Annotated in this window: 44 protein-coding genes, 1 tRNA gene and 3 pseudogenes (1 of these 48 running past the window's edge); 22 read left to right on the top strand and 26 right to left on the bottom strand. The window is 72.1% G+C overall.

Annotated features, from left to right (window positions below; all coding sequences use genetic code 11):
- The 3 genes from ABD946_RS37880 to ABD946_RS37870 all read left to right on the top strand — a co-directional run.
- Window positions 1-105 carry the 3' end of a hypothetical protein gene (locus ABD946_RS37880; RefSeq protein WP_345290294.1) on the top strand. The gene continues 1869 nt to the left of window position 1, outside the view, so the window shows 105 of its 1974 coding nt (coding positions 1870-1974); its start codon lies off the left edge, out of view; it ends in the stop codon at window positions 103-105.
- A gap of 34 nt (window positions 106-139) precedes the next feature.
- Window positions 140-2236, top strand: coding sequence for a hypothetical protein (locus ABD946_RS37875; protein WP_345290293.1), 2097 nt, complete (start codon window positions 140-142; stop codon window positions 2234-2236).
- A gap of 252 nt (window positions 2237-2488) precedes the next feature.
- Window positions 2489-3736: a tyrosine-type recombinase/integrase gene (locus ABD946_RS37870; RefSeq protein WP_345290292.1), complete on the top strand. Its 1248-nt coding sequence runs from the start codon at window positions 2489-2491 to the stop codon at window positions 3734-3736.
- 150 nt (window positions 3737-3886) lie between these two features.
- Here ABD946_RS37870 and ABD946_RS37865 read toward each other — a convergent pair whose 3' ends face one another.
- Window positions 3887-5293 carry a hypothetical protein gene (locus ABD946_RS37865; RefSeq protein ID WP_345290291.1) on the bottom strand — a complete coding sequence of 469 codons (1407 nt, stop codon included), beginning with the start codon at window positions 5291-5293 and terminating at the stop codon, window positions 3887-3889.
- A gap of 438 nt (window positions 5294-5731) precedes the next feature.
- Between ABD946_RS37865 and ABD946_RS37860 the strand changes: the two genes are divergently transcribed.
- Entirely contained in the window at window positions 5732-7198 is a 1467-nt protein-coding gene (locus ABD946_RS37860; RefSeq protein ID WP_345290290.1) for a restriction endonuclease, read from the top strand.
- Between the two features lie 189 nt (window positions 7199-7387).
- Here ABD946_RS37860 and ABD946_RS37855 read toward each other — a convergent pair whose 3' ends face one another.
- From ABD946_RS37855 to ABD946_RS37815, 9 genes are all read right to left on the bottom strand, one after another.
- Window positions 7388-8707, bottom strand: a complete 1320-nt coding sequence (locus ABD946_RS37855) for a cellulase family glycosylhydrolase (RefSeq protein ID WP_345290289.1) — start codon at window positions 8705-8707, stop codon at window positions 7388-7390.
- A 344-nt stretch (window positions 8708-9051) separates the two neighbouring features.
- Window positions 9052-10704, bottom strand: a complete 1653-nt coding sequence (locus ABD946_RS37850) for a cellulose binding domain-containing protein (RefSeq protein WP_345290288.1) — start codon at window positions 10702-10704, stop codon at window positions 9052-9054.
- A 548-nt stretch (window positions 10705-11252) separates the two neighbouring features.
- The gene (locus ABD946_RS37845) at window positions 11253-11867 is read right to left on the bottom strand and encodes an SGNH/GDSL hydrolase family protein (RefSeq protein WP_345290287.1); all 615 of its coding nucleotides are present in this window, start codon (window positions 11865-11867) and stop codon (window positions 11253-11255) included.
- Window positions 11868-11945: 78 nt separating this feature from the next.
- Complete coding sequence (locus ABD946_RS37840; protein WP_345290286.1) at window positions 11946-13250, bottom strand: glycoside hydrolase 5 family protein; 1305 nt, start codon at window positions 13248-13250, stop codon at window positions 11946-11948.
- Window positions 13251-13311: 61 nt separating this feature from the next.
- On the bottom strand, window positions 13312-14505 hold the full coding sequence (gene manA, locus ABD946_RS37835; RefSeq protein WP_345290285.1) for a mannose-6-phosphate isomerase, class I: 1194 nt from the start codon (window positions 14503-14505) through the stop codon (window positions 13312-13314).
- 94 nt (window positions 14506-14599) lie between these two features.
- Window positions 14600-15628 (bottom strand): LacI family DNA-binding transcriptional regulator, encoded by a 1029-nt coding sequence (locus ABD946_RS37830; protein WP_345290284.1) that lies wholly within the window; start codon window positions 15626-15628, stop codon window positions 14600-14602.
- A gap of 97 nt (window positions 15629-15725) precedes the next feature.
- Window positions 15726-16607: a carbohydrate ABC transporter permease gene (locus ABD946_RS37825; protein ID WP_380149913.1), complete on the bottom strand. Its 882-nt coding sequence runs from the start codon at window positions 16605-16607 to the stop codon at window positions 15726-15728.
- Complete coding sequence (locus tag ABD946_RS37820) at window positions 16604-17569, bottom strand: carbohydrate ABC transporter permease (protein ID WP_345290283.1); 966 nt, start codon at window positions 17567-17569, stop codon at window positions 16604-16606. The genes ABD946_RS37825 and ABD946_RS37820 overlap by 4 nt, the downstream gene beginning before the upstream one ends.
- Window positions 17570-17670: 101 nt before the next feature.
- On the bottom strand, window positions 17671-18978 hold the full coding sequence (locus ABD946_RS37815; RefSeq protein ID WP_345290282.1) for an extracellular solute-binding protein: 1308 nt from the start codon (window positions 18976-18978) through the stop codon (window positions 17671-17673).
- A gap of 349 nt (window positions 18979-19327) precedes the next feature.
- Here ABD946_RS37815 and ABD946_RS37810 point away from each other — a divergent pair, with 349 nt between their 5' ends.
- From ABD946_RS37810 to ABD946_RS37800, 3 genes are all read left to right on the top strand, one after another.
- Window positions 19328-20320 (top strand): ROK family protein, encoded by a 993-nt coding sequence (locus tag ABD946_RS37810; protein WP_345290360.1) that lies wholly within the window; start codon window positions 19328-19330, stop codon window positions 20318-20320.
- Window positions 20321-20414: 94 nt separating this feature from the next.
- Entirely contained in the window at window positions 20415-21440 is a 1026-nt protein-coding gene (locus tag ABD946_RS37805; RefSeq protein WP_345290281.1) for a LacI family DNA-binding transcriptional regulator, read from the top strand.
- Window positions 21441-21545: 105 nt separating this feature from the next.
- Window positions 21546-22574 (top strand): LacI family DNA-binding transcriptional regulator, encoded by a 1029-nt coding sequence (locus ABD946_RS37800; protein WP_380149914.1) that lies wholly within the window; start codon window positions 21546-21548, stop codon window positions 22572-22574.
- Window positions 22575-22602: 28 nt separating this feature from the next.
- Here the strand turns inward: ABD946_RS37800 and ABD946_RS37795 are convergent, their stop codons facing one another.
- Window positions 22603-23643, bottom strand: a complete 1041-nt coding sequence (locus tag ABD946_RS37795) for a LacI family DNA-binding transcriptional regulator (RefSeq protein WP_380149920.1) — start codon at window positions 23641-23643, stop codon at window positions 22603-22605.
- Window positions 23644-24007: 364 nt separating this feature from the next.
- On the opposite strand from ABD946_RS37795, the gene ABD946_RS37790 reads away from it, so the two are divergent.
- The 4 genes from ABD946_RS37790 (at window position 24008) to ABD946_RS37775 (ending at window position 30703) form a co-directional block, all read left to right on the top strand.
- Window positions 24008-25309, top strand: coding sequence for an ABC transporter substrate-binding protein (locus tag ABD946_RS37790; protein ID WP_345290278.1), 1302 nt, complete (start codon window positions 24008-24010; stop codon window positions 25307-25309).
- A gap of 236 nt (window positions 25310-25545) precedes the next feature.
- Window positions 25546-27960 carry a glycoside hydrolase family 2 protein gene (locus ABD946_RS37785; protein WP_345290277.1) on the top strand — a complete coding sequence of 805 codons (2415 nt, stop codon included), beginning with the start codon at window positions 25546-25548 and terminating at the stop codon, window positions 27958-27960.
- Between the two features lie 138 nt (window positions 27961-28098).
- A complete protein-coding gene (locus tag ABD946_RS37780; protein ID WP_345290276.1) occupies window positions 28099-29022 on the top strand; it encodes an MOSC domain-containing protein in 924 nt (307 codons plus the stop codon).
- Between the two features lie 409 nt (window positions 29023-29431).
- Complete coding sequence (locus ABD946_RS37775; RefSeq protein WP_345290275.1) at window positions 29432-30703, top strand: tyrosine-type recombinase/integrase; 1272 nt, start codon at window positions 29432-29434, stop codon at window positions 30701-30703.
- Window positions 30704-30987: 284 nt separating this feature from the next.
- Here the strand turns inward: ABD946_RS37775 and ABD946_RS37770 are convergent.
- From ABD946_RS37770 to ABD946_RS37740, 7 genes are all read right to left on the bottom strand, one after another.
- Window positions 30988-31064, bottom strand: a tRNA-Pro gene (locus tag ABD946_RS37770).
- A gap of 138 nt (window positions 31065-31202) precedes the next feature.
- The gene (locus ABD946_RS37765) at window positions 31203-32597 is read right to left on the bottom strand and encodes an MFS transporter (protein WP_380149915.1); all 1395 of its coding nucleotides are present in this window, start codon (window positions 32595-32597) and stop codon (window positions 31203-31205) included.
- A gap of 101 nt (window positions 32598-32698) precedes the next feature.
- Window positions 32699-33487 (bottom strand): DUF1684 domain-containing protein, encoded by a 789-nt coding sequence (locus tag ABD946_RS37760; RefSeq protein ID WP_345290274.1) that lies wholly within the window; start codon window positions 33485-33487, stop codon window positions 32699-32701.
- A gap of 272 nt (window positions 33488-33759) precedes the next feature.
- On the bottom strand, window positions 33760-34629 hold the full coding sequence (locus ABD946_RS37755; protein WP_345290273.1) for an acyl-CoA thioesterase: 870 nt from the start codon (window positions 34627-34629) through the stop codon (window positions 33760-33762).
- 400 nt (window positions 34630-35029) lie between these two features.
- Window positions 35030-36391 (bottom strand): ABC transporter ATP-binding protein, encoded by a 1362-nt coding sequence (locus ABD946_RS37750; RefSeq protein WP_345290272.1) that lies wholly within the window; start codon window positions 36389-36391, stop codon window positions 35030-35032.
- A gap of 26 nt (window positions 36392-36417) precedes the next feature.
- Window positions 36418-38142, bottom strand: coding sequence for an ABC transporter permease (locus ABD946_RS37745; RefSeq protein ID WP_345290271.1), 1725 nt, complete (start codon window positions 38140-38142; stop codon window positions 36418-36420).
- Window positions 38143-38456: 314 nt separating this feature from the next.
- On the bottom strand, window positions 38457-39239 hold the full coding sequence (locus tag ABD946_RS37740; protein WP_345290270.1) for an IclR family transcriptional regulator: 783 nt from the start codon (window positions 39237-39239) through the stop codon (window positions 38457-38459).
- A gap of 222 nt (window positions 39240-39461) precedes the next feature.
- Between ABD946_RS37740 and ABD946_RS37735 the strand changes: the two genes are divergently transcribed.
- From ABD946_RS37735 to ABD946_RS37725, 3 genes are read left to right on the top strand one after another with little or no spacing between them, the layout of a single operon-like run.
- Window positions 39462-40754, top strand: coding sequence for an extracellular solute-binding protein (locus ABD946_RS37735; RefSeq protein ID WP_345290269.1), 1293 nt, complete (start codon window positions 39462-39464; stop codon window positions 40752-40754).
- Window positions 40744-41676, top strand: a complete 933-nt coding sequence (locus tag ABD946_RS37730; RefSeq protein ID WP_345290268.1) for a carbohydrate ABC transporter permease — start codon at window positions 40744-40746, stop codon at window positions 41674-41676. Before ABD946_RS37735 ends, ABD946_RS37730 begins: the two co-directional genes overlap by 11 nt.
- A complete protein-coding gene (locus tag ABD946_RS37725) occupies window positions 41673-42527 on the top strand; it encodes a carbohydrate ABC transporter permease (RefSeq protein WP_345290267.1) in 855 nt (284 codons plus the stop codon). Before ABD946_RS37730 ends, ABD946_RS37725 begins: the two co-directional genes overlap by 4 nt.
- A 37-nt stretch (window positions 42528-42564) precedes the next feature.
- Here the strand turns inward: ABD946_RS37725 and ABD946_RS37720 are convergent, their stop codons facing one another.
- On the bottom strand, window positions 42565-43185 hold the full coding sequence (locus ABD946_RS37720) for an alpha-ketoglutarate-dependent dioxygenase AlkB (RefSeq protein ID WP_345290266.1): 621 nt from the start codon (window positions 43183-43185) through the stop codon (window positions 42565-42567).
- Between the two features lie 37 nt (window positions 43186-43222).
- A complete protein-coding gene (locus tag ABD946_RS37715; RefSeq protein ID WP_345290265.1) occupies window positions 43223-45526 on the bottom strand; it encodes a prealbumin-like fold domain-containing protein in 2304 nt (767 codons plus the stop codon).
- 257 nt (window positions 45527-45783) lie between these two features.
- Here ABD946_RS37715 and ABD946_RS37710 point away from each other — a divergent pair, with 257 nt between their 5' ends.
- Window positions 45784-46320 (top strand): GNAT family N-acetyltransferase, encoded by a 537-nt coding sequence (locus ABD946_RS37710; RefSeq protein ID WP_345290264.1) that lies wholly within the window; start codon window positions 45784-45786, stop codon window positions 46318-46320.
- Between the two features lie 95 nt (window positions 46321-46415).
- On the opposite strand, the gene ABD946_RS37705 is transcribed toward ABD946_RS37710, so the two are convergent.
- The 3 genes and pseudogenes from ABD946_RS37705 to ABD946_RS37695 form a co-directional block, all read right to left on the bottom strand.
- The gene (locus tag ABD946_RS37705; protein ID WP_345290358.1) at window positions 46416-46781 is read right to left on the bottom strand and encodes a MerR family transcriptional regulator; all 366 of its coding nucleotides are present in this window, start codon (window positions 46779-46781) and stop codon (window positions 46416-46418) included.
- 32 nt (window positions 46782-46813) lie between these two features.
- Window positions 46814-47846 (bottom strand): annotated as a pseudogene (locus tag ABD946_RS37700) (MDR family NADP-dependent oxidoreductase).
- Between the two features lie 71 nt (window positions 47847-47917).
- Window positions 47918-48358, bottom strand: coding sequence for a MarR family winged helix-turn-helix transcriptional regulator (locus tag ABD946_RS37695; protein WP_345290263.1), 441 nt, complete (start codon window positions 48356-48358; stop codon window positions 47918-47920).
- 230 nt (window positions 48359-48588) lie between these two features.
- On the opposite strand from ABD946_RS37695, the gene ABD946_RS37690 reads away from it, so the two are divergent.
- Entirely contained in the window at window positions 48589-48891 is a 303-nt protein-coding gene (locus tag ABD946_RS37690) for a putative quinol monooxygenase (protein ID WP_345290262.1), read from the top strand.
- Window positions 48892-48901: 10 nt separating this feature from the next.
- Here the strand turns inward: ABD946_RS37690 and ABD946_RS37685 are convergent, their stop codons facing one another.
- From ABD946_RS37685 to ABD946_RS37675, 3 genes and pseudogenes are all read right to left on the bottom strand, one after another.
- Window positions 48902-49243: a TIGR03943 family putative permease subunit gene (locus tag ABD946_RS37685; protein WP_345290261.1), complete on the bottom strand. Its 342-nt coding sequence runs from the start codon at window positions 49241-49243 to the stop codon at window positions 48902-48904.
- Window positions 49244-49706: 463 nt separating this feature from the next.
- Window positions 49707-50683, bottom strand: a pseudogene (locus ABD946_RS37680) (permease).
- 155 nt (window positions 50684-50838) lie between these two features.
- Window positions 50839-51426, bottom strand: a complete 588-nt coding sequence (locus ABD946_RS37675) for a GNAT family N-acetyltransferase (RefSeq protein ID WP_345290260.1) — start codon at window positions 51424-51426, stop codon at window positions 50839-50841.
- 147 nt (window positions 51427-51573) lie between these two features.
- Between ABD946_RS37675 and ABD946_RS37670 the strand changes: the two genes are divergently transcribed.
- From ABD946_RS37670 to ABD946_RS37645, 6 genes and pseudogenes are all read left to right on the top strand, one after another.
- Window positions 51574-52842 carry an ATP-grasp domain-containing protein gene (locus tag ABD946_RS37670; protein WP_345290259.1) on the top strand — a complete coding sequence of 423 codons (1269 nt, stop codon included), beginning with the start codon at window positions 51574-51576 and terminating at the stop codon, window positions 52840-52842.
- Between the two features lie 341 nt (window positions 52843-53183).
- Window positions 53184-53969 carry a Rossmann-like domain-containing protein gene (locus tag ABD946_RS37665; protein WP_345290258.1) on the top strand — a complete coding sequence of 262 codons (786 nt, stop codon included), beginning with the start codon at window positions 53184-53186 and terminating at the stop codon, window positions 53967-53969.
- Window positions 53966-55114 carry a pyridoxal-phosphate dependent enzyme gene (locus tag ABD946_RS37660; protein ID WP_345290257.1) on the top strand — a complete coding sequence of 383 codons (1149 nt, stop codon included), beginning with the start codon at window positions 53966-53968 and terminating at the stop codon, window positions 55112-55114. The genes ABD946_RS37665 and ABD946_RS37660 overlap by 4 nt, the downstream gene beginning before the upstream one ends.
- Entirely contained in the window at window positions 55111-56178 is a 1068-nt protein-coding gene (locus tag ABD946_RS37655; protein WP_345290256.1) for a mandelate racemase/muconate lactonizing enzyme family protein, read from the top strand. Before ABD946_RS37660 ends, ABD946_RS37655 begins: the two co-directional genes overlap by 4 nt.
- Window positions 56175-57372: pseudogene (locus ABD946_RS37650) on the top strand (MFS transporter). The gene ABD946_RS37655 and the pseudogene ABD946_RS37650 overlap by 4 nt, the downstream one beginning before the upstream one ends.
- A partial coding sequence (locus ABD946_RS37645) for a class I SAM-dependent methyltransferase (protein WP_345290255.1) occupies window positions 57369-57671 on the top strand: 303 nt, incomplete at its 3' end. The pseudogene ABD946_RS37650 and the gene ABD946_RS37645, both read left to right, overlap by 4 nt.

Genomic DNA, 57671 nt, shown 5'->3' with positions numbered 1-57671 from the left:
CACCTCCAAGTCCTGATCACGACCGTAGACTCCGACCTCGTCCACGACGTGCTGAACGACGACGGTCACATCATCGAGGCCCCCGAGGGCAGACCCATGTGGTGACCACACGACGACGTCCATCGAAGGGAGAGGAGCCATGCAACTTGCAGACCGGCTGAACGATCTTGCGGCCTCGGGCCACGAGATCAGCTTCGACAGCATCGGGCTTCCACCCGAGGTAGTGCTCGCCGAGGTCGCGGATGTCGCTGCAGGCCCCCAGGCGCCGCTGCTTGCCGAGGCCGTCACCCACGTTTTCGACCATAGCGAGCAGGGCTGGGCGGAGGCTGCTGCGCAGTTCCCGGTCGGGTTCGCCAGACAGCCCAGCTTCCTGCACACGATCGCGGCCCTGGAGCAGCTCTTCAACAGCACTGCGACCATCCAAGGACTCGCCAAGCCCCTTAACGGTGCCCTCCTGGCCGGCCTGGACCAGCTGGTGAGCACGAGGCCCATGGTCGCCGCGGCGCGACTGGAAGGGGCAGTCCGCCTCGCGGTGTCCGATGCCGTCAGCCCGATCAAGGTGTGGGGAGCAATCGAGGACCTCGACGGTGCCGATACTCCCGAGGACTTCGCAGAGCGCCTTCCTCGCATCATCGGCCTGGGGCTGGACCGGTGGTCGAATGACGAGCAAGCCATCACCGAGACTCTCCGTGGCCTCCTGGGGAGGCTGTCCGAGGGTGGGGCAGGAGACGTCGACGCCTTCGTTGAACTGGGCTACGACAGGCTGCGTTCGGCGCTGGCCTCCCGGACCGTCGCCGACGTGAGCCAGAACGTGGAAGCCGCCCTCGCCTGGTTCAGGACGGCGGACGCCGCCGAGGAAGCCCGCCACGACGCGCAGGCGTACGGGGCGGTGTGCGAATGCCTTCTGGCTTTCACCGCGGGACGGACCGACGATCTTCGCGGGGCGGTTGGCCGACTGGACGCCGCCCTGGAACAGCAGAGCGCATGGAATTGGGGAATGCACCAGCCTGCCTGGATGAAACCCCAGGCGGTAGCAGACGTGGCTTGGGGGCATCTGGTCCTGCAACTGCAGCGGGCCGCCGAACTCCTCCAGGACGACGTGTGGATGGAGCCGTGGGAGGCCCTTGACCATGTGCTGAGTGCCTACCAGTCGGTTCGCACGGTCTGCCCGATTGGAGCCCGCAGCGGCAGCGGTCTGGCGATGCTGGTCGAGCCCGCCGTCGAGGACGCGTTCCTGCGGCAGCAGGCACTGCTCGGCCAGTTGCGTCGCGCCGTGGCGAGCCCGGAGCGGCACCCGGGCGCAGGGCTCGACCAAGCGACCGCCTCAAGTCTGCTCGAACGCCTCGACCAGCAGGTGATCCTCTCTTCCGCACGAGCACGGCGGGAGAGCGGAACGGATTCCTCGAGTAGCTCTGGCGAGGACGCAGAAGCCGACCAGGAGCGCGCCCATAGGTTCGCGCCCACCGCAGTGAGGAAACTTGGGATCGGCTTCACGGCCGGCCTCGCGGGAAAGGTCAGCGACGACGAGCTGAAGACGATCGACGGCCTCGCCTACATGGACGACCTCACCCGGCTTCGACAATCGGACCCGCTGGTCGTACCCCTGCTCGGGAAGATCATGGACGAGCTGAGCTCCTTCCCGGACTTCATAGGGGAGACCCGCAGAACCTTCGGCATCCTCGTTGAGCAGACACTTCTGTTTCTGAAGGCCACGGCCGACCTCGACAGTTCCAGCACCTTCGGTGACGGTCGGTACGATGCCAAGGGCAAGAAGGTCAAGATCCGCGACTACCGCCGCCGGTTCGACAAGTCCCAGGGCGACCTCGTGCCGCTGGAGGAGGACCTGCAGCAGCACTTCCACTACTGGCTTCTCAGCGGCCAGATCAGCAATCTCGTCCAAGTCGAGCCAATTAACTCGGCGTTGGGGCGCGCCGACGTCCTTGTCCACTTTGGATCGCGCCAGTACCTGACGGAGATCAAGAAGAACCACACCAGCAATGACCGCGCCTACCTGGAGCGGCACTACCTGGCGCAGGCTGCCGAGTACAGCAACACCAACGTTCCCTTCGGCCAGCTTCTTGTCCTCGACCTCACGGAAAAGGAAAAGGTAGGAACACCTCGCGTCGACGAGCTGACCTGGGTGGCGACGCACCGCCCACCCCAGACCGTAGTTGATCGAGCTGTCGTGGCCGCTGTAGTAACTGGCAACCGCCACACACCGAGTGACTTCTCCTAGCGGACAGACAGGGTCCTATTCGCTGCCCTGCTGTCGCACTTGATCACTGCCACCTAACGTCCCAGGACTGGCGGAGCCAGGCTGCAACGGCTGATCTTTTCGTGCTGGCAGCCCCCTTGATGAGACGACACCCGTCAAGGGACCGTCGCAGGCCACCGGTGTTGACGGGGGAGTTGGGGTCGTTCGCCTCGCGTGGCCGGTCGGAGGCATGCTGGAGGTAGCTGCTCCTGTTTGTTCTTGAAGGTGATCGTCATGCGTGCCCGCCTGGGTGTGGGCCGTGTCTACCGTCGCTGTGGCTGTCGCGACGAACAGCACCACCAGCTCGGCTCCCACTGCCTCCGCCTGAACTCCGAGCCTGACCACGGAACATGGACGTTCGCGGTCGAGATCCCCGCCACCACCTCCGGCGGTCACAACCACACGGTGCGCCGCGGCGGCTTCCTCACCGAGAACGAGGCCCGAACCGCCTTGAACCGATACGTCACGGGCCGGCGCATCGGGGTCAGCGCGGACCCGAACCAGACCCTCGCCGACTACCTCACCACCTGGCTGGCGGCGAAGAAGCTGCGCCTGAAGCCCACCACCTGGGTGCGCTACCGCGACTACGTCGAGAACGACCTCATCCCGGTGCTCGGCGCCGTCCCGCTGGACGACCTCGCCTACGAGCACGTCCTGCACCTGGTGAAGACCCAACTCGCCGCAGGACGTGGCCAGTCCACGATCTGGCACATCCTCGCCACCCTCTCCTCCGCCCTCGGCGAGGCCGTGCGTACCCACCGCCTGAGCGTCAACGTCGCCCGGCCCACCGTCATCCCCCGCCCGCGCGCCGCCGAGCGCGAGATCTGGACTTTGGCCCAGGCCGTCACCTTCCTGCGCTACTGCCGCACGGTGGACGCGGCCTTCGCGGTGCTGGTGGAGTTCCTGATCTGCACCGGCCTTCGCCGCGGCGAGGCCCTCGCCCTGCACTGGCGCGACGCGCACCTGAAGGAGGGTGTGGTGTTCGTGCGGTGGACGCTGTCGGCAATCGACAACAACACCCTGTCCCTCACCAAGCCGAAGACCCCGACCAGCCGGCAGTGGGTCGCCCTCTCACCCCGCGCCCGACACCTCCTCACGGCCATGCACGAGCGCGGCGCCGATCCAGAGGCCTACGTCTTCCACCGCCCCGACGGAAGCCCCCTGCATCCCGAGTACGTCCTCAACCACTTCCACCAACTCACCCACGCAGCAGGCCTTCCGCGCTGTACGGTCCACGACCTGCGCCACCTCGCCGTGACCACCGCCGTCGGCGAGGGCGTCGACATCACCATCGTCTCCAAGACCGTGCGCCACGCCTCCGTGTCCACCACCGCCGACCTCTACGCCCACCTCACCCACGCCGCGGCCCGCCAGGCCGTCGACGCAATCGCCCGCGCCCTCGCCCGCGAAGATCGCCGCCAGACCCGAGCCGCTACCCGGCGGCAGAGGAGGAGCCAGGGCGGCTATGACCAGGCCGCGTGAAATATCGAGGATGAGCTCGCTCGATGACGGCGAGTCAGGCACACCCGGCTGCGCGCAGCCGGGGGACGGCTCCGCGCAGCCCAGTTGGTTCTCCTCAACGAGCGCCGTCGGTAGGTGCTGGGGGTGCTGTCAGCCGGTGGCGGGAGTCGGTCAGCGGCGGAAGCCGCGGTGGGGGTCGCGGGCGGTCTCGTTCTGGAAGGGGTGGAACCAGGCGGCGGGGCGCAGGTCGCCGATGCCGAGGGTCTGGTTGGTGTCGTCGTCGGGGTCTTCGATGCCGTCGTGTCGGGCGCTGTAGAGCATCAGGACGTCGTGGTCCTGGAAGAGGACGTCCTTGCAGGTGTCGAAGTCGTAGTCGTCCTTGTGCTCGGGCAGGGCGTGGTGGTCGGCCTCGGGGTCGTCGGTGGTCTCGTCGGCGTAGTCGGGGGCTTCGCCGAGGGCCAGGTGGAGGGTGAGTTCTTCGGCGGTGCAGGTCGGCTCGGGCCAGTGGCCGGCTTCGAGGTCGCCGGCGAGGTCGTCCGCGGCGCGGGCCATCCGTCGGCGCCACTGGAGGTCGGCGGTGTAGGTGAGCTTGGGCAGCCGGGTGAAGAACCCCCAGCCCTCCTGTGCTTCCTGACGGCTGATCGGTTGGTCGCCGAGTTCGTCGGCGTCGTCGTAGGCCTGGTCGGCGAGGACGGACAGGGCGGTGTGGAGCAGGTCTGCGGTGCGTGGGGTGAGCTGCCACTGGCAGGCGTCCTCCTCGCACTCGGGGTCCTCGCAGTGCGGTTCGCCGACGGGGAACAGGGCGGCGAAGTCGGGCCGCTCGCCGTCGGCTTCAGTGCGCTCGGCCGAGGTTGCGGCTCGCCAGCCGGTGCCGAAGTGGAGGCTGACGGGCTTGGTGCTCCAGTCTGCGAGCTCGTGGCCGTTCTCGGAGCGAAGGAAGCCGGCGGTGCTCTGGTCGCTGATGGTGTCCGCGCCCGCGAGGTCGACGCCGTCGTCGGCGAGGGCCATCACCGCGCCGACGATGTCCTTCGGGTCCTGTCCGTCGAGTTCGCCGGAGGGCAGGGGAGTCCAGCCGGAGGCGGCGGCGGATCGCAGGAGCGCCTCCTCGTCGTGAACGTGGTACTCGCGCAGGATGGCGATCCGGACGACCGGTCCGGACAGGTCCGCGAGGCGGGCGTCGTCCGGCGTGCGGGCGCTGCCATGGTCCTGCGGGTCCTCCTCCTCATCCTCGGCGTCGGTGAGGCTGTCGGGCCAGGGGATGAGAGAGCCCTCGGTGACGGGCCAGGTGCCGGCGAGAAGGTGGGCGACGGCGCCTCGCACCGAGGATGCCGGGGCGTCGGGCAGCTGCGCGCACAGGAGCTCGAGCGGCTGCGCACGCCAGGTGGCGGGGGTGGAGTGCAGTGCGCCGCGCAGGAGCTGGGCGGCGCGGTGGGCGAGTTCGGGCTGACGGCAGGTCAGGACGGCCTGCAGGGAGGCGGGGCCGTCGGGGTGGCCGACGAGGGCGAGGACGCGGCTCTTGGCGGAGGTGTGCTCGCACAGGAAGTCGCGGGGTACGGCAGTGGTGGGGCGGTCTGGCATTCGGAAGCTCCGGAAGAAGAGTGGGCACGGCCAGCAGGCCTGCCTGTGGGTGGAGTTCCGCTGGTGGGTGCGTTGCTGACGCGCCCCCGGACGGTGAAGCAGAAGTCATCGCCCTGGCTGGTTCCGTCGGTGCTGCCGACGATCCGGACCTGGTGCTGCCCGCAACCGTAGCTGATCGGAACGGCAGTTGTCCCTGTGCGGCCTTCCGAGCTCGGCCGGACGGCGTGGGCGTCCGGAGGCGATGGCCCCGGCGCGAGACGAGTCCGGCTGGTGCCAGCGACTCCCACGCGCCGGCCTGTTGCGCCGCATGTCGCCTGGTTCGAGGGAGTAGGTCAGCGGGTAGTGCTGGCGGGGTCGGAGTGTGGTGCTCCGCCCAGGTGTGGCTTCGGCCGGACCGGTACTGGCGACAGGGGAGGGGCGTTGGCGCAGCGAAAGTCGGTGCCGGAGCTGCTGGCGGAGGCACTGCTGGCGAAGCAGCAGGCGAAGCTGGCGCAGTCCCAGCCCGCGAAGCCGGTGCCGGTTCGGCGCCCCCGAAAGCCGCGGACACCGGATCCGGTGGTCGAGCACGCGCGGATGCTGGCGGCGGGGGAGAAGCTCCTCGCGAAGCAGGACGCCGAGCGGGCGAAGGAGGCGGCCCGCGTCGAGGCCGACCTCGCCAGGCGCCAGGCCGCCCGTGAGCGCGAGGCCCAGCAGCGCCGACGCGAGCAGGAGCGGGGCGAACGTGAGCGGCAGCGCCTCGAACGTGACGGACTCAAGCAGCAGTTGAAGGAGGAGACCGAGCGGCGAGGCCAGGAGATCGCTGCCGCAGGTGCGGAGCTCGAAGGCGTTCTGCGTGATCGGCTCGACGGCCTGGAGGGCTGGCATCCGCACCTGGAGCGGGCCTTCGCCCACGAGGGCGCCAAGGGCGTGGCCGATGCGGTGGAGGACCTACTTGGCCAGTCGCCGGTGCCGCCCGGCTGCCGCGACAGCGCGGTGGTGGGCTACGCACCGGAGGCCGGGCAGTTGCTGGTCGACATCGGGTTGCCCTCCCAGGACGTGGTGCCGGCTGTCGCCGGGTACCGGTTCGTCGCGCAGCGCGCGGAGATCGTCCCGCAGCCGGTCAAGGAGCCGGTGCTGCACGACACCTACCGCAGGCTGCTGGCGCGCCTGGCCCTGCGGGCGCTCGACGAGGTGTTCGCGGCGACACCGGCGGCGATGGTGACGACCATCGTCTTGAACGGGCATGTGGCGACGACCGATCCGGCGACCGGGCGTGCGGTGCGCCCGTGTGTGGTGAGCGTCGTGGTGGAGCGCTCGGACTTCGCCGAACTCGTTCTCGATGAGCCGCGGTTGGATCCGCAGCGGTGCCTGCGCAACCTCGGGGCGGTGGTCTCCCGGCATCCGCACGACCTCGAACCAGTGCCACCGATCGTCGAGTTCGACCCGAGCCGGTTCAAGCTCGCGGCGGACACCGCCGTGGTGGGCGGGTTGGATGGCCGGCCGGATCTGCTGCAGATGGATCCGTTCGCTTTCGAGCGGCTGGTGCGCGAGCTGTACACCGCGATGGGCTACGAGACGTGGCGTACGCAGAACTCCCGTGACGACGGCTTGGATGCGGTGGCGGTGCGGCGTGATCCGGTGGGTGTGACCGTGATCGCGGTGCAGGCTAAGCGGACCAAGAACGTGGTCGGGCCGGAGGTGGTGCGGGCCTTGTTCGGGACGGTGCGGGACCAGCAGGCCGACCGGGGTGTTCTGGTCACCACGTCCTGGTTCGGCAAGAGCAGCCTGGACTTCGCCCACCGCAACCGGATCGACCTCATCGACGGTCGCAACCTGAAAGCCCTGCTGCTGGAGCACCTCGGAATCGACGCCCTGATCGGCCTGCCGAAGATCCCGCCCAGCTGGCAGCAGGGGGACATCAGTTGAGGGTCGGCACGGTGGTGGATGTGCCTGTGAGGATGATCAGTTGCCGGTCCAGCGGGTTCCGCCGTGGGTGTTGTGCCGTGCTGCAGAAGTCGGCAGAGCAGCCGTAGGCGCGAGCCGGACGCCGAGGTGTGCCGCCCCCGGGGAGACAGGGGGTGGCACACCTCGGCGCTCTGCTGACCGGGGGAGCGGTCAGAAGTCGGCGCGGCTGCCGCGGACGACGCAGGAGGCGCTGTTCTCCCAGCCCCAGCCGTCGCCGTCCGGGTCGGAGGAGGCGCTGGCGCAGTACGGGTAGCCGTTCGGCGCCTTGGTGGGCAGCGGGGACTGGGTCGGGGTGGTGCCGGTGTCGGCGCGGCTGCCGCGGACGACGCAGGAGGCGCTGTTCTCCCAGCCCCAGCCGTCGCCGTCCGGGTCGGAGGAGGCACTGGCGCAGTACGGGTAGCCGTTCGGCGCGGTGCCCGGCAGGGACTGGGACGGCGAGGGCGACTGGCTGGGCCGGTCGTAGATGGTGGCGGGGCGGGCGGTGGCGGCGATGCCGTTGGCGCCGTTGAAGAAGCGGTTGCCCCAGGTGGTCAGGGAGTTCTTGTCGAAGTTGTTGACCAGGTCGAGGTACTCGACGCCGCCGCCGTTGCCGCTCCAGGACCAGCCGATGTAGCCGACCTGGAGGGACTGGGCGGTGGCCATGATGGCGTCCTCGTCGGGGTTGCCGTCGCTGTGGTTGGCGCCGAACTCGCCGACCACGATGGGCAGTCCGGCGTTGACGTAGGCGCCCAGGTAGCTCTGGACCTCGGCGGCGGTGTCGTAGACGCCGTACATGTGGATGGAGAAGACCGTGTTGCGGTCCGGGTCGGCGGCGAAGACCGAGGCGGCGTTGTCGCGCATGGTGTTGGACCAGTCCTGCCCCCAGTTCGGGCCGTCGACCATCAGGGCGTGGCGCAGGCCGGCCCCGCGGAGCTTGCCGATGGCGCTCTTGGTTGCGGCGGTCCAAGCGGTGTAACCGCTGTTGCCCCAGGGCTCGTTGGCGATGTTGACGACGACGTAGGCCTCCTGGCCGTCCAGGACGCTCTTGTTGTCGACCCAGAACTGGGCGGCCCGGTCGAGGGTGGTGGCGGCGGCGTCCTCGCCGTAGCCGGTGGCGTCGTGGACCTCCAGGACGCAGATGACCTTGGCGGCCTTGCACTGGCCGATCAGGGTGGAGATCTGCGCGGAGCTGGTGCGGGTCCAGCGGTCGCCGTTGCTGAGCACGACGCGGACGGTGTTGGCGCCCTTGGCGGCGATGTCGGCGATCGCGGTGGTCTGCCCGGAGTACCAGGTGTACGCGTGGTTGACCCCGCGCATCACGAACTGGTTCCCGTTGGCCTCCAGGATGCGGCCGTTGCTGACGTGGATGCCGGTGGCGGCGGCCTGGGCGCTGCCCGGGGCGAATCCGAGCACGGCGATCAGCAGACCGAAGGCGGCTGCGATCGCCGCACCGATCGTCGTGAGCGCTCTGCGGCTCTGCGACGGGTTCATGGCTCTCCTCGAATCGTGGGTGGGGGTACGGCCGGCCCGCCGCCATGTCGAAAGCAGGGCCCCTGCTGGGGCTGGAACAGGCGGAGGGAGCGCGGGCAAGCCGCTGGTCGACGTCCGGCCGGTCGACCCGCCGGGGGTGGGGGCGGGGAGTCAGTCCTCGTCGTCTTCGAGATGCTGACACACCATCAGTCGATGGTCAACGGATCTGACTTAACCGATTAATTGAGTGTCAGAAGCATGCGTCGAACGGGATGGTGCTGTTCAGTTGAGATGATCGGAGCTCAACTGGGCTCTGGACGGCTTTCACTCTACGGTGAACTGAACCAGTTAATACAAGGTTGCCGTCAGTAGGTGCTGCAGGTCTCCCCGTTGAGGGCGAAGGAGGAAGGCACGCTGTTGGTGCCGGGGGTGGAGGTGCCGCTGAAGCCGAAATTCACGCTGGCTCCGGCCGCGATGACGGTGTTGTAGGAGGCGGGGTTGGCGGCCGTCACCTGCTTGCCGGACTGCGCGCTCACGGCGTTCCACATGGCGGTGACGCGCTGGTCCCCGGGGAAGGAGAAGACCAGCTGCCAGCCGTTGACGCTGGTGCCGCCGGTGTTCTTGACGGTGACGTCGCCGTTGAAGCTGCCACCCCAGTCGGAGAGCCCGTAGTGCACCGCGCAGCCGGCCGCCGGTACGGGGGAGGTGGACGGCGCGGAGGGCGAAGGCGGAGTGGAGGCGGACTCGCTGGCGGAGGGTGACGGCTCGTTGGGGGAGGCGGAGGAGCTCGGGCTCGGGGTGCCGGTCACCAGGCCCGACTTGGCGCGCATCCGCTCGGAGTGGTCACGGAAGACGGCGAGCTCGGGCGCGCCCGGCAGCACGCCGAACTTGCCGTCGATGTTGCGGTCCGAGTACCACCAGAACGCGCTGCCGTCACCGCCGGCCGCCTCGAAGTCCGCGTAGATCTCGCGCCACCACGCCGAGCGGTCGACGTTGTGCACGTTGAACTCGCCCATGTAGAAGGGCTTTCCGACCTTATCGTGGGAGTCGCTGATCCAGGACCGGACCAGGGCCTTGGTCTCCTGGATGTCCAGGTCCGCCCAGTGTTCGGTGGGGTAGGGGTGGGCGGAGGTGTAGTCGATGTACGGCGACTGCTGCACGTGGACGAAGGGGTTGCCCTCGTCGCCGCCGAAGCCGTACTCGGTGCCGTGCCCTTCGAGGCCGACACCCAGCAGGTGCTTGGAGTCGATGCCCTTGACGAACGCGCCCATCTCGTCGACCCAGGCCCGCAGGGTCGTGCCGTTGACGTTCTCGGCCTGGCTCTGGCCCTCGTAGCGGGGCTCGTTCATCAGGTCCCAGGCGAAGATGGTCGGGTCGTCCTTGTACTTGACGCCGCTGTAGTGGTTGACCCGGTTCAGCGCGTAGGACACGTAGTTCTTGTAGGAGGTGAAGCAGCCGGGGCAGCGGGCCTTGTCGAAGAACGCGGCCCGGGCGGGCTGGCCGCCGGACAGGCCCTCCCAGCGCAGGCGGGCGTCGATGCCGCCGTACGCCTCCCAGTAGTTCTCGAACACCGGGACCAGTCGGACGCCGTGGGCCTTGGCCGACTCGATGACGTAGTCGAACAGAGCGAACTGCTGCTCGTCGTAGACGCCCTTGGACGTCTCGAAGCCGTGCCAGTTCTCGTGGTTGAACATCCACAGCCGCGCCACGTCGACCTTGTCCGCCTTCAGGTTGGCGAACTGGGCGTCGATGCGGGCCTTGTCCATGAACTGCGACTCGGTGTCGCCGGAGGCCGACCCGTAGGTGAAGAAGTCGTAGGTGTTGGTGCCCGCGAAGTAGTACTCCTTGCCGTCCAGGCAGAAGTGGACGCCGCAGCGGGTGGCGAACGACCCGGCGGTGTCGGCCTGGGCGGTGCCGGCGCGGCCCAGGGTCAGGCCGGTGGCGGCGAGGGCCGCTGCGAGCAGGACGGCCGTCGGCGCGAGGTTCGAAGTGCGGCGGGGCTGGAGTCTCTTGTGCATGGGTGTGCCTTTCGTCCCGTGAGTGGGGGTGGGAGGAATCCGTGGGGATGACCCGCGGTCGGCGCTTGTCCGCGACGCGGGCAGCGAGGTGGACCGGGTGCGGTCCCGGCAGAAGCCGGGGTGTGGCCTTGCGCACCGGGTCTGGCAGGGGTGGCACTTCTCTGCCTAACCGATTAAGGCATGGAGACCGTATTGGCGGCTACAATCCTCTGTCAATGAGAACTTAACCGGTTGTTTTCAGTCAGCTCTTCCGTCCGGGGTATGTCTCGTTCAGGCGTGCGGCGCGGGGGCAAGGGAGCTCGGCTGTCGGCCACCGGGCATGACTGCAAGGCGGGTTGAAGGTCATGCCGGGCCGGACCAGTACGACGCCGCGGGCGGCGTGCGCCGGTGTGCTGCCGCCTCACGGCCCGGGGGCATGCTTCGGCACCCGCAGCGCATTCCGCTGCGGGTGGGGTGGTCCGAGCCGGCGGTGACCGCAGATGGCGATGCGTACCGCAAGCTGCCCGCCCCGGGCCGGGCAGCCCGCAGGGCCGGTCGGTGGTGTCGGGTCAGGTGTTGGGGGTGGCGGCCAGGGCGAGCCAGGCGTCGGCGAGCAGGCGGTGGCCGAGCGGGGTGGGGTGGACGCCGTCGGCGGCGATCAGGGTGGGGTCTCCTGCGGTGCGGGCGGCCTGGTTGAGCAGGCCGTCGGCGGCCAGCAGACGGGCGTCGTGTGCGGTGGCGAGGCGGCGGACGGCCTGGATCCGGGTGTCGAGGTCGGCCCGCCAGCTCCACTGCTCCGCCCGCACCGGCAGCAGGAACGGTTCGATCAGCAGCAGCCGAGGTGCGCAGTGCTCGCGCAGGCCGGTGAGCAGCAGGTGGTAGTCGCGCTCCCAGGTGCCGACCGGGCTGGGCAGCCCCTGGTCGTGGCGGCGCCAGGTGTCGTTGATGCCGATCAGGACGGAGACCAGGGCGGGGCGGTGGGCGAGGGTGTCGGCCTCCCAGCGCTCGCGCAGGTCGGTGAGGCGGTCGCCGCCGACGCCCCGGTTGAGCACCTGCGGGGCGCCGGGCAGAGCGGCGGCGGCCAGTGCGGCGTAGCCGTGGCCGAGTTCGCCGGGGCGGGTGCGGTCGCGGCCCGCCTCGGTGATGCTGTCGCCCTGGAAGAGGACGGTGGCGCGGGGCTGCATGCGGGGCTCCTCACGGCGGGGCCCGCCGCCCGGGCATGACGGTCACCGGGCGGCGGGCGGTCGGGGGCCGGCGAGGGGTCAGTTCGCCGCGGTCATCGCCTTCGCGTGGGTGGCGAAGAGCTGGGCGGTGGCGTGGGTGGGGTTGGCGGGGTCGTTGTTCCACATGACGCGGTGGCCGTCGTAGTCGGGGTAGAAGGAGCCGTCGTCGACGCGGGAGGTGAGCAGCCAGAACTGGTCGCCGGCCGCGCCGTTCGCGAGCGCGGCGTCGGTCCAGGCCCGGTAGGCGGCGTCGCGGGCTGCGGCGTCGGGGATGTCGCGGGCGGGGTCGATCTGGAGGCCGAACTCCTCGACGACGACGGGCTTGCGGAGCGTGCGGCCGTCGGCGAGGTGGTCGGTGATCCAGCGGGTGCCCCAGGTGGTGGCGTCGGTGCCGGGCTTGGAGCCGCTGGTCTCGCCCCAGTTCTGCGGGTAGACGTGGACGGTGCCGTAGTCGATCGAGGGCAGCGCGGTGAGCTTCAGCCAGTCGGCGCCCTCGTAGTCGGAGTAGGGGTAGTCGGCGTGGCCGGCCTTGCCGTAGAAGCCCTCGTCGCCCACCGCGAGCAGCTGGCGCGGAGCCAGCGCCTTGACGTAGGTGCTCATCTCACGGGCCCAACCAAGCAGCGTGGCACCGGACTTGTCGCTGCGGCAGCGCGGCTCGTTGGCCAGCTCCCAGGCCATCACGGTGGGGTCGGCGTCGTAGCGCAGGCCGGTGTAGCGGTTGCGGCGTCCGATCACGTGCTTGGCCCAGGCCCGGTAGGCCTTCTTGCAGTTGGCGTCGGTGTAGAAGCGGTCGTGGTTGACGCCCTCGCCGTAGGAGTCGTCGGGCAGGCCGAGGAACCAGGAGACGTACTGGCGCATGCCGCCGTAGTCGGGCCAGTTGTTGACCAGCGGGAGGACCAGACGGAGGCCGAGCTGCCCGGCCTTGTGGACGGCGTAGTCGAGGCTGTCGAAGGCGGCCTCGTCGTACTGGAACGGCTGCGGCTGCAGCGCGCGGTGGGAGTGGCCGTCGCCCTCGGCGAAGGCCCAGGCGCGGATCACCGTCAGGCCCATCGCGGCGGCGTCGTTCAGTACCGCGTCGATCATGTAGTGGGACTGCTGGTGGAGGTAGTAGCAGTTGGTTCCGCCGAAGCGGAACTTCTTTCCTTCCAGGCGCAGTTCGCCGCCTCTGGCGGTGACGAACGAGCGCTTGGCGCCGTCCTCGCGGCCGCAGCCCTGCTGCTCGGCGTCCCGGCCCGCGCCGGTGGTGGCGAGTGCGGTGCCGCCGATCAGGGGGGTGGTGGCGAGGCCGAGGGCGGCGGCCCCCAGCAGGGTGCGGCGGCTGGTGGTGCGGGGCTGGTCGTTCACGGGGCTCCTCCGGACAAGCGTGAGTGGGGTGGTGCCTGGGGGCGTGACGGGTGGGCTTCGGTCAGCGGGGCTGTGGGACCTTCGCGCGGAACAGGGTGGCGTCACCGTCCAGCAGGACGGGGCCGCCGACGGCCGGGAGGTAGGCGGACTGCCCGGCGGCGAGGGCCGTGCCGCCGCTGATCCGGGCGGTGCCGCGCACGCAGAGCAGGATCTGCGGGCCGTCGTCGGCGATCTCCAGGGATTCGCCGAGTTCGATCCGGGAGAGGCTGAACTCCTCGGCAGGAGTCAGGAATTCGAGCTCGCCGAAGCTGGTGGGAACGGCGGTGACGAGCTGCGGGGCGCTGGGGCGGAAGTCGACCACCGCGGCCAGTGCGGCGGTGTCGACGTGCTTGGGGGTGAGGCCGCAGCGCAGCACGTTGTCGGAGCCGGCCATGATCTCGACGCCGAGGCCGCGCAGGTAGGCGTGCGGGACGCCGGCGTCCAGGTAGAGGGCCTGGCCGGGGCCGAGGCGGACGTGGTTGAGCAGCATCGCGGCGAGGATCCCGGGGTCGCCGGGGTAGTCGCGAGCGGCATCCCGGTAGGCGGCCCAGGTGGCCGCGTCCGGGTCGTCGCCCGAAGCCAGGGCGGCCAGGGCGAAGGGGAGTTCGGCGGCGGCCCGCTCGCCCCTGGCCCGGTCGTCCGCGAGAGCTGCGGTCAGCACCGTGCGCAGTGCCCGGTCGGCGGGGGCGGTGCGCAGCTGCCGGATCCAGGGGTCCAGCACCGGCAGGGCCAGGCGCTCCCAGAGCGCGGCGGTGGCCAGGGGGTCGCGGAAGCCGCAGAGTGCCTCGAACTCGCCGAGGGCGCAGATCAGTTCGGGCTTGTGGTGGCGGTCGCGGTAGATCCGGTGCGGGGCGTCGAGCGGGATGCCGGCGGCCTCCTCGGCCGCGTATCCGGCCTCGGCCTGGGCGGCGGTCGGGTGGACCTGGACGGAGAGGGCGTGGTCGGCGGCCAGCAGCTTCAGCAGGAAGGGCAGGCGGGCACCGAAGCGTCCGGCCACCCGGCTGCCGAGCTCGTGGAGCGGATCGTCGGCGATGACGGCGTCGAGTGCCTCGCTGCCCCGGCCGCGGTCGATCCGGGCGGGTGCGCCGGGGTGGGCGCCCATCCACAGCTCGGCCTCGGGTGCGCCGGTGGGCCGACGGCCCGTCAGTTCGGCCAGGGCGGTGGTGGAGCCCCAGGCGTAGGGGCGGATGGTGGTGGCGAGCAGGTCGGCGGTCATGTCGGTGCTCCGGTGTGCGTGGGCCCCGGCCCGTCCCCGGGCTTCCTCACCCTCAAGAGGAGCCGGGGACGGGCCGGGAGTCTGTGGGAGGCGGTCAGCGGGTCGGCGGTCCGCTGCTGCCGCGCGGCACCAGGACGGGCGTGGGTGCCGGGGAGGTCGGCGGGCGCCGGTGCTCGATCACGTCGAACAGGGTGCGGGCGACCTGTGCGCCGTAGCCGTGGACGTCGTGGCTCATCGCGGACAGCGGGGGGTGGGTGAGGCGGCAGAGCTGGGAGTCGTCCCAGGCGATCAGCGACAGGTCGGCGGGGACCTGGAGGCCGAGCTCGGCGGCGACGGCGATGCCGGCGACGGCCATGATGTCGTTGTCGTACACGATCGCGGTGGGGCGCTCGGCGGAGGACAGCAGCATCCGGGTGGCCCGGGCGCCGGCCCGGCCGGAGAAGTCCGTGGTCAGGCTGCGCGGCGGCTCCAGGCCGAGCTGAGCGGCGACGGCCTCCAGCGCCCGGGCGCGGATCGAGGTGTGGCCGAGGTCCGGGTCGCCGCCGACCCGGGCGATGCGGCGGTGGCCGAGCATCGCCAGGTAGCGGACGGCGTCCTCGACGGCGGCGGAGTCGTCGGTCCACACGGTGGCCACCGCCGGGCCGGCCAGGGCCGGGTGTCCGGCGGCGACGGCGGGCATGCCGAGCGCGGCCACGGCCGGGATGCGGGGGTCGTCCTCGGTGAGGTCGACCAGGACGGCGCCGGACACCCGGCGGGTGCGCCACCAGGTGCGGTGCACGGCGATCTCCTGCTCGCGGTCGCGCACCAGGCGCAGCAGCAGGGTCGCCGAGCGCTCCTCCAGTACGGTCTCGATGCCGGAGATGAACTCCATGTAGAAGGGTTCCAGGCCGAGTTGGTGGGCGGGGCGGGCGATGACCAGGCCGACGGTCTCGCCGTCCGGGTGGAGGGCGGCCAGGCTGCGGGCGGCCTGGTTGGGTACCCAGCCGAGTTCGGCGGCCGCGGCCCGGATGCGGTGCCGGGTGGGGGCGGAGACTCCGGGGCGGTCGTTGAGGGCGAGCGAGACGGCGCCGGGGGAGACGCCCGCGCGGGCGGCGACGTCGCGGATGGTGACGCGTCCGCTCATCGCCTCGCTCTCCTTGCCGTGATGGGGGCACTCTGCCTGGGCGGAGGCACCGCGGCGCAGGTGCGGTGCCTCCGGGTCGTCCGCCCTGGGAGCCGGCTCACTTGGTGGAGCCGGCGGCGAAGCCGGCGTAGATCAGGCGCTGCAGGGCGAGGAAGACGATCAGGGTCGGCAGGATGACCAGGATGGTGCCGGCCGAGATGATCTCCCAGTTGACGCCGAACGGGCCCTGGAAGCGGAACAGCGAGGTGGAGATGGTGCCGAGGTCGCTGGAGGGCATGTAGAGGAAGGGGATGAAGAAGTCGTTGTAGACGGTGACGCCCTTGACGATGACCACGGTGGCGATGGCGGGCTTGAGCATCGGCAGGATGATGCGCCAGTAGATGGTGAAGCTGTTGGCGCCGTCGAGGCGGGCGGCCTCGTCGAGGGAGACCGGGATGGAGCGGATGAACTGCAGGAAGATGTAGATCGAGATGATGTCGGTGCCGAGGTAGAGCAGGATCGGCGCCCAGCGGGTGTTGAACGCGCCGAGGTTGTCGATGATCTGGAAGGTCGCGACCTGGGTGGTGACGCTGGGGACCAGGCTGGCGAGCAGGAAGAGCGCCATCACGAGCTTCTTCAGCCGGAAGTCGAAGCGGTCGATGGCGTAGGCGGTCATCGAGCCGATGACGACCGTGCCGGTGACCGAGACCAGCAGGATGAAGGTGGTGTTGAGGAAGGCGGGCAGCATCTTGCCCTGGGTGAAGGCGATGCGGAAGTTCTCGAAGTTGAGCCAGTTGCCGGGCAGGTCCAGCGGCCCGGTGCCGAGGGCTTCCTGACGGGTCTTCAGCGCGGTGAAGAAGATCACCAGCAGCGGGATCAGGACGACGGCGGAGGCCAGGAGCAGGGAGAGGTACTTGGCGCCGCCGGCGACGGCGGACCGGGTGTGGATCCTGCGGGCGGCGCGCGGCTGCCGGGCGGGGGTGACGGGATTGGTGGTCACGAGAGTTCCACCCTCTCCTCCGGCACCAGGCGGCGCTGGATCCAGGTGACGAGCAGGATCAGGACGAGCAGGACGACGGCGCTGGCCGAGGCGAGGCCGAACTTGTCGAACTTGAAGGCCATGCTGATGCTCTGGATGACGAAGGTCTGCGAGCCGTTGGCGCCGCCGGTCATGATGTAGGGGATCTCGAAGACGGCCAGCGAGCCGGAGACGGCGAGGATCGCGCTGAGGCTGATGACGGGCTTGATGCTGGGCGCGATGATGTGGCGGAACTGCTGCCAGCGGCTCGCGCCGTCGAGGGCGGCGGCCTCGTAGAGGTGCGGCGGGATGGACTGGATGGCGCCGAGGAAGAGCACCAGGTTCAGGCCGGTGTAGCGCCAGACCGACACGCCGGCCAGGGACTTGTTGACCAGGTCCGGGTCGCCCATCCAGAGGTGGTCGCCGTGGATGCCCAGGAGTGCCAACAGGGAGTCCAGGGTGCCCTGGGGGCGGAAGAAGTAGAGGAAGACGAACCCGATCGCCACGCCGTTGATCAGGTAGGGGAAGAAGAGGATGCCCTTGAAGAGGTTGCGGAACTTCGTGTTGAAGCTCAGCACCGTGGCGAAGTAGAGCGCCAGGCAGATCTGCAGCACTGCGGCGATCAGGTAAACGCCGCTGACGAGGAACACCTTGAACAGCTCGGGGCGGGTGAACAGGTCGGTGTAGTTCTCGAGCCCGACGTTGCTCTTCTCGGGGCTGATGCCGTCCCAGTCGGTGAAGCTGTAGCCGAGCATGTCGGCGATCGGCAGGTAGGTGAAGGCGGTCAGCAGCCCGAGCGGTACCAGCAGGTAGAGCCACGGTGTGAACCACCAGTGCCGGCGGACACCCTTGCGCCGGGTGGCGCGGCCTCGGCCGACAGGGGCGGCGGAGGCGGTCCGCGCGGGGGGCTGTGCGGTGCCCCGGTCCCTCTGCAGTGCAGTCATCTTCGTTCCTTCGTTGGTCCTGGCGTCCGGTGAGCGGCACGGCCCGGCCCTGATGTCAGGGCGGGTGGGCGCGGGGCCGTGCCGCTCGGTCCCCGGGTGGGTCAGCCGACCGTCTTCAGCGACTCGGACCACTTCTTGTTGAGCTCGGCGAAGTAGCTCTTCTGGTCGCCGGGGGCGGCGCCGCGCGCGATGTCGACCAGCTTCTGCCGGTAGTCGGGGGCGTCGAGGTTGATCTCCGCGCCCTTGTCGATCTTCTTGACCTTGGCCAGCTGTTCCTGGTTCTGGCCGATCATCTGCACGCCCTTCTCGGTGAAGGGCTTGAGGGCGCTGGGCAGTTCGGTGCCCTTGACGGAGGAGATGCCCTGCTCGTTCTGCGCGGCGCCGGACTTGTTGATGAACCAGTCGATCCAGGCGCGGGCCGCCTCCTGGTTCTTGGAGTGCTTGTTGATCGCGTACTTGTAGTCCGGCTGCAGGACGGTGCAGGGCTTGCCGGTGGTGGACGGGAACGGCATGTAGCCGATGTCGTCCGGGTTGGCGCCGGCCTTGGTGGCGGCGTCGCGCACCTGCGAGATGGACCAGGAGCCGAGGTACATCGAGCCGACCTTGCCGGTGGCCAGCAGGACCTTGGAGTTGTCCCAGTTGGTGGTGGTCGGGTCGGTCTCGGAGAGCTTCTCGTTGACCACCGAGTACAGCAGGCCGTCGATGGTGAAGATGTCGTTGCCGCTGGTCCAGGGCAGCGGCGTGGTGGCCATCGCGTCCTTGGCCTTGGGGTCGCAGCTGGGGGAGCTGACCGCGTCGGTCCACTGCCGCAGCGGCCAGCCGTCGTGGTAGTTGGTGTAGTACGGGGTGGCGGCGCCCTTGGCCTTGATGGCCTTCAGTGCGGTGACGAACTCCTCGGGGGTCTTCGGCCAGTCGGTGACGCCGGCCTCCGCCCAGACCTTCTTGTTGTAGACGAAGCCGGTCACGGTGCCGTAGTTGGCTATGCCGTAGACCTTGCTGCTGACCGTCGAGTAGTCGGTCCACTGGTACTGCTTGGACAGCTCGGCGGCATCGCCCAACGGCGAGAAGAAGTTGGGGAACTGAGCGATCGACAGGTCCGAGGGGATCGGCAGCACGTCACCGTAGTTCTCGGTGTTCATGCGGATCTTGACTTCGCCCTCGTAGTCCTTCATCCCCTCGAACTTCACCTTGACGTTCGGGTAGAGCTTGGTGAACTCGGCGGCGTACTTGTCCAAGGTGCCGTCGCCCAGCTGGTCCGTACGGTTCGTCAGGACCGTGATGGAGCCGGACACCTTGGCCGGGTCGGAGTTGACCGTCGGGACCGAGGTGGCGCCGCTCCCGCCATTGCTGCTACACGCCGTGAGCGCCACCATCGTCGCGGCCACAACGGCCACCCATCCTCTTCGCATCTCGCCCATCCTTCGCGCTGATCGTCTTCTGAACACGGGGGAAGCGACATCCAGCGGACCTGACCGGCCTCCCTGGCTGCTGGACGCTTAACGTAGACGTCACTTTGCTGCCATGTCCATAGAGCGGTCAACTTTGATATCCACCAGTTTTGTTACCGATCAAGGCTGTCTTTACTAAAACTTTGCCTAACTCAACAGTGGATCGGCCCTGTTATCCGACTGCGATCGAGGATGGCTGGACAACGTTGTCAGAGAGGGTCAGAATCACCGGAAACGCCCCGGCGGCACCCGGTCCATCACTGCGGAGCCCCTCAGCCCGACACCCGGAGTAATCACGATGAGTTACGACATGGCCGGTGCCGCGACCACGGTCGGATCAGCGCCGGGGGGCATCCCCGCAGGACCGTTGATCGCGGCGCTCGACATCGGCGGCACCAAGATCGCGGGCGGCCTGGTCGACACGGACGGCACCCTGCTGCACCAGCTCCAGGTGTCCACCCCCGCCGACGGCGACCGGCACGAGCTGATGGCCGCCGTCGACCACGTCCTCGACGACCTCGCCCGCCTCCCCGGCTGGCAGCACGTACGGGCGCTCGGCATCGGCAGCGCCGGCCCCGTCGACATCGCCGCCGGAACCGTCAGTCCGGTCAACCTCCCCGGCTGGCGCGGCTACCCGCTGCGCTCCGAGGCAGCCGAGCACCCCGCCGTCCGCGACCTGCCGGTCGTCCTCGGCGGCGACGCCGTGGCCATGACCGCCGCCGAACACTGGCGCGGCGCCGCCCGGCCCTTCCGCAACGCCCTGTGCCTGGTGGTCTCCACCGGCGTCGGCGCCGGCCTCGTCCTCGACGGCCGTCTCCACACCGGCACCACCGGCAACGCCGGACACCTCGGCCACATCAGCATCGACTACGGCGGCCGCCCCTGCCCCTGCGGATCCCGCGGCTGCCTCGAAGGACTCGCCTCCGGCACCGCCATCGCCCGCACCGCCGCCGAACTCGGCTGGCGCCCCGGCCCGGACGGCGACGCCACCGCGGGCGCCGTCGCCCTCGCGGCCCGGGCCGGCGACCCGCTCGCCCTGACCGCCTACGACCGCGCCGCCCGGGCCCTGGCGGCCGGCATCGCCGCCACCGCCACCCTCGTCGAACTCGACGCCGCGATCATCGGCGGCGGCGTCGCCAAGGCCGGCCCCGTCCTCTTCGACCCGCTCGCCCGCCACCTCGCCTCCTACGCCACCCTCTCCTTCACCCGCGGACTGCGCCTGGTGCCCGCGCACCTGGGCACCGACGCGGGCCTGGTCGGCGCCGCCGCCCTCGCCCGCCCCGCCCTCCCCGCCCACCGTTGACGGTGCATCACCGCGTCACCCGCGAAGGCCCGTCCCGCGGACCGAGAGGAGACGGAGGCACCGGGCCCGGACGGCCGCCGACCTCCCACCACCGATGAGCACCAGCAGACACGGCGTCAGGCCGACCATGAACGACGTCGCCGCGCGAGCGGGCGTCGGCCTCAAGACCGTCTCCAGGGTCGTCAACCGTGAGAGCGGCGTCACCCCAGCGACGGCCGAGCGGGTCCGTGCCGCGATCGCCGAACTGGGATTCCGCCGCAACGACAGCGCCCGCCTGCTGCGCACCGGTCGCACCGCGAGCATCGCGCTGCTCCTGGAGGACATCGGTGACCCGTTCTCCTCGCACCTGGCCCGCGCGGTCGAGGAGGTGGCCATCGAGCAGGGCTGCCTGCTGTTCACCGGATCCAGCGCGGAGGACGGAGAACGCGAGCGTGAGTTGGCCACGGCCTTCTGCGCGGGCCGGGTCGACGGCCTGCTCGTCGTGCCCGCCGGCACCGACCACTCCTACCTGGTGCCGGAGATCGCCTCGGGCACGCCGGTGGTGTTCCTGGACCGGCCCGCCGCGGCCATCGACGCCGACGCCGTCCTCAGCGACAACGCGGGCGGCGCCCGCCACGGCGTCACCCACCTGATCCGCCACGGACACCGCCGCATCGGGTTCGTCGGCGACCTGCCCGGCATCCACACCTGCGCGGAGCGGCTGCGCGGATACCGCCGGGCGATGGCCGAGGCGAACCTGCCGGTGGACGAACGCTGGATCGCCACCGGCCCGACCACCCCTGCCGAGGTCGCGCGATCCCTCGCCCGTCTGCTGGAGGGGCCCGAGCCCGTCACCGCGCTGCTGACCGCCAACAACCGGATCACCACGGCGGCCCTCGGAGTCCTCGCCCGTCACGATGCGAGGCCGGCCCTGCTGGGGTTCGACGACCTCGAACTCGCCGCGCTGCTCACTCCCGCTCTGAGCGTTGTCGCCCAGGACCCCGCGGCCCTCGGCAGGAGCGCCGCCGGTGTGCTGTTCGACCGGCTGCGCGGTGACACCGGCCCGAGCCGCCGCGTCCTGATCCCCACCCGCCTGATCGTGCGGGGATCGGCGGAGACGGCCCCGCCGCCCGAGGGCTGACCCGAGGCGGACGGGCGGCCTGCCGCTGCTGCGCGACCTGACAGGATGGGACCCGGAGCACGTGGAAACGTGCCGAAGGCCCGCCAGCCGTCAGAGGGGAACAGCATGCCGCACCGGGTGACGATCCGAGACGTCGCCGCTCGCGCCGGGGTCTCCGCCGGCGCCGTCTCGCTCGCCCTCAACGACCGGCCCGGCGTCTCGCAGGAGACCCGCCGCCGCATCACCGAGGCGGCCCGGGAGCTCGGCTGGTCCCCCAACCTCGCCGCTCGTTCACTGGCCCGTGGTCCGCAGGTGCACACCATCGGGATGGCGATCAGCCGCGAAGCAGTGGACGAGGGACTCGACGCCCTCCACATGGCCCTCATCGGCGGCATCGAGCACGTCCTGTCGGAGCGGCCCTGCTCCCTGCTGCTGCACCTGACCACCAGTCGGGAGATGGAGATCGCCCTCTACAAGCAGTGGTGGCAGTCCGGCCAGGTCAACGGGGCGGTGCTGACCGGGGTGACCGCGGACGACCCCCGGATCGAGCCCACCCACCACCTGGGCATGCCGGTTGTCGCCGTCACCCACCCCGACCACAGCGGCCCCTTCCCGGCGGTCTGGAGCGACGAGGCGGCGGCCGTCACGGAGGCGGTGCGCTACCTTGCCGTTCTCGGGCACCGGCGGATCGCCCACATCGCGGGCCCCGCCAAGCTCGGCAGCGCGCTGGTCCGTTCGCAGGCGTTCGAGGACGTCGCCGCCGAACTGTCCTTGGAGGACCGCCGCACCGTGGTCACCGACCTGTCGGCGCATCAGGGTGCCCGGGCCACCCGGGAGTTGCTCGCTGCCGCCGACCGGCCCACCGCGATCGTCTACGACAACGACCTCATGGCCGTGGCCGGTCTGGCGGTGGCCGCCGAGCTGGGACTGCGGGTCCCCGAGGACCTGTCACTGGTCGCCTGGGACGATTCGGAGATGTGCCGGATCACCCGGCCGCACCTGTCCGCCCTCAGCCACGACCCGTTCGCTTTCGGCTCGGAGGTCGCCCGGTGCCTGCTCGAACTCCTGGACACCGGACGGGCGGAGTCCCGCGTCTCCGGCATCCCCGAACTGGTCCCGCGCGGGACCACCGGCCCGCCGCCGCGCAGGCCGTGAACCCGTCCGGTCCCGCGGACGGGACCGATCAGGCCGGCGGTGCCGCCGTGCTCCCGCGGGGAGTCAGCTGCGGAGCGGCGTCCTCGTAGCCCTCGCTCTTCCCGCCCGCGATCAGCGCCAGCAGGGTCCGGGCGGCGTGTGCGCCGTAGGCGTGGATGTCCCGGGTCAGCGCGGTGAGCGGAGGCCGGACCACCTGGACCAGGGGGGAGTCGTCCCAGGCGACGATCGACAGGTCCCCCGGTACCTGGAGCCCCATCTCCTGAGCGACCGACAGGCCGGCGACCGCCGTCATGTCGTTGTCGTAGAGGATCGCGGTGGGCCGGTCGGGGGAGAGCAGCAGGCGCCGCGTCGCGCGTGCGCCCTCCAGGCCGGTGTAGTCGGTGTGGACGACCGGAACGGCCTCCAGCCCGAGTTTCCCGCACACGGCCGTGAAGGCCGCGTCGCGCAGCGAGGTGTGCACCAAGCCGGTGAGCCCGGCCACCCGGCCGACCCGCCGGTGCCCCAGCGCCGCCAGGTACTCCAGCGTCTCGCGGACCGCCGCGGAATCGTCCGACCACACCGGGGTCAGGCCGCCGGAGCCGGACGGGTGACCGATCACGACCGTCGGCAGGCCGATCTCCTCCAGGACCGGCACGCGGGCGTCGTCCTCCCGCAGGTCGACCAGGATCGCGCCGTCGATCTGCCGCTCGCCCCACCACCGCCGGTAAGCCTCCAGCCCCCGCTCGTGGTCGGCGACCACCTGCAGCGCCAGCGAGTAGGACGCCTCGGACAGGACGTTCTCGATCCCGCCGATGAGCTCCATGAAGAACGGCTCGGTCCCCAGCATCCGGGCCGGCCGCGCCAGCGCCAGGCCCACCGCGGAGGACTTCGCGCCGCTCAGCGCCCGGGCGGCACTGTTGCGCACGAACCCGATCTCCTCCGCGACCTCCGCGATCCGGGCCCGTGTCGCCTCCGAGACGCCCGGCTGGCCGTTGAGCGCATTGGAGACGGAGACCTTCGACACGCCGACGATCTTGGCGATGTCGGCGATCGTGGGCCGCCGCGCGGCCGGACTCTGCTGCGGGGACACCTGATCCACGAGGACCCTTCTGAACCGATGAGGCAGACCTTGCGCCCCCAAGCTACTACGGGCCCGGCCGTCCGCAGTAGCCAACCCCGGACATGGATCGGAACCGGTTAACTGGCTATTGACAGTGATGAGAGGGCGGTCATAGCGTTCCCGGCATTAATCGGTTAATCCAGCGGTTCGCGGAGCACGTTCGAGGCGACCGCCCCGGTGCGGCCCTGCCTCCGGGACCTCCGGCACCCGATCCGCGCACCGCCCGGCCCGCCAGTTGCCGGCCTGGGGCCCTTGGCGTCGCGCGCCGCGCACTCCCGCCCGCTGCTCCGGGCCCGCACCGATTCCCCCGACGACCAGCGCGAAGGACGAGCGAATGCGCACAGGATGGGTGGCCGTCGCCGTCGCGACGGCGATGCTGCTGACGGCCTGCGGGAGCGACGGCGACGGCTCTCCGCCCCCCGACGGCGGCGACACCCGCGTCTCCGGCGAGATCAAGGTCCTGACCAACCGCGTCGACCAACTCTCGGACGGGACGCTCAAGAAGTACGCGGACCGGTTCCGGAAGGCGTACCCGGACGTCAGGGTACGGTTCGAGGCCCTCACCGACTACGAGGGCGGGATCGGCGTCCGGCTGGACAGCGGCGACTACGGCGACGTGCTGCTGATCCCCAACAGCATGACCCTCAGTCAGTATCCGGCCCACTTCGCGTCCCTCGGCTCCGCGGACGAGCTGGCGCAGACCTTCGACTTCACCGAGTACGCCACGGTGGCACACCAGGTGTACGGCCTGGCGAACATCGGCATCGCCACCGGCTTCGTCTACAACAAGGCCGTCTGGGAGCAGGCCGGCGTCACCGAGTGGCCGCAGACCCCCGAGCAGTTCATCGACGCCCTCAAGGCCATCAAGGCGAAGACCCAGGCCATCCCCTACTACACCAATTACCACGACGGATGGCCGCTGCGGCAGTGGTCCGACCACATCGGCGGCCCGGGCTGCAACAACTCCGCCCGGGACGCCCTCGCCGCCACCCCGGACCCCTGGAGCCCGGGCAGGGACCTCCACGCCATCGACGGCCTGCTCTACAGCGCCGCCCGTGAGAAGTTGACCGAGCCCGATCCCACCGCCACCGACTGGGAGAACTCCAAGACCCTGATGGGCACCGGGAAGATCGGTGCGATGTTCCTCGGCTCCTGGGCGATCCCGCAGATGCAGAAGGCCGCCAAGGCCGCCGGCCACAACCCCGACGACATCGCCTACATGCCGTTCCCGGCTCTGTCCAAGTCCCACTTCTGCACCGTCGTCCAGCCTGACTACAAGTACGCGGTGAGCGCGCGCTCCAAGAACAAGGCCGCCGCGCGGGCCTGGATCGACTGGTACCTGACCAAGTCCGGCAGCGCCCAGGCGGAGCAGGCCATCTCCACCGTCAAGGGCACCCCGCTGCCGCCGGCCCTCAAGGCCTTCGACGAACGCGGGGTGCGCATCATGACGCAGACCCAGGACAAGGCCGCCCTGGTGAGCGAGATCGACAAGGACGCCCGGATCGGGCTGAGCTCTCCCGACTACCGCCGCAAGCTGGTCGACATCGCCCGCGGCGCGGCCCCAGGGGACCAGGCAGGCTACTTCGCCGACCTCAACAAGCGCTGGGCCCAGTCCCAGCGAAGGCTCGGGCGCTGACTCCCGCCTCCCGCGCCCGGCCCTTCATGAACCGGTAAAGATATGACCCTCGCGACCGGCCGGCTATCGGATGATCGATGGGTCAATCCGGGGTCAGGGCATGCTCTTACAAGGGATGTTCGCGTTTAGTTGAGCTCGCAAGCTTGGCCTAACCGGTTTATAGACAAGAGTGGTGCGGCGGGCTACGGTTGCTCCCGCCAGCCCCGGAACCACCCCGCAGCGAATGGAGCCGCACGATGAAGGACGTCACCCAGCTCGACCAGGGCTGGACCCTGCACCACGCGGGGAACCAGCTGCCCGCCGTCGTGCCCGGCTGCGTCCACACCGACCTGCTCGCCGCCGGCCTCATCCCGGACCCGTTCCTGGAGACCAACGAGACCAAGGTCGCCTGGGTCGGCCGCCAGGACTGGACCTACACCCTGGACCTGCCCGCCCACGGCACCCCGCACGAGCGCACCGACCTGGTTTTCGACGGCCTCGACACCGCCGCCACCATCACCTACGGCGGAACCGAACTCGGCAACACCCGCAACATGCACCGCAGTTACCGCTTCGACGCCACCGGCCTCACCGGTGAGCTGGCGGTCCACTTCACCAGCGCCTACCGCGAGGCCGAGCGCGTGCGCGCCCTGGTCGGCGACCGCCCCAACGTCTACCCCGAGCCCTTCCAGTACATCCGCAAGATGGCCAGCAGCTTCGGCTGGGACTGGGGCCCGACCCTGCCCACCGCCGGGATATGGCGGCCCGTCAGGATCGAGCGGTGGAGCACCGCCCGACTGGCCCGCGTCCGCCCCCACACCACCGTCACCGGCACCACCGGCACCGTCGAACTCCACCTCGACCTCGAACGCACCACCACCGGCGCGAGCCGCGATCTCACCGCCACCGCCACCATCGGCGAGCACACCGCCACCGTCACCGTCCCGGCCGGCCAGGACACCACCGTCCTCGTCCTGGAGGTCCCCGACGCCACCCTCTGGTGGCCGCGCGGCTACGGCGACCAAGCCCTCCATGACCTCGACGTCACGCTCGCCGACGCACAGGGCCCGCTCGACACCTGGCAGCGCCGCATCGGCTTCCGCACCGTCGAACTCGACACCTCCGCCGACGAACACGGCAGCGGCTTCACCCTGGTCGTCAACGGCGTGCGCCTCTTCGTCCGCGGCGTCAACTGGATCCCCGACGACACCCTGGTCACCCGGGTCACGCGCGAACGCTACAAGGACCGCCTCACCCGCGCCGCCGAGGCCAACATCGACCTCGTGCGGATCTGGGGCGGCGGCATCTACGAGAACGAAGCCTTCTACGACACCTGCGACGAACTCGGCCTGATGGTCTGGCAGGACTTCCTCTTCGCCTGCGCCGCCTACCCCGAGGAGCAGCCCCTGCGCGGCGAGATCGAGGCCGAGGCCCGCGAGAACGTCGCCCGCCTCATGCCCCACCCCTCCCTCGTGCTGTGGAACGGCAACAACGAGAACCTCTGGGGCTTCCGCGACTGGGGCTGGGAGGAGGACCTCGCCACCGACTCCTGGGGCGAGGGCTACTACCTCGGCATCCTGCCCCGCATCGTCGCCGAACTCGACCCCACCCGCCCCTACACGGCCGGCAGCCCCTGGTCCGGTAGTTGGGACCACCACCCCAACGACGTCGACCACGGCACCCACCACTCCTGGGAGGTGTGGAACCGTCAGGACTACGCCGAGTACCGCGCCACCGTCCCCCGCTTCGTCGCCGAGTTCGGCTGGCAGGCCCCGCCCGCCCACGCCACCCTGCGCCGCGCCCTGCCCACCGAGACCCTCGCCGCCGACTCGCCCGGCATGCTCCACCACCAGAAGGCCGAGGACGGCAACGGCAAGCTCGACCGCGGCGTCGCCCGCCACTTCGACCTCCCCGTCGACTTCGACCGCTGGCACTACCTCACCCAGGTCATCCAGGCCCGCGCCGTCTCCGCCGGCATCGAACACTGGCGCTCCCACTGGCCCCGCTGCGCGGGCACCGTCGTCTGGCAGCTCAACGACTGCTGGCCGGTCTCCTCCTGGGCCGCCATCGACGGCGACGGCCGGCTCAAGCCCCTCTGGTACGAACTGCGCCGGGTCTTCGCCGACCGGCTCGTCACCCTCCAGCCGAACACCGACGACGAGGCCACCCCCACCCTCGCCCTCGCCAACCAAGCGGCCCAGCTCTGGAACACCGTCGTCACCCTGCGCCGGGTCTCCGCCGACGGCACCACCACCACGACCACCGACATCCCGGTGACCGTCGAAGCCCGCTCGGTGCTGCGCCTGCCCGTACCGGGTGCGCTGACCCCGGCGACCGGCTCGACCAAGGAGTTCCTGGCCGCCGACGCCGACGGCCTGCGCGCGGTGCACTTCCCGGCGACCGACAAGGAATTCGACTACGGGCAGCCCGAGTTCGACGTCACCGTCGAGCCGGTCGACGGTGACGACAACGCCCTCGACGTCGTCGTCACCGCCCACACCCTCGTCCGCGACCTGCTCCTGCAAGCGGACCGGCTGGCACCCGACGCGGTCGCCGACCAGGGCCTGCTGACGCTGCTCGCGGGCGAGCAGGCCCGGATCCGGATCACCGGCGCACCCGGCACCGACGCTGACAGCGCCCGCACCGCCCTGTACTGCGTGCAGCCCACGTGACCACGTCCGGCTGACCCGCCGTCATGACCCGGACCACCGCCCGACCGAAGACGGCTCGTTGCCGCCCGGCGCCCACCGCCCCGCAGCTGCGAGCCGTCTCGCCCCCGGCCCCTCACCGCCGACCCGCAGGACGGGGACATGCCCCAGCTGACCGCCCTCCACGTCTACCCCGTCAAATCGACCTACCGCCACAGCCCGGACACTGCCGAGGTCCAGCCCTGGGGCCTCGCCGGAGACCGCCGTTGGATGCTCGCGGACCCGACCGGCCGGGCCGTGACCCAGCACGACAACCCCGTCCTCGCCCGGTACCGCACCGAGCCGCACCCCGACGGCTCACTGACCGTCACCGACCCCGTGGGCGCGCACATCCGAGTGCCTTCACCGCACGCCCACGCAGGCCGGGCAGCACGAGGCATCCTCTTCGGAACCATCTTCCCCGCCGTGGAGAACACCAAGGAGGTCCAAGCGTGGTTCCGCGAGCGCCTCGGCGACGTCCGCCTGCTGCACCTGGCCGCCCCCGCCACCAGCCGCATCATCCATCTCGATGAAGGACCACCTGACGCCAGCACCAGCATGGTCGACGGCTACCCGGTGCACCTGACCACCACCGCATCACTGGCCGCCCTCAACCACCATCTCGCCCAGGACCACCCGACGTCAGAGCCGCAGGCCGAGCCGCTGCCGATGAGCCGCTTCCGCCCCAACCTCGTCGTCACCGGCACCGAGCCGTGGGAGGAGGACACCTGGCACCGGATCAAGGTGGGCGACGTGGTCTTCCGCACCGCCGAACTCTGCGGGCGGTGCGTGGTGATCACCCTCGACCAGGAGACCGGCGAACGCCGAGGAGCCCGCCCGCTCCGCGCGCTCGCGCGCCACCACCGGTACGGCAACACGCTCGCCTTCGGACTGAGCATGATCCCGGAACGGCCCGAGGGCCTGCGCGGCGACCGCCTGGGCACCGTGCGGCTCGGCGACGAGATCACAGTCCTGGCGACACGACCACGAGCCCACGGCCCAACAGGACAGACCGAGCACGCGGCCCCGGACACCACGACCCGCTGAGGTCACGTTCGGCCCACAACCGATCAGCTCCCCGGACAGCGAACCAAAGCCCCGGGCGAGTGCCCGCGGCGCCCGGGGTGATCCCATCCCAGACCCCAAGAGGTCCTGCCCAACGTCCATCGGACTGCGGGGCCCGACCGCAGCCCGACGGAGCATCGGCCGCCCTAGGTCACCCTCCGTATCTGCCGTGCGGGCGCCTCGGCCGCCAGGCCATCAGCTGCAGGCCACCACAGGCGTTTGTACCAAGCCTGGCACCCGCACTTGGGCACAAGTCAAGGGATCACCGCAGGCCAGCGGCGGTTTTGGGGGAGTGGTGGTCGGGTTGTGGTCGTGCCCCTGGACCGCCGTGCACGGCCGGAGCAGGATGGTGGTGCCGCTCACCGCACCCGCCTGCCTGAAGGTGATCCTCATGCGTGCCCACCTCGCGGTGGGACGTGTCTACCGCCGCTGCGGCTGCCGCGACCAGCAGCGCCACCAGCTCGGCACCCACTGCCCCCGCCTCATTGCTGAACCCTCCCACGGGACCTGGACGTTCGCCCTCGAGCTCCCGCCCGCCGTCCCCGGCGGGCACAACCGCACGGTGCGCCGCGGCGGATTCCCCACCGAAGCAGACGCCCGCGACGCGCTGCGCCGCTACCAGGCCGGCCGGCGCCTCGGCGTCAACGCCGACCCGAACCAGACGGTGGCCGAGTACCTGACCACCTGGCTGGCGGCGAAGGAGCTCACCCTCAAGCCCACCACCTGGGTCCGCTACCGCGACTACGTCCACCACGACCTGATCCCCGCGCTCGGTGCGATCGCGCTGGACGACCTCGCCTACGAGCACCTCCTCGCCTACGCCCGCGCCCAACTCGCCGCCGGCCGGGGCCGTTCCACCGTCTGGCACATCCTCGCTACCCTCTCCTCCGCCCTCGGCGAGGCCAAGCGCACCCATCGCCTGCCCGCCAACGTCGCACGCCCCACGATCATCCCCAGGCCGCACTCGGAGGAGCGAACCATCTGGACGGTCGCCCAGGTCGTCACGTTCCTGCGCTACTGCCGCGCGGTCGACCCGAAGTTCGCGGACCTGATCGAGCTGATCGTCTGCACCGGCTTGCGCAAGGGCGAAGCCCTCGCCCTCCACTGGCACGACGTCCTCCTCCACCCCGCACTCATCTACGTCCGCTGGACCCTGTCCGCCATCGACAACAACCAGCTCTGCATGACCACCCCCAAGACCCAGGCCAGCCGGCAATGGGTCGCCCTCTCACCCAGAGCCCGACAGCTCCTGCTCCGCCTGCGCAAGGAAGCCGACCCCGCCGCCCTCGACGGCTTCGTCTTCCACCACGACGACGGCAGCCCCCTGCACCCCGAGTACGTCCTCAACCACTTCCACCAGATCGCCCGCGCCGCCGGCCTGCCCGACTGCACCGTCCACGACCTGCGCCACTTCGCCGTCACCACCGCCCTCGACGAAGGCGTCGAGATGACCATCGTCTCCAAGACCGCCCGGCACTCCACCTACTCCACCACCGCCAACATCTACGCCCACCTCACCCGCAAGGCCGCCCACCAAGCCGTCGACGCCATCGCGAACGCCCTCAAACGCGAAGAACGGCGCCGCAACCGGCGCCGGAGGGCGAAGGGACGGTCCGGTCGGAAACCGACGCAGCATCAGAGCGCGTACCAGCGAGCCGCGTGAATACCCATCAGTGATCGAGGGCCGCAGCAGTACCGCACACCGAGGGTGGTGACAATCAGCGACTGAGGGGGAGAGAAGCTCCGCGACGGGGCTGAGCGGGGCTGATCGGGCATGCCCATGCCCGCTCGCAACGCGGCGAAAGCACAAGGCAGCTGATGATCTCTCAGCTCGACCCCAAAGCCACACGCCGCGGCCCGCGCCGGTGAACGACCACTGGACGACCACCCATACGAAAAGGCCGCTCCCACCATTCGGTGGAAACGGCCTCCGACCTGCGTAAACGCTGGTCGGGACGACAGGATTTGAACCTGCGACCCCTTGACCCCCAGTCAAGTGCGCTACCAAGCTGCGCCACGTCCCGTGGTCCGAATGCTTCGGCCTTGCGGCTTCTGCTCTCCGACCTCGTCCCCGGTGTCCCGGCGACGTGGAAAACAATACAGCACGCGGAGGGGTGCTCGCTGCCAGGTTTCCGGGGACGGCGGTGGTGGTGCCGTGCAGGTCAGGGGGTGGGGTGGCGGGCGTCGTAGTGGAGGAAGGCGGGGCGGAGGGCGGCGAGGAGGAGGACGGCGGCGATGCAGGCGAGGCCGCCGATGAGGAGGGCGGTGGTGGTGGAGGTGAGGGAGGCGGTGGTGCCGGCGAAGAAGTCGCCGAGGCGGGGGCCGCCGGCGACGACGACGATGAAGACGCCTTGGAGTCGGCCGCGCATGTCGTCGGGGGCTCCGACCTGGAGGATGGTGTTGCGGAAGATCATGCTGACCGAGTCGGCGGCTCCGGCGGCGGCGAGGGCGAGCAGGCCGAGCCAGAGGTGGGTGGTGAGGCCGAAGGCGGCGATGGCGAGGCCCCAGGCGGCGACTCCGGCGATGATGGCGGTGCCGTGGCGGTGGACCCGGGAGACCCAGCCGGAGAACAGCGCGCCGGTGAGGGCGCCGGCCGCGGCGGCGGTGACCAGCAGGCCGACCGTACCGGGGCCGCCGTGGTAGACGCCGACGGCGATCGCGGGGAAGAGGGCACGGGGTGAGGCGAGGATCATCGCTATGAGGTCGGCGACGAAGCTGGTGCGGAGGTTGGGGCGGCTGCGCAGGAAGCGGAGGCCGTCGAGGACGGAGGCGCGCTTCTTCGCCGTGCCGGACGCGGTGGTGCCGTCGCCGGGGAGCATCGCGGGGAGTCGCCACATCGCGTAGAGGACGCCGCTGAAGGCGACGGTGTCGACGAGGTAGGCGGACTGGACGCCGAGGGTGCCGATCAGGAGGCCGCCGACCAGCGGGCCGACGGTGGTGCCGAGGTTCATGCTCATGCTGCCGAGGGCGTTGGCGGCCGGGAGCTGATGGGACGGCACCAGTCGGGGGATCATGGCCGAGCGGGCCGGGGAGCTGAGGGCGAAGAAGCCGGCCTGGACGGCGACCATCGCGTAGAGCAGGGGCACTGAGCGGAGGTCGAGCAGGGCCTGGACGGCGAGCACGGCCGAGGTGACGGCCAGTCCGGCGGAGCCGAAGAGGCCGAGCAGGCGGCGGTCGACGGTGTCGGCGATGGCCCCGCCGAAGAGGCCGAGCACGACCAGCGGGACGAGGGAGAAGAGGCCGACCAGGCCGGTGGCGAAGGTGGATTCGGTGAGCTGGAAGACCTGGACCGAGACCGCCACCGCGGTCATCTGCTGGCCGATGGCGGAGACCGCCTGGCCGGTCCACAGCCGCCGGTAGTCGGGGTGCTCGCGCAGCGGGCTGAGGTCGGCGAAGGCGGACCGCCGCAGCCGTTGCCACCGTCCCGGGGCGGCAGTCTCGGCGGTGACGGCAGCGCTCGGTCGGCCGGGCGCGGACGGTCCGTCAGGCGCCGACGGTTCGTCGGGCGGCGGGGGCACGGACTGCGAGGAGGTGGGATGCGTCGACACGCGCTTCATCCTCACCTACCCCGCAGCCCGTGGACGAACGGATTTCGCCGGTGTGACGAGGCCCGCAGGTAGCGCCCAGGCAGCACCCGGGCGGGCCCGCGAACCCGCCGCTACTTCGTCAGGACCTGCTTCTCGCCCGCCTCGACCACCAGCGGCAGCCGGTTCCCCGGCGGCGGGAACGGGCAGATGAAGTGGTCGGCGAAGGCGCACGGCGGCAGGTAGGCCCGGTTGAGGTCGAGCACGGTGCGGCCCTCCTCGTCGGGGGCGGGCAGGGTGATGAAGCGGAAGCGGTAGCTCTCCCGGCCGCTGCCGGCGTCCGCGATCACGCCGCTGAGCTGGTCGCCGGAGCGGCCGACGGTGAGGGTGTGCGGTTCGCCGGCCAGCTGGAAGGCGATCTGGCCGCTGGTGGCGAGCGGGCGCTCGCGGCCGTCCGCGTTCTCCACCAGGACGTCCTCGTCCTGGTCGAACGGGGTGAAGACGGCGGGCACGGCCCAGTCCGGCGAGTACGGGAACGCGGAGATCCCGGCGAAGCCGAGGCGGCCCTCCGACTCCGGGTCGAAGACCCGCAGCGCGAGCTCGCCCTCGCGCTCGATCGGGACGAGCAGCACCTCACCGAGCGTCAGCAGGTCGGCGCCGGGGGAGGTGTCGGGGGTGAGGCGGCGGACGCCGTCCACCGGCCCGCCCCCGGCGCCCTCGACGGACAGTCCGTCAGCGGCGGTCGCCTCGACGTGCACCGCCCCGTCCGCGGCCCACCAGCGGCCGGGCAGGCCGGGCACCTCGGCGGGCTCGGGCTCCAGCCAGTGGGTGCCGGTGAGGGCGAGCGCGCCGTGCGGGGCGCTGACGCTCGCGGCGCGGCGCTCCGTCCAGTGCTCCCACTCCTGGGCGGCGGTGTCGGTCATGTCGGCTTCCTCCCTCGGATCGCCGGGCCCGGCCCGGGATACGGGCGGGCGCCGGGGACGTGGCCCGGGTCCGGGAGTGGCCGGAGCGCCGGGGTACGGCTCTCGTGCTCGTGTTCGTGCTCGTGCTCGAGCCCAAGCAAGCTCAGGCCCGTGCTCAAGGTCGAACGCGAACCGTACCCCGGGTCTTCCGGCCGTGCGTGATCGACATGGTTCCGCAACGGCGCGTGACGGCCGGCAACACTGCCGAACCGTCGTGCAACACTCCCGCCCCGTCAGGCCTTGCGGCTCGCGAGCGGACGGAACAGGCCCTCCTGCATCACCGACACCACCAGCTGCCCGCTCCGGTCGTAGATCTGACCCCGCGCCAGCCCGCGCGCGCCGTGCGCGATCGGGGACTCCTGCTGGTACAGCAGCCACTCGTCGGCGCGGAACGGCCGGTGGAACCACATCGCGTGGTCCAGCGAGGCCATGTCGAAGTTCCGCACGCCCCAGAGCGGCTCGACCGGGGCCCGGACGGCGTCCAGCAGGGTCATGTCGCTGGCGTAGGTGAGCGCGCAGACGTGGATCAGCGGGTCGTCGGGCAGCGCGCCGTTGGTCTTCAGCCAGACCCCGCTGCGCGGCTCGACCCCGACCAGCTCCTCCTTGCTCCAGCGCAGCCGGTCCACGTACCGGATGTCGAAGGGCTGGCGGCGGCTGATGAAGGGGGGCAGCTCACCCAGCTTCTGGCCCACCTCGTCCAGCGCGCTCGGCACCTCCTCCGGCCCGGGCACGACCGGCATCGCCTCCTGGTGCTCGATCCCGCCCTCCTCGGGGACGTGGAAGTCGGCGGTCAGGGCGAAGATGCTGCGGCCCTGCTGGATGCCGAGCACCCGGCGGGTGGTGAACGAGCGGCCGTCGCGGATCCGGTCCACCTGGTAGACGATCGGCACGCCGGGCACACCGGGGCGCAGGAAGTAGGCGTGCAGCGAGTGCACGGGGCGGTCGCCGTCCACCGTGCGCCCCGCCGCCACCAGGGCCTGGCCCGCCACCTGGCCGCCGAAGGTCCGCTGCAGGGCCTCCTCCGGGCTGCGTCCCCGGAATATGTTGAGCTCGATCTGCTCCAGGTCGAGCAGGTCCACCAGCTGGTCGACGGGGGTGCCCATGGGTCACCAGTCCTCTCTCGCCCGGCCCGCCTCGTCCGCGCACCGCGGCACGCGTACCGGGCCGGAACTCCGTACGTTCTACCGAGAAGTCTGCACACCCACCCGCCATTCCCGCCCACCCGGTGTCAGCTCCCGTGGGCAGTGGGGCAGTGGGGCAGTGGGGCAGTGGGGCAGCGGGGCAGCCGGGCGCCGGGGCGCCGGGGCGCCGGGGCGGCCGTCCGGTGCCTGGCCCCGGCCCGGCGAGTGCACAGCACCGCCCGTCCGGGTGGCGACGGCCCGGCGACGTACCTGGAGCGTTGGCGGGACGGGCGCCGGCAGTGGACCCTCCTCCTGGCGGGTCGTCCGCTCACGCCGGAGCAGGTGGCGGCGGTCGCGGACGGCCTCAGGGGGTGACGGAGGGTCAGGGCTCCAGCCGGTACTCCTCGCGGTCGGCGGTGTAGGTGAAGAGTTCGGCGTACCGGCCCCAGTCGGTGGCGGTGGCGAGCTGCCGGTCGGTCTGCTCGCGGGTGTAGTGGTGGGCGAGGAGGTCGCGGAAGAAGCCGGCCCGGAGGGTGCCGTCGGGGGACTGGCGGAGGCTGGCGCTGATCAGGCGGATCAGCGGGACGGTGATCGCGGCGGTGGCGAACAGGGCCTTGGAGGTCTGGACGGTGGCGGCGGCGAAGGCGCTGCCGTGCTCGGTGAGGCGGAGCGAGTCGCCGTCGACGGCGGCGAAGCCGAGCAGGTCGAGGGCGTCGACCAGCGGGAGCAGGTCGTCCGCCTCCAGGCCGAGGTCGTCGGCGAGGTCGGCGAGGTCGCAGCGCCCGCCCGCGTGGGCGACCAGTTCGGCGAGCCCGGAGAGGCCGTCGACGCCCGCCGACGGGAGCGGGGTGTTGGCGGTGGTGCGCGGAGCGGGCTCGGCGAGGGCGAGGGCGGGGGAGGGGACGGCGGCGTCGCGGCCGGTGAGGGTCCGGTAGACCTGGTCGACCAGGGACTGGAAGGCGGCGGAGCCGCGGTCGCGGGAGCGGCCGGGGCCGAGTTCGGCGCCGGGCTCGAAGACGGCGCGGACGGTGCCGTACGGCCGGGAGCCGAGCACGACCACCCGGTCGGCCATCAGGACGGCCTCCTCGATGTTGTGGGTGACCAGGACCATCGCCCGGGTGGGGAAGGTGCCGGACTCCCAGAGCTCCATCAGCTCGCCGCGCAGGTTCTCGGCGGTCAGCACGTCCAGGGCGGAGAACGGCTCGTCCATCATCAGCACGTCCGGCTCGACCACCAACGCCCGTGCGAAGCCGACCCGTTGGCGCATGCCGCCGGAGAGCTCCTTGGGGTAGGCGGCCTCGAAGCCGTCCAGGCCGACCAGGTCGATGGCCCGGCGGGCGGCCTCGGCCCGCTCGCCCGCCGCCGACCCCCTCGCCTCCAGGCCGAGTTCGACGTTCTGCTGCACCGTCAGCCAGGGCAGCAGGGCGAAGGTCTGGAACACCATCGCCGTCCCGGGGTTGGCCCCGTTCAGCGGGGTGCCCCGGTAGTGGACGCTGCCGGAGCTGGGGGCGATCAGCCCGGCCAGGCAGCGCAGCAGGGTGGACTTGCCCGAGCCGGAGCGGCCGAGCAGGGCGACGACCTCGCCGGCCCGGATCTCCAGGTCGATGCCGCCGAGCACGGGCAGATCGCCGTCGGAGCCGGCGTAGGTCTTGGTCAACTCGACTGCTTCGAGCAGGAGTTCACTATCGGTGGCCGGAGCCGGGGCAGTGGTGGGACGGCGCGGACGCAGCAGGTTGAGGTTCATCGGAAGCTCCAAGCGGAAAGCGGGGTTCAGAGGGCGTAGCGGACCCGGGCGAGCCGGTGCAGCGGCTGCCAGACCACGCGGTTGAGCACGATCACGTACAGGCTCATCACGGCGACCCCGGCCAGCAGGCGCGGGAAGTCCCCGGCCGAGGTGGCCTGCGCGATGTACGCGCCGAGGCCGGTCGCGGTGAGGGTGGTGGCGCCGAAGGTGACCACCTCGGAGACGATCGAGGCGTTCCAGGCGCCGCCCGAGGCGGTGATGCCGCCGGTGACGTAGGAGGGGAAGACGGCCGGGAGGATCAGCCGCCGCCAGCGCCGGACGCCGCGGACGCCCAGGTCGTCCATCGCCTCGCGCAGGTCGGCGGGGATGGCCATCGCCCCGGCGATGGTGTTGAAGAGGATGTACCACTGGGCGCCGAGCGCCATCAGCAGCACGCCGCCGACGTCCAGCGACAGGCCGGTCCTGAGGAAGAACCAGACCGCCAGCGGGAAGAGGAAGTTGGCGGGGAAGGAGGCGAGCACCTGGACCACCGGCTGGGCGATCCGGGTCAGCCTCGGCGAGCCGCCGATCCACACGCCGACCGGCACCCAGACCACCGTCGCGGCCGCCACCAGCACCACCACCCGGGCCAGGGTGGCCAGTCCGAGCAGCAGCGGCTCGCCGAGCACGCTCAGCCCGGTGCTCCGGTGCAGGTAGGAGCCGAGGTCGTAGAGGCCCCAGGCGATCAGACTGCCGGTGACCACGCCGAAGGCCAGGTCCCCGGCCCGGCGGCGCGTCGGGGCGACCCGCAGCGGCCGGTCGTCGACGCCGAACACCCGCCCGGCCCGGGAGCAGAACTGCCCCACCGGTCGAAGCCAACGACCCAGCAGTGCAGGCCAGTTGGAGCGGCGCAGCAGCTCCAGGACGGCCGAGCGCTGCGGCTCGCGGCTGCCCGACTGCTCGTTCTTGAAGCGCTCGGCCCAGGCGGTGAGCGGGCGCCAGAAGAGGAAGTTCACCCCGGTCACCATCACGGCCATCGCGAGCACCGCCCAGCCGACCTTGCCCAGGTCGCCCTCGGCGATCGCGGCCCCGGCGTAGGAGCCGACGCCCGGCAGGGCGTAGTCCTGGCCGCCGATGGCGATCATCTCGGAGGCGACCAGGAAGAACCAGCCGCCGCCGAAGCTCATCATGCCGTTCCAGACCAGGTCGATCGTCCCGGAGGGCAGCTCGACCTTCCAGAACCGCATCCACCGCGTGAAGCCGAACGACCGTGACAGCTCGTCGAGTTCGCGCGGCAGCGAGGTCAGCGAGCGGTGGAACGCGAAGGTCATGTTCCAGGCCTGCGAGGTGAAGACGGCGAACACGGCCGCGCACTCCGGCCCGAGCATCGAGCCGGGGAAGAGTGCCAGGAAGCCGGTCACCGCCACGGTCAGGAAGCCGAGCACCGGCACCGACTGGAGGATGTCCAGGGCCGGGACCAGCACCTTGCCGAGCCGTCGGCTGCGCGCGGCGGCGTAGGCGAAGACGAAGGTGAAGACCACGGCGGCGGCCAGTGCGGCGAACATCCGCAGCAGGCTGCGCGCCGCGTAGTACGGCAGCCGGGCCGGATCGGTGTCGATGCCGAGCTTCTCGCCCGGCGTGAAGGAGACGGTGGTGCCGTGTCCCACGCGCAGTGCGGCGTAGAACAGCAGCAGCACGCCGGCCGCGACGGTGACGTCGGTCAGCGAGAAGCGGCGGCGGGTGGACGGAGCGGGGGTACGGAAGAACGACATGGCGGAACGACCTCCGCCCGCACCGGGGCGCGCGCCGACGGGGCGCGGGCGCGGAGGTGCGGGGTGCTACGGGAAACGATCAGTGAGCGACGGGGAGGAAGCCGGGACTGGGCGGTTCGTTGCGCATGGCTTGCCTCCCCTCGGGATCGTCCGCCGACGGGATCGCTCGTCGACACGGGTGGGTGTGCACGGCAGGGCGTGAGGCCCGTGCCGGTCCGTCCCGTCGAGTCTGCCCCGGGCCCACCCCGATGGGCAAATGCCTTGTCCACCCGGGCGTGGCGCGCAGCGCGCCGCAGCGCCCCGGGGCCGGCCGCTCAGTGCCGCGAGGACCCCAGCGCCCGCGAGACCCGCAGCGCGGCGGCCGCCACCGCGGGCCCGAGGACCCGCACCCGGGCCGCCGTCACCCGCGAGGTCAGCCCGGAGACCGAGAGCGCCCCGGCGACGGTGTCGGTGTGGTCGAAGACGGGCGCGGCCACGCACCGCACCTCGGGCTCGTTCTCCCGGTCGTCCACGGCGTAGCCGCGGGCCCGGATCCGCGCCAACTCGGCCCGCAGCGAGGCCGGTTCGGTGAGGGTGCGGGTGGTGCTCGGCGGCAGTCCGGCGGCCACCACCGCCGTGAAGGCCTCCTCCGGCAGCCAGGCCAGCATGGCCTTGCCGACGGCGGTGCGGTACATCGGCGCGCGGCTGCCGATCCGGGAGGCCATCCGGACGGCGGTCTCGTTCTCCACCTTGTCGATGTAGACCACGTGCGGCGGGTCCGGGACGCACAGGTGGACGGTGCCGCCGACCTCGTGCATCAGCCGGTGCGCCTGTTCGGCGGCGACGGTGCGCAGGTCGAGCCCGGAGAGGTAGGACTGGCCCAGCATCAGGGCGCCGGGGCCGAGCCGGAAGTGCCCCGACTCCCGTTCCCGGCTGAGGAGTTGGGAGTCGAGCAGCGGTTCGGCCAGTCGTAGCACGGTGCTCTTGGACAGGCCCAGCGCCTCCGCGACCGCCGTGAGCGAGAGCCCGGTGGAGCCGCCGGCGTGGTCCCGGACGTGCTCCAGCACCGCGAGCGCCCGGCGCAGCGAGGCGGACTGGTTCCGCTGCGTGACCTCCACCGGCCCTCCTCAGGCACATCAAGAAATCCCCATGAACGACCCATGAACGGACCGTCGGATTCAACGGACCGTACGCCAAGCACCGACGGCGTACCAGCTACGCGGCACACAGTTTTGCACTGCACAACATTCGCCGGGGCGTCTTGCCGCCACGCCGGGCGGCTTCCTACCGTCACCGCTCACCTGCCCTACCACCGCTCTACCACCTCCCGAGGGGGTTCCGTGAAGCTGTCCCGTCTCGTCCTGTTCGCCGCTGCCGGTGCCGTGTTGGCCGCCTGCGCGCCGGGCACCGCCTCCAGCACCAAGTCGGCCGACCAGCAGACCGGCACCCTGAAGGTCTGGCTCTACGACGAGGCCAACCGGGCCCCGAAGGAGAAGGTGATCGCGGCCGCCGTGGCGGACTTCAAGGCCGCCCACCCCGGCTCCGACGTCGAGGTGTCGTACATCCCGACCGACGCCGGCCCGCGCGCCGAGAAGATGAAGGGCGCCTTCAACGACCCGGCCAGCGCGCCGGACGTGGTGGAGTTCGGCAACACCGACCTGTTCGGCTACGTCGCGGCCGGCGGCCTGGCGGACCTGACCTCCGAGCTGGCGGGCTGGTCCGAGGGCGGCGACCTCCCGGCCGACCTGCGGGACACCGCCGTGGTGGACGGCAAGACCTACGGCCTGCCCTGGTGGCTGGGCGTGCGGGCGCTCTACTACCGCACCGACGTCTTCACCGAGCTCGGCCTGAAGCCCCCCACCAGCTACGCCGAACTCGCCGACGCCGCAACGAAGGTGAGGGCCGCCAAGCCCGACCTGCTGGGCATCGCGGTCGGCGGCAAGTACACCTTCGGCGCCCTGCCCTTCCTCTGGGCGAACGGCGGCGACCTGGCGGCCAAGCCCGGTGCCAAGTACGCGGCGGCGGTGGACTCCCAGGGCTCCCGGGCCGGGGTGAAGGCCTACACCGACCTGTTCACCGACGCGATCTGTCCGGCCCAGCGCTGTGCCGACCTGACCGGCGGCAAGACGGTGGAGGCCTTCGCCTCCGGCACCGCGGGCATGGCGATCCTGCCCAACTCCTCGCGCAGCGCGGTGGAGGCGGGCGCGGCCAAGGGCAAGTACGCGGTGGTGCCGCTGCCCGGCGCGACGGCCGGCTCGGTCGCCCCGGCGTTCTCCGGCGGCAACGACCTGGGCGTCCTCAAGTCGACCCAGCACCGCACCCTGGCGGCGGACTTCCTCAAGACCCTGGGCGGCAAGAAGCACCAGCTGGCGCTCTTCGACGCGATGGGCACGCTGCCGACGCTGACCAGCGCCCGCGCCGAGGTGGTGGCCAAGGAGCCGTGGCTCAAGCCCTTCACCGACACCATCGCGGCGGGCACCAAGTTCGTGCCCAAGGACCAGGCCTGGGCGAAGATCGACGCCCAGGCGGTGGTGCCGACCATGCTGCAGAAGGTGATCACCGGCAAGGCGGACGTGAACACCGCCACCGCCGAGGCCGCCAGCGCGATGAACGCCGCCTTCGATGGCAAGTGACACGCTGACCGCAGCCACGCCCGCGAAGGCGCCGATCACCGTCAGGCGCAAGCGGGTTCTGACCCCGATCGGGCTGCTGCTGCCCGCCGCGCTGGTGCTGCTGCCGCTGTTCGGCTACCCGCTCTACCAGCTCGGCCTGCTCTCGGTGCTGGACTTCGGCCAGCCGCAGGCCAGCGGCGGGGTGCCGGCCGCCTTCGTCGGTCTGGCCAACTACACCGAGCTGCTGGGCAAGTCGCAGTTCTGGGAGGTGCTGGTGCAGACCCTGGTCTTCGCGGGCGGCTGCGTGGTCGCCACCCTCGCGGTGGGCGGCGCGCTGGCGGTGCTGCTGACCAGGGTCGGCCGGCGCTCCAAGCTGTTCCTGATGTTCGCGGCGCTCGGCGCCTGGGCCGCCCCGGCGATGACCGGCTCCACCGTCTGGCTCTTCCTGCTGGACACCAACTCCGGTCTGGTGAACGACATCCTGGGCATGGCCGGGCACAACTGGATGTACGACAAGTGGCCCGCCTTCGCGGTGGTCGGCGCCGTCGTGGTCTGGCACTCCTTCCCGTTCGTGATGATCACCCTCTACGCGGGCATCCAGGCCATCCCGGACTCGGTGCTGGAGGCGGCCCGGCTCGACGGTGCCTCCACCTTCACCACCGCCCGGCTGGTGATGCTGCCGATGCTCCGGCCGCTGCTGGTGATCGTGGTGATCCAGTCGGTGATCTGGGACTTCAAGGTCTTCACCCAGATCTACGTGATGACCAGCGGCGGCGGCATCGCCGGCCAGAACCTGGTGCTCAACGTCTACGCCTACCAGGAGGCCTTCGCGGCCTCCGACTACAGCCTGGGCGCGGCGATCGGCGTGCTGATGACGCTGATCCTGCTGGCGATCACGGCGCTCTACATCCGCGCCCTGCGGCGCTCCGGGGAGGAACTGTGACCGCGCGGACCACGCAGAAGGGATCCCGGAGGATCGCCAACTCCCTTGCGGTGCTGGCCGGTCTGGTCACGGCCTTCCCGCTCTACTGGATGGTGCTCTCCGCCTTCAAACCGGACGGCGAGCTCACCTCCGCCCACCCCCGGCCGTGGACCTGGGCGCCGACCCTGGACAACTTCCGGGACGCGCTCGGGGTGAGCGGCTTCGGCCGGTACTTCCTGAACAGCCTGCTGGTGGCCGTGGTCGTGGTGGTGCTCTCGGCCGGGGTTGCCTTCCTGGCGGCGGTGGCGCTGTCCAGGTTCAAGTTCCGCTTCCGCACCACCGTGCTGGTGATGTTCCTGGTGGCGCAGATGGTGCCGATCGAGGCGCTGACCATCCCGCTGTTCTTCCTGATCCGCGACCTCGGCACGGTGGCACCGGGCTTGGGCCTGTCCACGCTCGGCTCGCTGATGCTGGTGAACCTTGCCTTCTCGCTGCCGTTCGCGGTCTGGATGCTCCGGGGCTTCGTGGCGGCGGTGCCGGAGTCGCTGGAGGAGGCGGCCCGGCTGGACGGGGCGAGCCGCTTCACCATCCTGTGGCGGATCCTCTTCCCGTTGGTGGCACCGGGGTTGGCGGCCACCTCGGTGTTCTCCTTCATCATGGCCTGGAACGACTTCGTGTTCGCCCGGACCCTGATCCTGGACACCGACCACCAGACCCTCCCGGCCGCGCTGATGGTCTTCTTCAAGCCGGACGAGAACGACTGGGGCGGCATCATGGCGGCCTCCACCCTGATGACCCTGCCGGTGCTGGCCTTCTTCGTCCTGGTCCAGCGTCACCTGGTCTCGGGGCTGGGAGGCGCGGTCAAGGACTGAGCACCCGTCACCTGAACACCCATGACCTGAGCACCCGTCACCCCACCCCGCGCGGCCGGTACTGGATCGAGATCCGAGGTCCGACCGGCCGGGCGGCCTTGGGCACGGCGTGGTCCCAGGTCCGCTGGCAGGAGCCGCCCATCACCAGCAGGTCCCCGTGGCCCAGCAGGTGACGCAGCGTCGGCCCGCCACCCCCGGCGGGCCGCAGCAGCAGGGCGCGCGGTTCGCCGACCGAGACGATCGCCACCATCGTGTCGTCGGTCCGGCCGCGCCCGAACCGGTCGCCGTGCCAGGCCACGCTGTCCTCGCCGTCCCGGTAGAGGCAGAGCCCGGCGGAGACGAACTCCTCGCCGAGCTCCTCCCGGTAGTGCGCGTTCAGCGCGTCCCGCATCTGCGCCAGCACCGGATCGGGCAGCTCGGCCCCGGCCCCGTACGAGGCCAGCAGCCGCGGCACCGCGACCACCCGCTCGTACATCTCGCGCCGCTCGGCCCGCCAGGGCACCCCGTCCAGCAGTCGTTCGAACACCACGTCCGCCCCGCTCAGCCATCCCGGCAGGAGGTCCACCCAGGCGCCGTGCGCCAGCTCGGTCCGCCGGATGCCGTTGAACGGGCCGGGCGCCGGGGCGTCGGCGCCGAGCAGTGATCCCTGGAAGTGCATGGCCCCAGCGTACGCCCATGTTCGAAAAAGTGTTCTATTAGTTTCGGCTCCGCCTGCTGCCCGCCGCCAGCACGGCCCCGGCGGCCAGCAGCGGCACCGCGACCACGGCGGCCAGCAGCAGCGGCCCGGGCAGTCCGGTCCCCGGCAGGTCCCCGGCGGGCGGGGCGGGCCGGGCGGCCGGGGGAGCGGGCGGCGCGGGAACGGGCGGGGCCGAGGCGGGCGGGGTCGGTCCGCCGGCCGGCCCGGAGGGGCCGCTCGGCGGCGGCGTGGGCAGCGCGAAGTCGTTGCCGACCAGCACCCGGGTGGCCCGGCCGTCCGTCAGCTCGAACGGTGTCCCCAGGACCAGCGGCCGGTCGGGCTCCCCGTCCACCCGGAGCCTCGCCCAGGTGGTCACCGCGGCGGCGTCGGCGGCCCCGGTCCGAGGTTCGGCCACCGTGCAGCGGGTGGCGGCGGCGAAGGTGTGCCGGGGCAGGTCGCCCTGGTCCGCGCCGGGGGCCACCGTCAGTTCGTCGGTGGTCCCGTCCTCGCAGCTGACGGTCAGTCGGACGGCGGCCGGCCGGAGCGAGGTGTCCCCGCTGGTGGTCTTGGTCACGTCCAGCGTGGGGTACGGCACGAAGCGGTTGGTGAAGCGGCAGGTCGGGGTCGGCGCGGCCGTGGTCAGGTGCACCTCGACCGTCCCGGCCGTCAGGTCCGGCCGGTCCCCGGCGCCGCCGCAGTCGGCCGAGACCAGCTGCCAGCGCCCGGTCGCGGTCGGTGCGGGCAGCAGTTCCTGGACGGTGTAGGAGTACGCCGGGCCGACCCTGAGCCCGCTCGCCGCCGGACCGCTGTCGCTGCCCGAGGGGTGGGCGGTGGCGGGGGTGCCGGTGGCCGTGGTGGTGGCCGTGGCGGTCGTGGTCACGTCCCGCGCCACGGCCGGACGGCCCGTCAGGTGCGGGGTGACGGCGAAGGCGAAGGTCCCGGTGCCGCCCTCGGTGACCTTCTCGACGTTGATCGCCCCGCCGGGGACGAAGCGGTTGGTCAGCAGGCAGGTGGTGCCGCCGGGCGCCGCCAGGTCGTGCTCGGCGGTCCAGGTCCCGTTCGGCGCGTCGGGGCTCGGCGGCAGCAGGGTCACCGGGGCGGGCACGCCGTCGCAGGTGGCGTCGGGCGTCTGCCAGGTGCCGGTTCCGTCGGCTGCGGGGACGCGCTCGCGCACCGTGTACCGGCCGGCGGTGGCGCCCGCGGCCGAGGCCACGTCCACCGGCGAGGCCTCCGCCACGGTGGTGACCGGGCCGATCGCGATCGGCGCCGAGCCGGGCGGGGTGTCCAGGCGGACGTCGAAGGTGCCGGTGCCGCCGATCGACTGCTTCTGCAGCAGGGCCCGCCCGGCCGTCCGGCGGTTGGTGAAGGTGCAGGTCACGGTGTCCCCGGCGGTCAGCCGGACGGAGACCCTGCCCGCCGAGTCGGCGGTCACCGCGCTGCTGCCCGTGCCGCCCCGGGAGTCGACGACCTCGCAGCTGGGCTGAGCCGGCGGCTCCCAGCCGGGGGTGCTCGCCTCCTGGAAGCTCCACGGCGCGTCCCCGTCCCGGGTCTCGCCCCGGACGAAGCTGATCGAACCGGGCTTGCCGGTGTCGGCGGTGAGCGGGAAGTCGTTGGTGCCGTCGCCGTTGGTGTCGGCGTAGGAGACGTTCCCGTCGAAACGGAAGGAGCCCGGGCCGTTGGAGCCGTCGGCCAGCTGCTTGACCACGGTGATGGTCCCGGCGCCGGGCGGCGGGGTGATCGCGTAGTAGTAGCAGAAGACGTGCCGGGCCCCGGCCGGGAAGGTCAGGTACTCGACGTTGTCGCCGTTCACCGAGTCCTGGGCGCAGCGCAGCGCGGCGAAGCCGTACCGGTCCTGCAGCCCGTTGAGCGGGGCGGACGGTGTGCCGCCCTGGACGATCAGCCGGTTCTGCGCGGCCGCCGTGGCCTCGGCCTGGTCGAGCTGGACGGTGACGGCGCCGCTCAGGGTCCGGCCGGTCGGGCGGCCCTGGTCGTCCAGCTCCGGGGTGTCGGTCCCGGTGGTGAGGCCGTCGCGGATCAGGCCGGTGACGGTGCTGAGCTGGAGGCTGGCCGAGGTCTTGCCGGTGAAGCCGGTGCCGGTGGAGAAGGCCCAGCCCGGCAGTGGGCGGCAGGGCGGCAGCGGGGTGCCGGCCGCCTCCTTGGCGGCCGAAACCGCCTCCGTACGGGCGTAGTTGGAGTCGGGGCCGAGGTCGCGCAGCGACTCCTGCACGTTGTTGCGGGCCTTGTTGGCCATCACCTCGTCGTAGCGGTCGCAGGACCGCGCCGCGAAGGTGACCGAGAGCGGGGCGGGTGCGCCCGCCCGCACCGCCCCGCTCCCGGTCGCCGCACCCGTGCCCGCCCCCGGAGCCACGGCCCACAGGGCGAGGAACCCTGCGGCCGCCGTCCGGACAACCGTCTGACCAGTCACCCGCACGAAGGCCTCCCGAGGACGTACCGGCGTGAGCCAATCACGTCCGTGGTGGTGGCAGCCGCACGACGCGCCGTATGCGGATAAAAGCGGACGAAATGGACCTGAGTCGACCGCCCCTGACGGGCCGTCGGGGTGCGCACTAGGGTGACGGGATGACCCAGAAGAGCGTGGAGTTGCGGCCGGTGCGGGAGAGCGACCTGCCGGTGCTGGAGCGGTTCTCGACCGAGCCCGAGACGGTCGGCGAGTACCAGTGGCTGGGCTGGGAGAACCCGGGCCGCTGGCGCCGCCAGTGGGAGGAGAACGGCATGCTCGGCGAGAAGCACGGCCTGCTGATGATCCAGGGCGACGGTGACCCGGCCGGGTTCGTCTCCTGGCGCGAGGTCATCTGCTGGCGGGGATCCTTCTGCTGGAACACCGGGATCTCGCTGGTGCCCGAGGCGCGAGGCCGCGGCTACGGCGCACCGGCCATGCGGCAGCTGGTCCGGCACCTCTTCTCGCACACCCAGATGGTCCGGGTGGAGGCCGCCACCGAGGTGGCCAACGTCCCGGCCCAGCGCGTCCTCGAACGCGCCGGCTTCGTCCGCGAGGGCGTCCTGCGCAGCGTCGCCTTCCGCAGCGGCCAGTGGTGGGACGGCGTCGGCTACAGCGTGCTCCGCACCGACGAGACCTGGCAGTCCGACACCTACTGACGAACCCTCACCCCGCCTGCCCGCCCCCTTGCCGTTCCTGCGCCTTTCCCCGCGTGCCCGCCTAGAGCGGCTCAGCTGCTCAGCGGCTCAGGGGCTCAGCGGCTCAGTCGAGCGGCGAGTGCCGTCCGGAGCGCGGTCAGCCGGGCGATCTCGGCGTCCAGCGCGGCGAGCCGGCGGTCCACCACGGCGGCCGCGGGGGAGGTCGGTCCCTCGACCCGCCCGCAGCGCGGCGGCGGCTGCTCGGTGAGCAGGTGCAGCCGCCCCACGCACGCGCGCACGTCCTCGACCGTCAGCCCCAGTGCCAGTAGCTCCCGTACCGCCCGGATGCGGTCCAACTCCGCCTGCCCGTACTCCCGTTGGCCTGAGGAGCTGCGCCGCGGCGCGACCAGCCCGCGCTCCTCGTAGAACCGCAGTGCCCGCGGCGTCGCCCCGGTGGCCGCCGCCGCGTCGCCGATCCTCAACCGGTCCGCCATCCCCGCCGCCGCCCCTCCGGTCAGACCCCCACCAGGACGGCCCCCAGGTGGTGACCGTCGATCAACTCCCGCAACGCTCCCGGCGCCCGTTCGATGCCCGGCAGGACCACATGCGGGAAGGCGATCTCCCCGGACCGCAGCCAGCCGCCGAACCGCTCCGTCCACTCGCCCGCCACGTCGGGGTGGTCCGCCCCCCGGTAGCCCCGCACCGAGACGCCCTGCACCACCAGCCGGAAGCTGTCCAGCGTCACCGGCGCGCTGCCGCCCGCCCGGTCCGCCGCCAACTGCCCGGAGACGGCGCCGATCAGGGCGAACCGGGCCCCGGGCCGCGCCAGCCGTACCGCGCCGGCCAGCTGCTCACCGCCGACGGTGTCCACCAGCACGTCGATCCCTTCCGGTGCCGCCTCGGCCAGCCGGTCCGCGAACGGCCGCCCGCCGGCGCGCAACACGACCGCGTCGTAACCGAGTTCGGCCGTGAGCCGCCCGGCCTTCGCCGCCGAGGAGGTGGTGCCGACCACCCGCCCCGCGCCGAGCAGCCGGGCGATCTGCCCGGCCAGGGAGCCGACGCCCCCGGCCGCGCCCGTCACCAGCACGGTGTCCCCGGGCCGGACCTCGGCCAGCCGGGTCAGGGCGCCGTACGCCGCCTCGCCGGAGGAGAGCTGCGCCACCGCCTCGGGCAGCGCCGGGTCGAGCGGTGCGCAGTCGACGGCGTCCAGCACGGCGTGCTCCCGCCATCCGGCCAGGTGCGAGACCAGGTCCCCGGGGCGCAGTGGTCCACCTGCGGGGGCGGCCAGCACCTCCGCCACGGCGGGCCCGAACAGCCCGTCGCCGGGCCGCAGTTGCGGGAGCGGAACGCCCTCCGTCTCGCCGCCGATCAGCGTGCGCAGGCCGGGGAAGACCAGGAAGTACCGGTTGCGGACCAGGACCTGCCCCGGCCCGACGGCCGGAAGCGGTGCGTCCACGACCGCGAAGTGCCGTGCCTCGGGCAGCCCTTCGGGGGCGGGCCAGCAGACGGACCTCACGGGTGGCGGTGGGCAGGGCTACGCGGCTCATCGGTGCGCTCCAGGAGTTCGGGAGCGGCGACGGTAGACCCTGACGTGCGGGTCAGGGGCAAGCCCGCCCGGTCACTCCGCCGCGTTGTACCGGGACAGGTAGCCGGCCAGCCGGCCGAGGTCCTCGTCCTCCCAGTCGGTGAAGCGGGCCCGGAAGGCGCGCTGCCGCCGCTCGGTGGCGTCCCCGACGGCCCGCTCGCCGTCGCCGGTGAGCCGCAGCAGCTGACCCCGGTGGTCCTCCGGATCGGCCTCGCGGACGATGAAGCCGAGCTTCTCCAGCGAGCCGACCTGGCGACTGACGGTCGACTTGTCGAGCATGAAGTACGCGGCCAGGTCGGCGCCCCGGACAGGACCACGCTCGGCCATCAGGTCGAGCATGCTGAAGGCCACCAGGCTGAGCTGCGGATGCAGCTCGGCGGCCCGGCTGCGCGCCCGGCGCGCGAAGGCCGTCAGTTCGCGCTGGATGGTGTGGACGGCCTCGTCCCGGGCCCGGCCCGCCGGCTCCTCGCTCATGGTTGCAGAGTACATCCGTTTGCCTCGGCCCCGGCTCCGTCGAGGGCACCCGCTCCCTGCTCCGCCTCCACGGCGAGGCGGGCTGCACCGTCCACCTCCGCACCCACGCGGCCCGCCCGCGCCCGCGCCCGCCAAATCACGCCCGCCGAGGAGGAGATGGCGGAGGCCGTAGCTGTCTGACATGCGGACGGCCAGGGTGGGTGGTGATCGCCGACACTAGGCTGCCGGGCATGTCGCAGCCCGTCAGACTCGTCATCCACATCACCACCCGCCCCGGCCACGGCCCCGAGCAGGTCGCCGCCTTCGAGCGCCTGGCCCCCGTGGTCCGCGCCGAGGAGGGCTGCCTGCAGTACGACCTGCACGCCGTCGAGGGCGACCCGGACCGCTTCGTGCTGCTGGAGCTCTGGGCCTCCGAGGAAGCGCTCGCCGCCCACGACATCACCCCGCACATGGTCGAGGCCGACGCCGCCAGCCCCGCGTTCCGGGCCGGCCCGGCCGGGGTGGTCCGCCTGGCCGCCGCCCCGCTGGCCTGAACCCCCCTCCCTAGGAGGCGAGTTCGGGCGCCCGGTCCGCGTACGGGTTCCGCGGCGCCGGTACCGCCGTCACGCTCAGCACGTCCAGGTGCGGCACGGGCGAGCGGGCGTCCACCGCCCCGGCCCGCCACCGGCCGGTGACCTGCACCCAGCTGTCGGCCGCCGGCGCCACGCCCGCCCCGTGCACCGCGACCCGGAGCGGACGGGCGTCCGCCGCACAGCAGTTGACGGTCAGCCGGTTGAGGTGCCAGTCCACCCCGCCGCCGCCCCGGCTGACGAAGCCGGTCAGCACCACCTGCCGGCCCTCCAGGCCGGCGCTGTCGTGCTGGCTGCGCCCGATGAACTCGCGCATCGACATCGGTGTCAACGGCCCGCTCGGCAGCGCCCGGTAGTCGGCCTGCTCGACGGCGGCCCGCAGCCCCGTCCCGGGAGGCGGTGTACGAGCCGAGCGCGGGCGGTGCGAAGAACAGCAGCGCCAGCGCCGGTGCCCCGAGCAGGAACGCCACCCTGGGCCCGGCCCCGTGCCCGTGCCCGTCCTCGCCCTCCTCCTCGTGCGCCGGGTGGGCCGCGTGCGGCTCCACGCGGTACGAACCGTCCTCCGCCCGGCGGTGGTTGAGCACCGGCTGCCGCAGCCAGGCCCGCCCCTCCCGGACCAGCCCGGCGGCCCCGAGCAGCACCAGTACGGCCCCGGTGACGATCACCATCGGCCGCAGCCCCTCCTTGACGTGACCGCAGGTACACCTCGCTGCCGACGGTGATCCGCAGCAGGGCCCCGCCGAGCAGCAGCCCAGCAGTGGCCGGGTGGGTCATCCTCTTCACAGCAGCACGGCTCCGATCAGGACGCTCACCAGGACGGCCACCACGAAGGTGGTGCCGGTGAAGCGGACGGCGAAGGCCCCGGCCGAAGGAGCCGGACTGCAGGGCGATCAGCTTGAGGTCCACCATCGGGCCGACCACCATGAAGGCCAGCCGGGCGGTCGGCGAGAAGCCGGTCAGCGAGGCGGCCACGAAGGCGTCCGCCTCCGAGCAGACCGAGAGCAGGACGGCGAGCAGCGCCCAGGGAGCACCACACCGAGCCCAGGGCGAGTCGGTGAACAGTGCCAACACCCCAGGCGGCACGGCCACGTTGAAGGTCGCGGCGGCATCGCGCCGACCACCAGGAAGCCCCCCGCGTGCAGGAAGTCGTGCTGCATGCCGCGCCGGAACTCCTCCCAGCGCGAGCCCCCGTGCCCGTGCCCACCCGGCTGCTTGGGCCAGCCGCAGCCACTCCTCCCGGCCGAACCGGACCCAGGAGCCAGCCCATCGCCACCGCCGTGGCCAGCGAGGCGGCCAGCCGGGCCGCCACCATCCCGGGCTGCCCGGGGAAGGCGATCGCGGTGGAGACCAGCACCACCGGGTTGACGGCCGGTGCGGCCAGCAGGAAGGTCAGCGCGGCCGCCGGGGTTGACGCCCCGTCGGATCAGGCTGCCGGCGACCGGCACCGAGGCGCACTCGCAGCCGGGCAGCACCACCCCCGCCACTCCGGCCACCGGCACCGCCAGGGCCGGCCGCTTCGGCAGGCGCCCGTGCGGCGAACAGGTGAGGGCGGAACGAAGGCCCGATCGCCTGGCCGAGACGCCACGGTGCCCAGCAGCAGGAAGGGCATGCCTGCCACCACGATCGAGACCAGCAGTGTCCGCCAGGCCTGCACCACCTCGGCCTCGGCGAGCCCGAGCACCCCGGTGGCGGCCAGCACCACGCCGGCCAGGCCGAGCAGCGGCAGCGCGGGGCCGCGGCGCCGCTCCTCCGTCAGTGGTTCGGCCGGGACCCGTGGTCGGCGGGCCGTCTGCTGTCCGGTCGTCAATGTCCGCCCTGACGTGGAGGCTGCTCGTGGCAGCGCGAGGACCGCCCGGTCGTGGTCCGACCGGTCGGTGGCCGCTCACACTAGGGGATGACAACCATCTTCATCTAGACCCGGACTCCTGCCAGCTTTCCGGGCCGTCCGGCGCCCTGGTGGAGCGGGATCTCGAAGTGCACGGTGGCCAGGCCGGGGCCGTGCTCGCCGGTGGTCCGGGCGTCGCAGACCTCCACCGCGAGGCTGCGCCAGAACGCCTCGGCGCCGGGGACGTCCACGTTGGTGTGCAGGTAGAGGTGCTGGTATCCGCCGTCGGCGATCGCGAACTCCGTTGCCAGATTGACCAGTTGCCGGGCGAGTCCGTGCCGGCGGTGTTCGCTCCTGACGTACACCCGCAGCAGCTGGGCGGTGAGCCCGGACGGGTAGCGCTCGGCCAGCCAGATCGGGTGCGGCGGGTGGGCCGGGCCGCGCGAGTGCAGTGCGGTGGTGCCGACCACCTCGCCGTCGGCGGCGGTGGCGACGAAGAGCGCGTGCCGGGGGTGGTCGAGGTAGGTCGGGCCGAGCTCGACCACGTCCTGGTGCCAGGCGGGGACGTAGCCGTAGCCGAACTCGCGGTAGAAGGTGTCCAGGATCAGCGCGCGGGCGCCGGGCAGGTCCTCGGGGCGGGCGGGCCGTACCTCGTACGGGTGTTGACGGGTCATCGGTCAGCTCCTCGGTGGGCTCGGTGGGTGTCCGGAGTCACAGCTTACATGGAAATGGTTTCCATGTAGCTGTATTGAAAATGAAAACGTGTGTCGAGTACCTTGCTGCCTCACACCGTCCTTGCCGGGTGGAGAAGAGGGAGTCCCGTGGCACATCTGTTGGTGATCGAGAGCTGGGTCGGATCGATGAGCAGGCTGCTGCCCAGGGCCATCGGGGAGGGCGGCCACCGGTTCACCTTCCTGACCAGGGACCTGCACCACTACCTGCGGGCCGCCCCGGGCGACACCGCCCACCCGCTGCTCGCCGCCGCCAACGTGCTGACCGCCGACACCAACGACCCGGCCGCCCTGCTGCCGTACGTCGAACGGCTGCACGGCGTGCTCGGCTTCGACGGGGTGGTCTCCTCCTGCGACTACTACCTGCCCACCGTGGCCCTGGTGGCCGAACGCCTCGGCCTGCCGGGCCCCTCGGCAGCGGCCGTCGAGGCGGCCTGCCGCAAGGACCTGACCCGCGGCCGGCTGGCGGCGGCCGGGGTCCCGGGGCCCTGGTACGCGCTCTGCCGGGACCGGGCCGAGGCGGTCGCGGCCGCCGCCGGGGCCGGGTACCCCCTGGTGGTCAAGCCGGTCGACCTGTGTGCCGGGATGCTGGTCCGCAAGGTCGCGAACGAGGCGGAACTGCTGGCAGCCTACCGGGAGTTGGACGAGTTCCCGGTGAACGCGCGCGGGCAGCGGCGGGAGCCGGCGGTACTGCTGGAGGAGCTGCTCACCGGGCCCGAGGTCAGCGTCGAGACGGTCTCCCGCAGCGGCCGGACGGAGGTGGTCGGCGTCACCAGCAAGACCGTCGGCGGAGCACCCGCCTTCATCGAGACCGGGCACCAGTTCCCGGCGCCGCTGGGCCGTGCCGACGCCGCTGCCGCCGCCTCGACGGCGGTCGCGGCCCTGGCCGCGCTCGGGCTCGACCAGGTGGTGGCCCACACCGAGGTCAAACTCACCCCGCACGGCCCCCGGGTGGTCGAGGTCAACCCCCGGCCGGCCGGGAACCGGATCACCGAGCTGGTCCGCCGTGTGACCGGCATCGACCTGGCGGCAGCGGCGGTGGACGTCGCCCTCGGCCACGAGCCCGACCTGACGGTCCGTCCGACCGGGGTCGCCAGTGCCGCCGTCACCTTCCTGCTCCCTGACCGGGACGGCCTGCTGACCGGGGTGGACGGGGCGGACCAGGTCTCCCGCGAGCCCGCCGTCGTCGAACTCACCCTGGCCGACCCCGGCCGCCAGGTCCGCCGCGCGGTCAGCAACAACGAGTACCTCGGCCACCTGATGACCACCGACACCGAGGGCCCCGACGCCCTCGACACCGCCGAACGCCTCCTCTCCCGCCTGACCCCGTGTTACGCCGAAGAGGCGGCCCGCGCATGACCCCAAACCCGAACCCCACCCTCCTCCGCGAGGCCCCGGTCGGGCCCCGACCGGCGCACCCGGCTCCCGCGCCCGCCGCAGGCACGCCCCTTCCCGCCGTACCCCAGCCCGCCGCAGGTGCAGTGCTTCCCGCGGTGCCCCAGCTCGCCGCAGGCGCCGCCCTCCGCCCTGAGCCCCAGTCCGCCGCAGGCGCAGTCCTTACCGCCCTGCCCCAGCCCGCCGCAGGCGTCGCCTTGTGTCCTGAGCCCCAGCTCACCGCAGGCGCAGTCGTTACCGCCCTGCCCCAGCCCGCCGCAGGCGTCTCTCTCCGCCCCGAACCCCAACCCGCCGCAGGCGGTGCCGTGGGGCGGCTGGTGGAGCGCGTGCTGGCCGGGGCGTTCGGCCTCGACCCGGCCGCCGAGCGGGTCGCGGTGGCCTTCGCCACCAGTCAGGCGGTGCGGCACGACGGCCGCACCGGCGGGTACCGGAACGAGGTGCTGAGCCTGCGGGTCGGCAAGGCCGTCGGGTCCTGTGCCGTCGAGCCCGGGGAACTCCCCGCACTGGAGGAGTGCGTCGGTGCGACCGTGGCGGAGCTGCTGACCCACCCCCTGCCGGCCGTCCGGATCGCCGCACTCGACGCGTTCCTGGCCCTGGCCCGCCCCCACACCCCCGCCAATGGTGCGCTCGACGTCCCGATCCCGGGCGGCAGTTCGATCGAACGCTCCCGCGCCCGGGCCGCGGCCGTGGTGAGCCTGGTCCCCGCCGAGGCCCGCCGGGTCCTGGTGGTCGGCGTGGTCAACTCCCTCCTGGAGCGCCTGCGTGACCGCGGCACCGCCTACGTCCCCTGCGACCTCAAGGGTGGCCGCACGGAGTGGGGCGAGGAGGTCCACCAGGACGCCGCCTCGGCCCTCGCCGACTGCGACGCGATGCTGGTCTCCGGCATGACCCTGGGCAACGGCAGCTTCGAGGCCTTCGCCGCCCACGCCCGCCGCACGGCGACCCCCCTGGTGATGTTCGCCCAGACCGGCAGCGCCGTCCTGCCGCAGCTGCTGCACGAGGGCGTCACGGCGGTCAGCGCCGAGCCGTACCCGTTCTTCTGGCTGGACGGCAATCCGGGCACCATCCACCTCTACGGAGGCCCCCGTTGAGCACCGTCACCGCCGAGGCGGCGGTCACCGCCCGCCCCGAACTGCTCGCGCTCCTCGGCCACACCCCGCTGGCCCGGATCACCGCCCCGCTGCCGTACGAACAGCCGGGCTTCCACGCCAAGTTGGAGCACCTCGCGGCCGGCGGGATGAAGGCCCGCTCCGCCGTCGCGATGCTCCGCGGCGCCCACGCCCGGGGCGAACTCCGCTGCGGGGCACCGGTGGTGGAGTCCACCTCGGGGACGCTCGGCCTCGGCCTGGCCTTCGCCGGGCAGGCACTCGGCCATCCGGTGATCCTGGTCGGCGACACCGAGTTGGAGCCGTCCATGCGGAGCCTGCTCCGCTCGCACGGGGCGAGGCTCGAACTCGTCGACCGGCCCGCCGAGCAGGGCGGCTGGCAGGCGGCCCGGCTGGCCCGGCTGCGCGAGGTGCTGGACGCCAACCCCGACGCGTACTGGCCGGACCAGTACAACAACCCGGACAACGCCGCCGGCTACCTCTCGATGGCCCGCGAGCTGACCGACCAACTCGACCACCTGGACGTGCTGGTGTGCAGCGTCGGCACCGGCGGCCACAGCGCGGGGCTGGTGGAGCCGCTGCGCCGCCGCTGGCCCCGGCTGCGGGTGCTGGGGGTGGACTCGGTCGGCTCGGCCATCTTCGGCCAGCCGGCCCGGCCCCGGCTGATGCGCGGGCTCGGCAGCAGCATCCACCCGCGCAACGTCGCCTACCGGCACTTCGACGAGGTGCACTGGGTCGGCCCGGCGGAGGCGGTGGACGCCTGCCGCCGGCTGGCCCGCCACAGCTTCGTCAGCGGCGGTTGGTCGACGGGGGCGGTGGCCCTGGTGGCGGCCTGGGCGGCCCGGGTCCAGCCCGGTGCGGTGGTCGCCACGGTCTTCCCGGACGGCCCGCACCGCTACCTGGGCACCGTCTACGACGACGACTGGTGCCGGGCCCGCGGCCTGCCGGCGCCCGTCACCCGCCCGGTGGAGATCCCGCACCCGGGCGCCGTCGAGGTCGCCGGCTGGGCGCGTTGCCGCACCGTCATCGACCCCCTCGCCCCCGCCGCCGACCACCACCCGATCGTCCCTGCCCCCGGCCCCACCCGCGCCACCACCCGCCCCACCGGCCCCCAGGAGGACCGCAAGTGAAGCTCGACATACGGGTGGTGCAGCTCACCCTGACCGAACCGCTCCGCATCTCCCGCTCGGTGATGGCCGCCCGCGACGCGGTCGAACTCGCCCTGCGACACGGCGGGTTGAGCGGCTACGGCGAGGTGGTGGCCAGCGAGTACCTGAAGCTGCCGACCGACCGCATCCGCCGCGAGGTGCAGGACCTCGACCTGGCCCGCTACCCGGACCCGGAGACCGCCCTCGTCGAACTCCAGCGCGGGGACGCCCCGTTCAAGGAGCTCGCCCCCGGCGTGCTGGCGGGGGTGGAGTCCGCCCTGCTCGACCTGGTCGGCAAGCGGGCCGGTGCCCCCGTCCACCAACTCCTGGGAACGCTCCGCCCGCCGATCGCCGCCACCGCCCGCACCATCGGCATCACCGACCCCGTCCGGGCCGCCGCCGAGGCGGCCAGGCTGGCGGTGGCCGGGTTCCGGGTGGTCAAGGTGAAGGCGGGCTCGCCCGATCCGGCCGAGGACCTGGCCCGGGTGGCGGCGGTGCGGATCGGCGCCCCCGAGGCCGAGCTGCTGCTCGACCCCAACGGGGCCTGGACGGTGCGCACTTCGCTCGACCTGATCCCGCGCTTCGCCGAGCTCGGCGTCACCGCTGTCGAGCAGCCCACCGCGCCCGGCCACCCGGAGTGGCTGGCCGAGGTGGCGGCAGCCTCCCCGCTGCCGGTGATCGCGGACGAGGACGCGGCGACCGAGGAGGAGGCCGAGCGGCTGGCCGGCCGGGTGCAGGGGGTCAACGTCAAGCTGGCCAAGTGCGGCGGGGTCTCGGCCGCGCTGCGGATCTGCGCCGCCCTGCACGGCAGCGGCACCGAGGTCATGCTCGGCTGCCTGACGGCCAGTTCGCTCGGCATCGCCCCCGCCGTGCACCTGGTGGACCGGGCCCGCTGGGTCGACCTGGACGGCCACCTGCTGCTGCGGCACGACCCCTGGCGCGGCATCGGCGGCACCGACGGCGTGGTCCGGGCCGCCGACCGGGCCGGTCTCGGCGTCCACCCGGCGGAGCCCGTCCACCTCGCCGAGCCGGCCGCCACCCGGTGAGAACCCTTCGCGCGCTGCGCTCGTTCCCGCTCCCGGTCCGGCTGCTGCTGGTCAACCAACTGGGCGTCAACACCGGCTTCTACCTGCTGATCCCGTACCTGGCCACCCACCTCGGCGGGGACCTCGGGATGTCGGCGGTGGCCGTCGGCGTGGTGCTCGGGGTGCGCAACCTCAGCCAGCAGGGTCTGTTCATCCTGGGTGGTTCCGCGGCAGACCGGCTCGGCGCCCGGGGCGTGATCATCGCGGGCTGCGGCCTGCGCACCCTCGGGTTCGGCCTGTTCGCCCTCGGCGACGGGCTGCCGGTGCTGCTGGCCGCCTCGCTGCTCAGCGGCCTGGCCGGCGCGCTGTTCAACCCGGCCGTGCGGGCCTACCTGGCCCAGGAGGCGGGGGAGCGCAGAGCCGAGGCCTTCGCGCTGTTCAGCGTCTTCGCCAACACCGGCGCCCTGCTCGGCCCGGTGCTCGGCACCGTCCTGCTCCTGGTGGACTTCCGGGTCGCGGCGCTCACCGCCGCCGGGATCTTCGCCCTGCTGACGGTGGCCCAGGCCCTGGTGCTGCCCGTCCACCGGGTGGAGCCGACCGGCACCCGGGTGCTGGGCGACTGGCGGGAGGTGCTCACCGACCGGCCCTTCCTCGCCTTCTCACTGGCGCTGGTCGGCCTCTACGCCCTGGAGAGCCAGCTCTACCTGCTGCTGCCGCAGGCGGCCAGGGAGACCACCGGTTGGGAGGGCGCGGTCGGCCTGCTCTTCCTGGTCAGCACCGTGGTCAACCTCGCCCTCCAGCTCCGGATCACCGCCCGGCTGCAGCAACTCGGCGGCCGGGGGGCGGTGGATAGCGGTCGGGATGCTGGTGGCGGGGCTCGGCTTCCTGCCCCCGCTGCTGATACCGGGGCCGGTGCCGGTGCTGCTGGCCGTCGTGCTGCTGCGGATCGGCGTGATGATCTCCCAGCCCTTCGTGCTGGAGCTGATACCCGCCTTCGGCCGCGAACGGCTCACCGGCACCTACTACGGCGTCTTCTACCTGGTCTCCGGCCTGGCCGCCGCCCTCGGCAACGCGGCCGTCGGCTGGGCCATGGACGCCGCCCGCTGGGCGCCGTGGCTGCTCTGCGGCGCCCTCGGCCTGGCCTGCGCCGCCGCCGTCGCCCGCCGACGCGACTCGCTCCCCGACCCCAACTCCCCGCTCGGAGCGCCCACATGACCACCTCCACCGGTACGGACCCCACCACCGGCCCCGCCACCAGCGGCAACCTGCTGACCGACACCCCCGCGCTGTACGAGCTGCGCTTCCCCGACCCCGACCACCTGGCCGCCCGCTGGGCCGAGTCCGTGCTCCGCGCCCACGGCGCCGGCCCCCGGGTCCTGGACCTCGGCTGCGGCACCGGCCGCGACGCCGCCTGGCTGCACCGCACGGCGGGCCGCGAGGTGGTCGGCCTCGACAGCTCGCCGGCCATGGTCGAGCACGCCCGCACCCACCACCCCGGCCCCGAGTACCTGCTC

Source organism: Kitasatospora albolonga (genome assembly GCF_039535905.1).
In the GTDB taxonomy this organism is placed as follows: Bacteria; Actinomycetota; Actinomycetes; order Streptomycetales; family Streptomycetaceae; genus Kitasatospora; species Kitasatospora albolonga.
The sequence above is the reverse complement of the archived record's forward strand: the minus strand, read 5'-3'. Positions and strand labels throughout refer to the sequence as shown.

Coding starts and splice junctions, on each gene's coding strand:
- ABD946_RS37875 (WP_345290293.1), top strand. CDS start 140: ATGCAACTTGCAGACCGGCTGAACGATCTTGCGGCCTCGGGCCACGAG.
- ABD946_RS37870 (WP_345290292.1), top strand. CDS start 2,489: ATGCGTGCCCGCCTGGGTGTGGGCCGTGTCTACCGTCGCTGTGGCTGT.
- ABD946_RS37865 (WP_345290291.1), bottom strand. CDS start 5,293: ATGCCAGACCGCCCCACCACTGCCGTACCCCGCGACTTCCTGTGCGAG.
- ABD946_RS37855 (WP_345290289.1), bottom strand. CDS start 8,707: ATGAACCCGTCGCAGAGCCGCAGAGCGCTCACGACGATCGGTGCGGCG.
- ABD946_RS37850 (WP_345290288.1), bottom strand. CDS start 10,704: ATGCACAAGAGACTCCAGCCCCGCCGCACTTCGAACCTCGCGCCGACG.
- ABD946_RS37845 (WP_345290287.1), bottom strand. CDS start 11,867: ATGCAGCCCCGCGCCACCGTCCTCTTCCAGGGCGACAGCATCACCGAG.
- manA (WP_345290285.1), bottom strand. CDS start 14,505: ATGACCGCCGACCTGCTCGCCACCACCATCCGCCCCTACGCCTGGGGC.
- ABD946_RS37830 (WP_345290284.1), bottom strand. CDS start 15,628: ATGAGCGGACGCGTCACCATCCGCGACGTCGCCGCCCGCGCGGGCGTC.
- ABD946_RS37820 (WP_345290283.1), bottom strand. CDS start 17,569: ATGACTGCACTGCAGAGGGACCGGGGCACCGCACAGCCCCCCGCGCGG.
- ABD946_RS37815 (WP_345290282.1), bottom strand. CDS start 18,978: ATGCGAAGAGGATGGGTGGCCGTTGTGGCCGCGACGATGGTGGCGCTC.
- ABD946_RS37810 (WP_345290360.1), top strand. CDS start 19,328: ATGGCCGGTGCCGCGACCACGGTCGGATCAGCGCCGGGGGGCATCCCC.
- ABD946_RS37805 (WP_345290281.1), top strand. CDS start 20,415: ATGAGCACCAGCAGACACGGCGTCAGGCCGACCATGAACGACGTCGCC.
- ABD946_RS37800 (WP_380149914.1), top strand. CDS start 21,546: ATGCCGCACCGGGTGACGATCCGAGACGTCGCCGCTCGCGCCGGGGTC.
- ABD946_RS37790 (WP_345290278.1), top strand. CDS start 24,008: ATGCGCACAGGATGGGTGGCCGTCGCCGTCGCGACGGCGATGCTGCTG.
- ABD946_RS37785 (WP_345290277.1), top strand. CDS start 25,546: ATGAAGGACGTCACCCAGCTCGACCAGGGCTGGACCCTGCACCACGCG.
- ABD946_RS37780 (WP_345290276.1), top strand. CDS start 28,099: ATGCCCCAGCTGACCGCCCTCCACGTCTACCCCGTCAAATCGACCTAC.
- ABD946_RS37775 (WP_345290275.1), top strand. CDS start 29,432: ATGCGTGCCCACCTCGCGGTGGGACGTGTCTACCGCCGCTGCGGCTGC.
- ABD946_RS37765 (WP_380149915.1), bottom strand. CDS start 32,597: ATGAAGCGCGTGTCGACGCATCCCACCTCCTCGCAGTCCGTGCCCCCG.
- ABD946_RS37760 (WP_345290274.1), bottom strand. CDS start 33,487: ATGACCGACACCGCCGCCCAGGAGTGGGAGCACTGGACGGAGCGCCGC.
- ABD946_RS37755 (WP_345290273.1), bottom strand. CDS start 34,629: ATGGGCACCCCCGTCGACCAGCTGGTGGACCTGCTCGACCTGGAGCAG.
- ABD946_RS37750 (WP_345290272.1), bottom strand. CDS start 36,391: ATGAACCTCAACCTGCTGCGTCCGCGCCGTCCCACCACTGCCCCGGCT.
- ABD946_RS37745 (WP_345290271.1), bottom strand. CDS start 38,142: ATGTCGTTCTTCCGTACCCCCGCTCCGTCCACCCGCCGCCGCTTCTCG.
- ABD946_RS37730 (WP_345290268.1), top strand. CDS start 40,744: ATGGCAAGTGACACGCTGACCGCAGCCACGCCCGCGAAGGCGCCGATC.
- ABD946_RS37720 (WP_345290266.1), bottom strand. CDS start 43,185: ATGCACTTCCAGGGATCACTGCTCGGCGCCGACGCCCCGGCGCCCGGC.
- ABD946_RS37710 (WP_345290264.1), top strand. CDS start 45,784: ATGACCCAGAAGAGCGTGGAGTTGCGGCCGGTGCGGGAGAGCGACCTG.
- ABD946_RS37695 (WP_345290263.1), bottom strand. CDS start 48,358: ATGAGCGAGGAGCCGGCGGGCCGGGCCCGGGACGAGGCCGTCCACACC.
- ABD946_RS37690 (WP_345290262.1), top strand. CDS start 48,589: ATGTCGCAGCCCGTCAGACTCGTCATCCACATCACCACCCGCCCCGGC.
- ABD946_RS37685 (WP_345290261.1), bottom strand. CDS start 49,243: ATGCGCGAGTTCATCGGGCGCAGCCAGCACGACAGCGCCGGCCTGGAG.
- ABD946_RS37675 (WP_345290260.1), bottom strand. CDS start 51,426: ATGACCCGTCAACACCCGTACGAGGTACGGCCCGCCCGCCCCGAGGAC.